The following is a 57,671-nucleotide window of genomic DNA, read 5'->3' as shown; positions in this document are numbered from 1 at the left end:
CATAATGCCTAGGATGAAGAAGCTGCAAAATGCCAATAAGTCTGCCATTTGGCTGTGGATTGAGATGAAACCGATTTTTTCTGCCAGACCGTGTACTCGGCTTTTTTCGCCACTGACCTGAAGCACGTCACCTTTGGCAAGCACGATGTCTAAATCCATTGGCATTTCAATCTGTGCACGAACTACTCGGTTTAAGAAACAACCAAACTCCGACAAGTTAAGGTCAGACAAGCGTTTACCGGCAATCGCGTCACTTTTTACGACGATTTCTTCTTCCACAATGCGCAAATCGAGCAAGTTACGGTCAAAAACCTCTTTGCCGTTACGGAAACTTGAATCCAATCTAGCGTGGCTATCCGGGAAGCCAACAAGTGCAATCTCATCGCCTTCTTGGAGGATAGCGTCACCATCAGGGTGGGCGAGAATGCCATTGCGGCGAATTCGCTCAATGTAACAACCTGTTTGTCGGTAAATACCCAGTTCACGCAGGTTTTTACCATCTGTCCAGTCGATCAATTCAGGTCCAACACGATACGCCCGAATGATCGGAAGATAGACTTTTCTCTGCCCTGAGTTACCAAGCCCACGCTCTTGAGCAATTTGTTGCGCTGAATCAGACAGGTTTTGTTTCTGGAGTCTTGGTAGCAATTTGGCGAACATGATCATGCTTATTAAGCCGATCAGATAAGCCATTGCGTAGCCGACAGATAAGTTTTCTAAGACCAGAGCAAAGTCCATATTGCGTGGTATCGTCGCCAACCCTGAGTTAAGCGCGTCTTGTGCACCCACAAGTACAGGGGTTGCCGTTAATGCACCCGCCATCATACCTGCTGAAAGGCCAAAATCGAGTCCAAAATAATGGCTTAATCCATAAGTTAAACATACCGCTGAAACCAGTACGGTCATACTCAGAATGAAGTAGTGCTTCCCGTCTCTAAAAAAGATACCAAAGAAGTTAGGACCTGCTTCAATACCTACGCAGTAGATAAACAGCATAAAGCCAATAGTTAACGCTTCTGCATTAAAAGAGAAGCCTAAGTGGCCCATGATAAGCGAAGTGATGAGAACCCCGATGGAGTTACCTAGTTGTAAGTTACCAAATCGGATTTTTCCGAAGGCAAGGCCGATGGCTAATACGACGAAGATTAGGAGGATTGGGTTTTGTTCGAGAAGATATACGACGTCTATGTTCACTGTGTGGCTCGGTAAAGTGTGTGCCAAGAAAGATTAGAGTGGCGAATTGTAACTAAATATAGCAAAAAGATAAGTGAATTTTTTTATGTTTTTCCATTAGTTGACTTAGGGGAATAACTATATGAAAAATAATAAAAAAGCCGCACTGAGATGCGGCTTTTAAAAAACTGTACTTTTTTATTACGCTACGTCGAATAGACCTAGGTGCTCTTTCGCGTAAGCTTCAAACTCATCACAACCACCAATGTGCTCTTGGTCGATGAAAATTTGAGGAACAGTTGCAACTGGTTTGCCTACTGTTTTCTCAAGGTCTGCTTTAGAGATGCCTTCAGCATGAATGTCAACGTAACGGTAGTTAAAGTCATCACGTTTTGCTTTTAGCGTTTCTGCATGCTCTTTTGCACGAACACAGTAAGGACATGCTGGGCGACCGAAGATAACAACGAACATAATTTTAATTTCTCCTAAATCTATTCTTTTTTGAAAGCAGACAAAAACGCGTTGGTTAAGTGGCTCTCTTTCACTTGGCTAACTATGCCCGATCCAATTACGGAAATAAAGTAGCAATTGCCTGTTGGTTTTATAGGTGAAACCTATCGAACAAAAAATCCTCTCATAATGACTATGTGAACCAACGCATAAAAGCATATGTTTTATAAGGTTAATGATGGCAAGGTGGAATTGGTCAACTTTTTTTACTGCAAATCGTAGCAATCTATTGGGAGTGATTGTTTGTGGGAGGAAATGTATGTTTCAGTTCATGACTGCAACAAGGATTATTTTTGGTGAAGGCGCACTGCAGTCTTCGTTATCCATCATCAACCAATTCGGCTACAGCGTATTGCTAGTCACTGGTCGGGACACACAACGAGCAATACCAATTCTCAATTATCTTAAAGCGCAGGGTATGCGTTATCAGCACGTTGCGATTACTGGTGAGCCAAATATCACCATGGTGGAAGAGACCGCGATTCTGGGCCGAAAATTTAAGCCGGATATGGTTATCGCGATTGGCGGTGGCAGCGTCCTAGATATGGGGAAAGCGTTAGCCGCTATTATTCCAAATCATGGTGATGTTTATGACTATGTTGAAGTTGTGGGAAGAAATGTACCGTTAAAAGCAAAACCTCTCCATTTTATCGCCATTCCAACTACCGCAAGTACGGGGTCTGAAGTGACCCGAAACGCGGTATTAAAATCTGGACAGGATAAAGTCAAAGTCAGCCTGAGAAGTCCGGATATGCTCGCAGACGTCGCGATTGTTGATCCAACCTTAACTTACGATACCGATCCCTATACATCAGGGCGTGGTGCAATGGATGCGTTTACCCATTTGATGGAAGCCTATGTGTGTGGAGAACCCAATCCTTTAACAGATATGGTATGCGAAGAAGGCTTACGTCGGTTAAGTCGCTCAGTCATTGCTGGGTGTAAGCACAACGACCATAAAGCGCGATCAGATTTATCATTTGCAGCTTTGCTAGGCGGAATGGCTATCACGAATGCAAAACTTGGTGCGGCACATGGTCTGGCTGCCGCTCTGGGGGGCAAGCTTGATGCTCCTCATAGTGTGATAACCGCGCGTTTAGCGCCTCATGTTATGCAGGAGAACATCGACGCTGCAAAAAAAGCGGGTAGGACAGATGTGATTAATCGCTATAGAAAGCTGGCTCAGCTTGTTACAGGTCGTACTAATGCGAATGAACATGATGGCGTGCTTTGGGTGAAAATGGTGCTGGATAAGTTAGAGTTACCTTCACTTGGACAGTTTGGTGTGTGTCAGACTTCGTTTGAGCAGGTCGCGAGTGATGCGCTTAAGTCTGTTGCTATAAAGGGGAACCCGTTACCTTTAAATCAAGAACGCCTTATCTACATTCTTAAACAAGTCTGTGATTGTCGGGGTAATATCGACGTTGAAAGCGTGCCAAGAGTTGGCTCAGTCGAAGTATTGGAAACATCGAGAACAGATCTGACAAGCGTGGATGAGTAGAGCGCTTATCTGGATGTATGAAATAAAAAAGGGAGCTCACTAGCTCCCTTTATCACGATAATTAGTATTGGGTTAATTTATCGTAGCGACTGTCTTTCAGTGCGTCTTTCACTCGTTTGAGGTTTTCGCGGAAACCCGTACCTCGGCGAAGAGTAAAGCCAGTTGCCAACACATCGATCACGGTCATCTGTACAACGCGGCTTGCCATTGGCATGTATACGTCTGTATCTTCAGGGATATCGAGTGTGATCGCCAAAGAGCTTGCTTTTTCTAACGGAGAGTCTTTTGCTGTAATCGCAATAACGGTCGCGCCATTTTCACGAGCAAGGTTGGCAATTTCTACCTGGCTTTTCGTACGACCAGTATGAGAAATCAGCACAATCACGTCGTTATCACTGCAATTGATACAGCTCATGCGCTGCATGACGATGTCTTCAAAGCAAGTGATAGGAATATTGAAGCGAATAAACTTGTTTTGCGCGTCTCGGGCAACGGCAGATGATGCGCCTAAGCCAAAGAAAGAAATACGCTTCGCCTGAGTCAGCAAATCGACAGCACGATTAATTTGCATTGCGTCTAGGCTGTTTTTCGCTACGTCTAAGCACGCCATCGTAGATTCGAAGATCTTGTGCGTATACGCATCAGGACCGTCATCTTCTTCTACGTTTCGGTTTACGTAAGGAGTACCGTTAGCCAAGCTCTGTGCCAGGTGAAGTTTAAAATCTGGAAAGCCTTTTGTATCCAGGCGACGACAGAAGCGGTTTACAGTGGGTTCACTTACGTCGGCCATTTTAGCTAACGTGGCAATGCTCGAGTGAATAGCAGTTTGTGGAGACGCCATAATTACTTCTGCAACTTTGCGCTCAGATTTACTGAAATTCTCCAGATTTTTTTGAATTTTTTCTAATGTATTCATAGTGTTCACGAGGGTATAGAGAACAACTCGCTGGCTCTGTTAACGAATAGAAACCCAAAAGTTTCCCGGCAGTGAAGAGCGTTAACGAAAGCTACCAGCGCCATAGATTCAGTATAAACCTGATCTTTAATTCGGCTAAACCAAATACGGTTACTATTTAGTGAGAATTTGACAAACCTCAAACAAAAATTTCTGAAAACTACAGAAATGAATGTGAAAATGCAGGTTTGTTACTCAGGTTAGCCAATAATGATTAGTGAGTTACATCAAAAAGAAAGAAATTTTCAAGCTGATGTAACCCGTTCTTATCGTCAAGATGCCAAAATCTTAGAAGCCAGTTCTTGGATTTTGGCGTTTAAGTTTGGTGCTTGCTGAGCAATAAGCCTTTGCTCGTCCAAAACAGCATCAAAGATGTCTGTAGAGGTCAGAGGGTTTGCCAAGACTACCCGGAAGACGATAGTGCTCATGCGCTCCCAATGCTCAGGATTAAGCGTGGTACGAGAAACAAATGACTTACCAGTTTCACGTTGACGCTTTTGAATAAACTGAGTTAACTCGTTGATTAACTCATTTAATTCTTCTTTCTGTGTACCGTCTGCTTTTTCTAGAGCTTCACGGATGTTAGGCGGTAGATAACGGTAGGTGAGCAAACATAGCTCTGGCTCAGAAACCAGTTCAAAATCTTCCTGTTTCTTAATCAAATCCGCGAAGTAGCGTGCTTTCTCGATACTTTGATCGATCAACAGTTCATAGCCAGGTCGGCTAATAATATGCATTGCTGCATACACCAACATCGCCATTCCAGAACGAGAGCCTTCCAGGGTATGACTGCCTAAATCTTTAGAACCTTTACGCAAGATGTACTGAGCGTGGTGCTCAATAGATTTCATCGCATCTGGATCTTTAAACAGAACCATGCCCGCACCCATAGGGATATAAAGCTGCTTATGCGCGTCAATCGTCACTGAGTCTGCAAGCTCAACGCCATTCAGCAGGTGTCGGTGATGATTAGACATTAATGTCGCGCCACCCCATGCGGCATCCACATGAAAATGACAATCGTGTTCCTGACAAACTTCAGCAATCGAAGCGAGTGGATCAACATTACCAGTTTCAGTTGTACCCGCCACCCCAATCACCGCAATCGGCTTGATATTTTGCTTCTTGAGATCGCTGATTTTCGCTTTGAGATCATCGACAATAATGCGGTTATTTGCATCCGTCTTTACTGCGACTAAGCCTTCCTGACCCAAACCCAGTACATCGGCCGCTTTTTTAAGTGAGTAGTGACCACGCTCAGAAACCATAATAGCTAAGCCTTCATAGCCGTAATGTTTCATGGCTTTGAATAGGCCTTCTTTCTCTACACCTTTAAATTCGCCGTCTGCTTTCAATGCTTTATTGCGGGCAACCCAAAGGGCTGTAATGTTCGCAATCGTGCCGCCAGAGCAGAACGCACCGAGAGAATGGTTGGCACTATGCATCCATTGGTCGTAAAAGGTATTCGGCTGAGCGTAGATTAATCGGTGCAGCATGCCCAATACTTGGCGCTCTAATGGCGTAAACGCTTTCGACGTTTCTATCTTCACCAAGTTTTGGTTTAAGGCAATCATAATTTTAGACAGCGGCATTAAAAAGTAAGGCAATGCCGATGTCATATGGCCGATAAAGCTTGGAGCTGACGTATGAACCGAGTGCGACACCAACGTGTCTAACAAGTGCTCAGTATGGTCTGACACAAACTCAGGTTGCTCAGGAATCTGAGCAGAAGAAAAGTCTTTCTCTATTTCACGTAAAGGCTTTTCTTCTGCCACGATGTGTTCACGAAGAAATTGATTCAAGTTTCGAGAGAGACCTTCTTCAATTTTTGTTAACGTCGAGTCCGGACCTTCAGGGACAGTGAAGATCTTTAATAAGCTCTCAAAACTAACGTCAGCGGTTTTTTGTTCCTTAACCATAGCAAAGAATCATTTGTAGTAATTTGGGTAATGCGAGCGGCACAATCTAAACCAAAACGGGTTCAAAGTCCCGTTTTAATTCTGTAAGGCCATGTTGACGGAATGAAAACCAAGTCATAGGCCAACAACGTAGAGTAGGCGGTTTCTGCGCGCTTGTATGTGAGAAGAGGGCCTTCGTAAGCAATATAGAAACGAGTCACGAAGGCTATCTCAATGCATGTTAACCGAAACCTCAGGTTATTTGGTTATCGGCGCTATTCACATTGTTGTTTTTCTAGCTTCTCGATTGACTGATTATATCTATTAAGAGCCGAGTCAATTTTCTGAGGGTGGCTTAGTAGATCCGCAAAAGCAGAGCGAAGATCGTAGTTTTTCTCGTGATTGGTAGATTGGCGATCACTAAATGTTTTTTGTGCAGCCTCACCCAGTTTGTCACTGCGACTTGCCAGTTGCTTGACATCGTGTTGCTCAAGCTTTAGCCATGCTTCGATTGGCTGCTCGGTTGCGACACGGCTAGGATCATTTTTAAGAAAATAATGGACAGCTTCTCGGTTGAGTTCGAAGTGATGCTTACGGCCATCTAAGAACCATTGGCTTACTTCATCGAGATCAGGGTATTGAGCAACGGTCAAGTCAACAAGATCTTGATACCATTGCAGTGAAGCATCGACATAGCCATCGTATTTATTAGACAGACATTGTTGATCTGCGGCAAATGTAAAAGTTGAGCTTGTAGCGAGGAGCGCTGCAACGACAAAGCGTTTCATTCTTCTTCCTTCTATTCTAATAGTTATTCCTTAATTAACGTTAAATCTCATTCTACGACGAATGACCCTTAATTCATGTTGGAGCTAAGAGAGTCTTGGGCTGTTGATTCAAATAGCGAATTAAGGTGTCTTTACTTTATTGACGACTTCAACGTTAATTAGGTTTTTAAATTTTTGCCGTATTGTAATGGATGTTAAAGGTAAAACCTGAGATCTAGCTAGCAAGTGATACAAAGAAAAGCATCATCACAGGCACGAGCAAGCTCAAAATAAAGCCACTAACAATGGCAACAGGTACGCAACGTACGCCTCCCGTTGTTTGGATGACTGGCAAAGTAAAGTCCATTGCTGTTGCGCCAGCATAACCAATTGCGGTACATGGGTAACGGCGGATAAATAGTGGAATGGCAACTAATGCCACTAATTCACGCATCAGCTCAATTAGGAAAGAGGCGCCGCCAAATACCGGACCAAACGCATCGCCCATCAAAATACCTGCCAATGAGTACCAGCCAAATCCAGACGCCATTGCCAATGCTTTATATAAGGGAAGATCCAAGACCAATGAAGCGATTACGCCACCAAGCATACAAGTAACGATGATAACGGCTGCAATGGCCATGCCTTGCTTGTTTAACAAAATCTGTCTGAGGGTAAGGCCGCTATTGCGCAGTTGAATACCAATAAAGAACAGCAAGAGGAACAGTATCCACTCGCTTGCGGTGTCTACCCAAGATAAATCAATGGGAAGGATCAAACCTGCCACTAAACCACCACCAACGACGAGGATCAGTTTGGCAGACTCCAGAGCCATTGAAGAAAGAGGTAACTTGCTGTGGCTTTGATCGGTCTTTAGAGGAATTATCTTGTCGACAAGAGGCAGTGCAAGAAGGTTACAGACACTTAAGCAAATAAAGAAAGTACTCGCATAAAGCAGAATGCTTTGTAAATTGCTACCCAGATTATCTAGTGCAGCAAGGCTCAGCCCCATCAACGATAGAATAACGTAGATAAGGTAAGAGGTGGATTGATTAATTTTCTCGAGTAAAGCGGCGCGAGAAATAGGAATTAAATACCCGACGACGAGAGGGGCAAAAATGAAGAGCATCCCTGAGAACATAAAACTCAATTATTCCTTTGTGAGATAAGCCTAAATTGGCCACAGATCAACACTCACTCAACCTTGAGTGGATCCATTACTGTGGATGACGTTTTGATTAAAAATAAGGTCTACAAGCCACTGGTGGTTAAAACCGTGTTCATTTCCTGACGGAAGTCCTCATCACTCATATTGCTGAGTTCATAAAGTATCTCAGCGCCCGTTAGGTTGAATTCCACTTCGTGTTCGTTAATGCGCTCATCTTGATTGCGGAACATTAACAGATGGTGTGCAATTCTGGCTATGTCTAAGTAACTGACATCTGGGCGAGAAGTGACGTACTTTTCGTTCGATGACACTTCTCTGTAATCGTTATCAAATCCCCAGCGTTCTAGCACCAGATTGCTGGTGGTAGCGCAACGTGTTTGGAAGATTTGTAACGCGATATCTTGATCCAGATAGTTGCCTCTTTCGAGGTACATATTGTACTCATTAATAAGACAAAATAGGCCTATATCTGCTAACAAGCCGACTAACAATGCTTTTTCTTGTTCAAGGTGTCCATACGTCACAGGATCGTGCTTGCGGAACTCTTGCACAATTAACACCATCACAGCACCAAGCTCACGGGAAACCGCAGCACTTTTCACCATGATCGCGTTACATTCGCTGGTTAGATTTAGTGAGTGTTTCAATTGTTCAATTGCTTGAGCGGTCACAATGTCACGCACGCGCAGAATGCCTAAACGTGAGACAGCGGTTATTAAATCATTGCAGGTGATATTTCTACGGTTAAAAATTACCGAGTTCGCGACCCGCACCACAACGGCTGCTAATCCAGGATCTTCTAACAAACAGTTCGCAATATCGGCGATTGTTGTGTTTTCTTCCTGACACAATTGCTGAATTTTAAGCACGGCATCAGGTATCGGAGGTAAAGAAATCTTACCGATAGTAATAGATTGCTCTACCAGTTGTGCGAATTCGGATTCTAGCGCTTTTAAAAGCTTATCTTTGTTATTTGGTAGCCAAAAAAATGATAGGTGTTCCATTATGACGTTGTACTTATAATCTTTGGTACAGTGTACCCTTTCAACACGCGCATTATCAATGAAATGCGTTCTCTGTATACTCAATTACCTAACATATCATGATGAATTGTTGATTCAGTCTACAAGGTGTCAAAAAAATACCGCTACAAAGAAGGATAACTGTGAAATCAATCACGTATGGGGAATTTATACTTTTTTATATGTGACTTATGTCCTAACTTATTTTTCGTCGTTAAGTATGATTAAGCAAGTTGGTAAGCACAATTCACAAATATATCGCCAACAAATCGACATTTTATAATTCGCTACAAGCTGCTGTTTATCTGGTGACATCGCTAATCGGGGTAATTTATTCAGATTAAAGAGGTCAATGGACATGACAGACCAAGCTTTTTTTAAATACGTACGCAATTTTAGTCAATATCAGAAACGTTCCATGTTTGGCGGCATCGGTTTATTTTGCGATGATGCCATGTTCGCTCTTGTCAGTAATGACTGCTGTTACCTACGTGGCGGTAATGAGCTAGACGAAGAGCTGATGCAACTAAATTGTGAAAAATATAAGCACGTCAAGAGACAAACGACGGCAACCGTTAATTATTATGATGTGACAGAGCTGTTTGAATCCGGCTTTTCCGGTTTAGATGAACTGTTAAAAAAATCAATAGAGTACTCAGTAAAGGAACGCAAATACCAAAAATCATCTGCGAGTAGACGGCTAAGGGATCTGCCGAACATGCAACTTACACTTGAGCGTATGGTGAAAAAAGCCGGCGTTGATGATGTTGAAGCATTTTTGGAGCTTGGGCCTGTGGAAGTTTTCAATAAAGTAAGACAGGCTTACGGTAACGATGTAGATGTCAAACTGCTTTGGAAGTTTGCTGGTGCGATTGATGGAGTGCACTGGAAACTCATTCAAGAGCCACGTAAAAAACAGCTTTTAGAGCTGTGTAATTAACGTAATGGGCTTATTTAATGAATGACTTTACTCAGGCGTTAGCGATTCGTAAAAGTAAGCATCAAAAGTAGAAAAGGGATGTTGATACTTTTGAGCACTTTATTAGAGTGAGTTATTTCTACCAAATAAAAAACCGAGGCTAATGCCTCGGTTTTTGTTTTTCGCTTGTGCTTATTAGAACTTGAAGCGCGTAGTGAACATAACTTGATCACCGTAAAAGTCGTTAATGCGAGCTTCTGCACCTAGAGAGAACAACTCAGTTGAGTGGAAACGTGCATAGGCAGAGCCCATCCAGTCGTCGTTGTCATCAATAGAAACATAGCCAACTTTACCACCTACTTCTAATTGAGGACCTAACCACTGACGAACGCCCAGGTTTAGTTCCATACCCACATCAGTGCTGCTTGAGTGAGATGGTTGAACAATGCGCATCAGCATTTCGCCTGTCAGGTCTGCCCAGTTATTAAGTGGTGAGTGAAAACCAAAACCAGCTGCTGAATCAAAGTCGCTTTCAAACTCAGAATCGATACGAGCTATGACGTGTGCATTTGGGTGAATTGATTTGCTAACGCCAGCACCAAATGTCATCGGGCTTGCGCCAATGCGAGCTTCGACGTAGTCGTAACTAAAGTTGCTCATAGTTGCAGGCGTATTGCCGTTCGCAGCTAGGGCGTGGCTTGATGCTAACAATAGGGCTGTGGCTAATAGTGTCTTACGCATAACTAACGATAAACCTTGTTTATTTTTCCATGAGTCCAAGCAAGCACTTGAACTGTAATCTGATTTGTCCGACATCATAATCAAAAGAGAGGTCTTCGACCAACATAAATGTGTCGATGTTTTGTCAATTAACTTAATTGTTATCCAATTTAAGCAAAAAGTGCGCCATGTATGATGGCGCACTTTGTATGGTTTGGCTTATTCACCGAAGCTTGCTCTACGCTCTGCCATCGCGTTTAAAATAGCTTCTGAGTCAAGGACGGTTGTCCAGGATAACAAGTCATCATCCTGTTCGATAACGAACGAAGTAAGCTGGGAGAGGATCGCCTGTCTTAGTTCATCTCCTCTCCATGGCTTGGCAATGTAATAGTCTAAACTGTCGTGGTTAATTGCCTCTACGGTGTCTTCTAATCCTGCCTGACCGGTCAGTAGCACTTTGCGGGCACTTCTTGTGTCAGCACTTTGGCTTAGTTCAATCAAGAAGCTAATTCCAGTTTGCTCCGGCATAATGTGATCACACAAAATGAGCGCAAGTTTTACTTCTTCGTCCGCCATGTCCTCGATTACTTGTCTTGCCTCTGTCACGGACTCAGCGCCTTCTAAAATAAAATGTTCTTCGAAGGGAGCTAAATCTTGCAACACGCTATCCAAGACTTCTCTTTCGTCATCGACGCATAAAATCAGATACTTTGTCATATTTCATCTCCTTCTTCGATGACCGGTAACCAGACTGTCATACGAGTGTATTTGTTGAGTTCTGATTCCACTTCAATCCATCCGTGGTGAGCAGAAACGATTTGCTGGCAGATAGAAAGCCCGATTCCTAAGCCAAAGTTGCCCACTTTTTTGGTCGTAAAGTTGAGTTCAAAAATTGATGCCTTCTGTGATTCCGGAATACCACAACCATTATCTTCGAATGAAATCACGGCATATCGTTTTTGATCTTTTTCGACCAGCCTGGTCTGGATCTTTAACACACCTTTATCCGGAAAAGCGTCAATGGCGTTTGAAACTAGATTAGTCCAAACCTGCTGTAAAGCGATAGGCTGGCAAAGAATTCGCGGTAAGTTATCGTAGTCTGTTGAAACCTGGTGCATTTTCAACTTGTTTTCAAAGATAACCAAGGTATCTTCGATGCCTTCATGGATATCAGCGTAATGCATGCTTTCATCATCAGCACGTGCATAGCCTTTCAAGCTCTTTACCATGTCAGCGATACGGGCTGCACACACGTTAATGGAACGCAGAGAAGCCCCCGCTTTATGATATTGCTCAAGTGTTCCAAGTGTCTGAGCTGCACTATCCTGTTTTTTCGCGAGCTGCGACAACAACGCATCATTTGACTCTAAGCCGAGATTGACGATTTTTTTGGCTAACGTGCGATCCGGCAGGATAGGGCTAAGTTGTTTTACTCGTGCTCTCAGCTCAGAGGTTGAGGCTGGTTTAGAATTTTGCGCTTGAGACAGCAGTTGCACGCCCTTGCTCTGGATATCCGAACTAGGAAGCTCGGTCAGTAGGCTTTCAAGGGTATGCGTGAGATTTTCTACGCCTCGCAAAATAGCTGCGATTGGATTGTTGAGTTCATGGGCAACACCGGCCACGAGCTGACCAAGCATGGCCATTTTTTCTCGCTCTATCAGTTGCTGATGAGCCGACTCTAACGATTCAAGTGTTTTTTGCAGCTGTAACTTGGTATTTATGCTGCGTTGCAAACGTCGATTAAAGTGTCGAAGCAGTAAGTTGGTGAAGAGTGGCAGCAGATTAGAGTCACTCTGCATGACGTTGTGGAACACTTGGCGATCGAGTTTGATCACTTCCGTCTTCGATAATGTCAGTGCGGTAGAGAAAGAGTTTTCACCCGTCACAAATGACATGCTGCCGACAATATTACCTTTCGTGTAGCGAACGACTTCTCTTTGAACGCCTTGCTCATCCCTTTTGTACAGTGCAACGTCTCCGTTGGTGATAAACCAGAGAAAGTTGTTGGGTTCACCTTCAACCGTCAATAAATGTTCAGGCGAGTAGGTACGGCAGGCATGGGTGTCGTCGCTGTCTTTAAAAAACAGTTGCAAGGCGGTAATTACTTGCTCTGCAAGCTCTGCATCGGACATTGAGTGATAGTCATGCAAAAAGCCCGCTTGGTATTTCTGCATCTGATTCTCAATGTGCGCTCGCAGCAATTTATGTTGGTCCAGTACTTGGCTGTAGCCGAGCAAGTCCTCATGACAGTTGCGCAAAATAAACTGTGTTAACTCTTTTTGAACCGTATTAAACAGCACCTTATCCGGGAGCGGCTTTGTCAGGCAGTGGTCTAATCGACCTTCGTTAACGGCAGTGAGTATCGCTTGGATATCCGAGGAGCAACTAATGAGGATTTTTCGTGCGCTTTCTGTATGTGGTGCCCGGTCGAGACCAATAAGAAATTCCACGCCATTAAAATGAGCATGGTGGCTGGCGATGACGAGTGCGACAGTCTGCTTCTGTTGTTCGAGATACTCAAGTGCACTTTGCGCTTCTTCAATGGATTCAACAGAAAAAATATCAAATTTGCTAGAGAAAGCAGACAGCTCCAATCGAAACTGTTCGGCACTGATTGGATTGTTGTCGAGACACAATACAGCGTAGCGATTCACAGGTAGTTGAGCTCCGGTTAAAACTTCTCCAAGCAAACCCTATCAATAAAACGACGGAATGAGTGCGAGCTAAGTATGATTCCTGATTAATGGTCTAGAATAAGCAACAATAGTCTGATTTATCTCAATGTTTTATCCGCCGAGGGTTTGGGTTAGACTGAACACAAATACCTGAAAAGTGACGTTATGCAAAATCTTAAAAAACTTGGCGCCATTGGCGGTGCAATTTCACTCGCGCTCTGTTGGCCACTCGCCGTTGGTCAAATTGGTCAGTCCATCATTGAAGATGGTATCGCGAATATGAACGATGAAATGATCAAAGGAGAAGTGATTGAGTATCAGCGTGGTTACCTGTCTTCGGTTGTGCTAACCCGATATACGGTAGTTGACCCGGAGTTAAAGACGCAATTGTTGCGTGACAGCATACCTACAACTTTTGATGTCACAAGTGATGTTAGCCATGGGCTAACCAGCCTTACAGCGGATTCAAAATTAGTAGAAAACGATTTTTTGCCGCTTACGTTGCAAAGTCAGACTCAACTCAATGGTAATACTGCATTTACATTGGACTTAGACAGCTGGCATTACCGCAATGAAGCTGAAGATATCTCAGTGTCGACAAGCCCTGCGAAAGTATCGGGTAACGTGACGGTTTTAGGCGATCTTAATTACCAGGTTTCGGTTCCCTATGTTCAGGTTGATTTTGTCAACGGTGACGAACTGCATTTGAACGGTTTGACAGGGCAGGGCAAAGGAAAGCAAGTTAAAGGTTACTGGCTAGGTGAGCAGGTATTTTCGTTAGAGAAACTGGATGTGGTGGATTCTACTATGACCCCGGTGTTCTTAATTGAAAATGCGAACTACAGCGGTAATACAGCGACGGATGAGACGGGCGAAAAGCTTAACAGTCAGTTTAATCTGGCGGCGAAAAACCTGCGGCTGACGGATGGCACCGATGTTGACGACTTTAAGCTCGACTTTTCCATCGCCGATGTCGATAGCCAATCGTTCGATGAGATTATGTCTATCTATCAGAGCTCTGCAGTGCTGAGTGAGCAAGAAGTGGCCAGCCTATTGCCTCACATTGATACGCTGTTTAGTAAAGGCTTCAACCTTTCAGTGAACGAACTGTCACTCGCGTTTGGTGAAGGCAAATTCCATAACGAATGGGAATTGTCTATACCGCAAGGTACCGAGCAAATCACCCAGAATCCGATGAAGTTAGTCAATGTAACTAACGGCGCTCTGAGCACGTATTTCTCCGATGAGTTAGTTGATCATTACCCGTTTATTCAAGAAGGAATAGATGAGTTGTTAATCATGGAGTTAATAGACAAAGTTGAGGGTGGTTACCAACTTAAGGCTCAAATCGGTGATGGTAAGTTAAAATTCGAGAACGGACATGAGTTCCCATTGATCGCGCTATTGATGCCAGCGCTGATGCAAAAATAGACAGTCATCGTTAGTTAATTACGCTCATATGGCGTTTTCAGTTTAAAAAGAGGTCGTAGGACCTCTTTTCTTGTTTTTATCGCCGCAAAAACGTGATATACCCAACATATATCAAGATGAAGGCATCGGAACTTTGTTAGAGAGTTTTCGCGCGATAAACAGTGTCTGCGCTGATGACCCTAAAAGCCTTCCTAAGCCCGCATCTCGAGATTATTTGAGTACATTAATTTCGACATATATTGAGCAGGAGCAATGAGCATCATGGAACAAAATACGGACATCGTATTTAACTTCAGCGCAGGACCAGCAGGTCTGCCAAAAGCAGTTATGCAACAAGCACAAAATGAACTATTAAACTGGCAAGGTCTTGGCACTTCCGTGATGGAAATTAGCCACCGAAGCAAAGAGTTCATTAAAGTTGCTGAAGAAGCTGAACAAGACCTGCGTGACCTTTTAAACATTCCAGAGAACTACAAAGTCCTATTTTGCCAAGGTGGCGCTCGCGCTCAGTTTGCTGCTGTTCCGCTAAACCTTTTGGGTGAAGCCAAAACTGCTACTTATATTGATGGCGGTTACTGGGCAGAAAGCGCAGTCGCAGAAGCGAAGAAATACTGTGAACCAGACGTTTTTGACGCAAAAACAGAAATTGACGGCAAACTGGCAGTAAAACCTGCAAGTGAGTGGGAAATTGCCCCAGACGCGGCTTACGTTCATTTCTGTCCTAACGAAACCATCGACGGTATTGAAATCAACGATTTGCCTGTTACCGACAAGCCAATTGTTGCTGACATGTCTTCTACGATTCTTTCGCGTGAGATCGACGTTTCTAAATATGGCGTTATCTATGCGGGTGCTCAGAAAAACATCGGCCCATCTGGTATTTCTATCGTTATCGTACGTGATGATTTATTGGGTATGGCAAAACAAGAACTGCCGAGCATTCTAGATTTCACTGTACTTGCAGAAAAAGAGTCTATGTTCAACACGCCTCCAACATTTGCTTGGTACCTATCTGGCCTTGTATTCAAATGGCTAAAAGCGGAAGGTGGTGTTAAGAGTATTGAGAAAGTGAATCGTGCAAAAGCGAAATTGCTTTACGATTTCATTGATCAGTCAGACTTCTACCGTAACGGCATTCACTCTGCTAACCGTTCACTGATGAACGTACCGTTCCAGTTAGCGAAGCCAGAGCTTGATAGCACTTTCTTAGAGCTAGCCGATGCGAAAGGCTTGAAATCTCTGAAAGGTCACCGTGCCGTAGGTGGTATGCGTGCGTCAATCTACAACGCAATGACACTTGAGGGTGTTCAGGCGCTTGTAGACTTTATGAAAGAGTTCGAAGAAAAGTACGCGTAGTTTGAACCAACACTGAACTACTCAAAGCGTCGCACTTGCGGCGCTTTTGTTTAACTAACCAACGCATGGGTAGATGAGCCAAACATCACACCACTTTTCATGTTGCGCACTTTACCTCTGCAAAGGTTGAATAAGATGGGATTAACATGGCTTTGCACAACACCAAAGAACTCCAAAAACAATTTCCCCTCCTGACGCAGTTAATCGATTTGAAAGAAGTCTGCTGGTTTAACCCAAATGTGACTCCTTTAGAAGAGGGATTACCTTACGTTGGTTTAGATGCTGAAGATATTGATGCTGCGAGCCAACGCCTAAATCGATTTGCGCCGTACATCATGAAAGCCTTTCCTGAAACCGCTGGTAATAATGGCATTATTGAATCGCCTGTCGTTGACATTCCCAAGATGAAAGGGTGTCTGGAAACCCAGTATAAAACCCCAATTTCGGGTCGCTTAATGTTGAAGAAGGACAGTCATCTACCTATCTCAGGTTCAATAAAAGCTCGTGGCGGTATTTACGAAGTATTGACGCATGCAGAAAAGCTCGCGATGGAAGCGGGGTTGCTGAGTGAAGGGGATGATTACAGCAAACTCTTCAGCGAGGAGTTTCGCCAGTTTTTCCAACAATACTCTATCGCAGTAGGTTCGACAGGCAACTTAGGTATGTCGATTGGCATAATGAGCGCAAAACTTGGGTTCTCTGTGTCAGTCCATATGTCTGCCGATGCTCGCCAATGGAAAAAAGACAAACTCCGTTCTCATGGTGTTAATGTTGTTGAATACGAACAAGATTACGGTGTCGCGGTGGAGCAGGGCCGTAAAGAGGCAGAGCAAGACCCTAACTGTTTCTTTATTGATGACGAAAACTCACAAACTCTATTCTTGGGATACTCAGTTGCAGGGGAGCGACTGAAGCAACAGTTTGAAGAGTTAGGTATTGCTGTCGATGAACACCATCCACTGTTTGTCTACCTGCCATGTGGGGTGGGTGGTGGTCCGGGCGGTGTCGCATTTGGTCTCAAAATGGCTTTTGGTGACAACGTCCATTGTATCTTTGCTGAGCCAACTCACTCTCCCTGCATGTTATTAGGTGTACATACCGGTTTGCATGACCAAATTTCAGTTCAGGATTTAGGCATTGATAATGTGACCGCCGCTGATGGTCTCGCAGTGGGGCGGGCTTCTGGCTTTGTCGGGCGGGCAATGGAAAGGTTGTTAGATGGGTATTACACCATCTCCGATGAGCGTATGTACCATCATTTAGGTGAGTTGAGTGATCTTGAAAATATTCGTCTCGAGCCGTCAGCGCTTGCTGGAATGGTCGGTGCGGTTCATGTGTCGAATAACAAAGAATACCTGGCTCGTATGAACATTAGCAACGAGAAGCTGAGTGGTGCAACGCATCTCGTTTGGGCGACGGGCGGTGGCATGGTTCCAGAAGCAGAAATGGCGGCATATTTAGCTCAGTCAGAACGCTGTGATTGATGCTTGCCAATAAAAAAGGGCTCATCTTTTGATGAGCCCTTTGAGTATTTATCTTTATAGAGACTGCAACAGTTGGAAGTAGCGACCTTGTTGCGCTATCAATGCATTGTGGTTGCCTTGCTCAATGATTTCCCCTTGCTCCATCAAGCAGATGTTATCCATGTTCTCCAGCTCGATGAGGCGGTGCGTAATGAACACGACGGTCTTGTTAGCAAAGTGCTGGTTGAATAACGCCATCACTTTTTGCTCCGTGCGTTTATCAAGGCCCTCAGTCGGCTCATCTAACAGCAGAATTGGCGCGTCACGTAACAGCGCTCGAGCAATGCCAATACGACGCTTTTCGCCACCAGAAAGTTGACGACCGCCATCGCCTAACCACGCACTTAAGCCTGGTTCTTCAAGCAGGCCGCCAAGATCAACCTGAGTTAAAATATCAGCCAGTTGTTCATCAGTTGCATCGGGCGCAGCCATCAGGAGGTTGTCACGCAGTGTGCCGTTTAATACGTCTACACGCTGGCTAACGACGGTAATGGCTGAACGCAAATCAGATTCGCCCCAGTCTTTTAGCGATGCGCCACCAATACGTACTTCACCTTGGTTCACGTCCCAGTAGCGACACAGCAGTTGAATAAGTGTCGACTTGCCAGAACCAGTTTGACCAACCACTGCGGTTTTTGAACCCAGAGGCAGAGATAGCGATAAATCGTTCAGCACTTTTTGCTGGCCATCCGGATACGCAAAGCTAATGTTGTCAAACTCGATATCCAACGGTTTGTCTTCACGACTCGACTGCTGAGGAAAAACAACATCTGGTTTAGCAAGAATAACCTCATTCAGACGGCGTGCCGACGTCAAGGTTTGACCCAGATACTGAAACGCACCTGCAATAGGCATTAGGATTTCGAAACTTGCCATGGTTGCAAAGGCGAAAAGCGCAATCCACGGATCCGGAGCTCGACCACCAACGCCATCCGCAGCAAACCATAACATCATTACCAGCGTCAGACCGTTAGCCAACATCAGTAGACCTGATGCCATACCAGTGAGATTCGCGTTAACAAACTGATTGGAAAGCAGCTGTTTTTGCTTGTCTAAAATCAAGTTGCGGTAACGTTCTTCTGCACCAAAAATACTGAGCTCGCTATAGCCTTGCAGCCAGTCAAGAGTCGCAACGCGCAATTCAGCTTTGCGATGTGTCAGGTGTGCACCATTCTTTTTGCCGAGTTTGTAGAACAGCACCGGCCAAACCAACAGCATAACAGTGAGTACGGAACCTAACAGCATTGCCAAGTGCCAGTCAAAGAATGCCAGCACCGCGGTTAAACTCAGGATACCGAATATACCTATTATCACTGGGCTGATAAGGCGCAAATAGACGTGATCCATCGCATCGACATCAGCAACTAGGCGGTTAAGTACGTCCGCATCACGCATGGTTGAAACTCGACCCGGAATAAGCGGAGAAAGCTTCTCGAAGAAGAATATGCGTAAATCGGTAAGCAGCTTAAATGTGGCATTGTGGCTCACCACGCGCTCACCCCAACGGCCAGCGGTACGTGCCATGGCTGCACCACGGACACCTGCACCAGGAAGCATGTAGTTAAAGGTTTCTCTTGCGATGGTTAATCCTGCGACTGAAGCGGCAGAAATAAACCAACCAGAAAGGGTCAACAGTCCAATTGAAGCTGCAAGAGTCAGGAATGCCAATAGCATCCCTAATGACAAACCAAACCAGTGCTTTTTATACAGTTTTAAGTAAGGGAGTAAATCACGCATCTAAGTTCCCCTTGTCTGATTCACGCTGGGCTAAATTAGCTTCTAGCATGTCTTTGAATAAACCGTCCTCAGACGAGAGAGTTGTGTAGTCGCCACGCTGAACAATCTGACCGTTTTGCATCACTAAGATCTGAGAGACGTTTTTCAATGGTGCAAGTTGGTGAGTGATCATCAGGTTCGTGGTTGATTGGGTATATTTACTGATCCCTTCCATTACCAGTCTTTCGCTACGTGCATCTAAACTCGCAGTTGGCTCATCGAGTAACCAAAAACGGCCGTTTTGCAGCATAGCTCGAGAAAGAGCCAGACGTTGTGCCTGACCAACGGACAAACCACCAGAACGATCAGAAATTGGGTAATCCAGACCGTGCATTTCAACAAATTCTGCAGCGTGTGAGTCCTTTAGCACGACATTGACTGCGTCGTCTTGGACATTGTGTTTACCCAACGTGACGTTGTCACGAATGCTACCATGAAGCAACATCGGGTTTTGACCAATCCAGCTAATAGTTTTACGCCATGTGGCAAGATCGAGTTGTGATAACTCACAACCATTGATTTTTAGACTGCCTTGGTAAGGCATAAAGCCAAGAATGGTATTCACAAGGCTGGTTTTACCTGCACCACTTGGGCCAACAAGTGCTGTGCTTTGATTGGCTTCTAGAGAGAAAGATAGAGGCCCTGCAAGTTGTTTACCTTCCGGACTAAGGACGACGAGATCATTGGCTTCAATCTGGATCGGTGCGTCTTGGTCTAGAATCTGGTTACCATCTTTTACGTGGTCGACCTCTAGTTCCAAAAACTCGACAATACTTTCTGCCGCGCCAACCGCTTGTTGCTTCGCGTGGTAGTAAGTACCTAAGTCGCGCAGCGGCTGATAAAACTCAGGGGCTAGGATCAGAATAAACAGGCCTGCGAACAGCGTTACTCCTGCGCCATAGTAGCCAAAGTTTAGCTCACCGATGTAGCTGAAACCGAAGTAAACGGCGGTAATCGCAATGGAAATCGAGGTAAAGAACTCTAAAACTGCCGAAGACAAGAATGCGATTTTTAACACATCCATTGTTCGGGTACGGAAGACCTCAGAGGCTCCCTTGAGCGTTTCTGTTTCAGACTTGGTGCGATCAAACAGACGGATGGTCGTCATGGCTTGTAGACGGTCATAGAAGTGACCGGACAAACGTTGCATCGCTTTGAAGTTTTTGCGGTTTGCTTCTGCGGCTTTTTTACCAACCAATGCCATAAAGATAGGGACCAGAGGAGCCGTAACCAGGAAAATCAAACCAGCCGCCCAGTTTACAGGGAACACGACGATCAGAATGATGAAAGGAATCAAAACCGATAACGACATTTGAGGAAGGTAGCGAGAAAAGAAATCTTGCATGTCTTCCACTTGCTCTAAGATCAACGTCGCCCAGCTACCTGCTGGCTTACCTTTGATGTAAGCCGGCCCCAACTTATGGACCTTGTCCAAAATAAGTTGACGAATATAAACTCTGATCTGTTCACCGCAACGATAACCGGCGATTTCGCGACCCCAAGTACAGGCTGCACGACCAATAACGGTTCCGCCCAGTCCGACAAAGTGCCAAATGAGTTCACTTTTGTCGACTTGTTCGATGATCAATTGATGAAGAATAGAGGCGAGCAGGGCTGCTTGAGCCAATAAAAACACGCTTGAAAGTACGCCTAGGCCGATCGCAATCATAAGCCAGCGCTTGGCTAACTTACTTTGTTGCTTAAGCCACTTGTTCAAGCTGCTATGCTTTTTCTTATCCATTGTAAAGGCTTAATAATAATTGTTTTAATGAGGCGGTAGTATACAAAAGAAAACCCAGCGGGAATACCGCTGGGTTTTAAGGATATGGCACAAATATGAAAAGTTATTTGTCATTCAGTGCGTCAAGGAAGCGTTCTGCATCCAATGCTGCCATACAGCCTGTACCCGCTGATGTGATTGCTTGACGGTAGTTATGATCCATCACGTCGCCTGCCGCAAATACACCTTCGATACTGGTCTGTGTAGCGTTACCTTCTAAACCAGATTTAACGATGATGTAGCCATCTTTCATTTCAAGTTGGCTTTCAAAAATTTGCGTATTTGGCTGGTGGCCGATCGCAATAAAGGCACCCATTACATCGACATCTTCAGTTGCGCCTGTGTTTACATCTTTAATGCGAACACCAGTTACACCCATATCGTCGCCAAGAACTTCATCAAGGGTACGATCGGTATGAAGAATGATATTACCGTTTTCCACTTTATCCATCAGGCGGTTCACTAGGATTTTTTCCGCGCGGAACGAGTCACGGCGGTGAATCAGGTGAACTTCAGATGCGATGTTTGAAAGGTAAAGCGCTTCTTCAACCGCTGTATTACCACCACCGACAACTGCCACTTTCTGGTTACGGTAGAAGAAACCGTCACAAGTAGCACAAGCAGATACACCACGGCCTTTGAAAGCTTCTTCAGAATCAAGACCTAAGTATTTTGCTGACGCGCCTGTTGAGATGATTAATGCATCACAGGTGTACTCACCAGAATCGCCTTTCAGACGGAAAGGACGTTGAGTTAATTCAACTTCATTGATGTGGTCAAAGACGATTTCGGTTTCAAAGCGCTCTGCATGTTCTTTCATGCGTTCCATTAGCGCGGGACCTGTTAAGCCTTCCGCATCGCCAGGCCAGTTTTCAACTTCTGTTGTTGTGGTCAACTGACCACCTTGCTGCATTCCTGTTACCAGCACTGGGTTTAGATTTGCACGTGCAGCGTACACTGCCGCCGTGTAACCCGCAGGGCCAGAACCGAGAATTAATAGTTTACAATGTTTTACGTCGCTCATTATGGCTCCAAAAAGGGCTGAACATTTCCTTCGATTGTATGGAAATTCTTATAGCTTTAAAAGCATAAAGCAGGATAGAGATCTAATAATTGGTTATAGGTTAGAACTTACTCTGAAGTAGTAGGTTACTTTTTGTTCTAGCATAAAATTCTAATGACAGTAGAGATATCTAGTTTCAAATGTTGCCAAAGTTAAAATCTGAAACATGGAACTATTTAATCTTAATTTTGTGGTTTTTTATTGTATTTTTTGATATTTGCTGAAGTTATCAACGTCAAAAGCTGGTAATTGCAGAATATTTGCGTAACCTATCGTGTAAATTAAATGTTAATTAAATGTGCCTCATTAAAGGAGCAAATGATGTTACATTCACGCGAGAATACTCTACATTTAACCCAGCTCAGCATGGCAGCAATTGAGCAACTTTCACCATCTTTTGAAACGCTACCTCATACGGATCATGCCGATGGCCAATACCGATTGAGACGTTACTCTGTTGTCAGTTTTGAAAATGGCAAAGTCATCGATTTGAACAAAAACAGCTTTGTTCAGTCTTCAGATATCAACCGATTCCAGGGTGATGTTGTTCGCCAATTTGAGCCGATAGAAAAGAATATTCTACTTAGTGAAGGCTTTAGAGAAATGTGCGAGCTGTTTGTTAATGCGAATCACCTAGTGAATGGACAAGAAATCGAAATTCACCAAATCCGCATCACGGCATTTGAAGATGAGACTCAAGTAGCACCAGAAGGTGTACACCAAGATGGCTTTGATCACATCGCAATGGTAGGGGTTGGCCGTCACAACATCATTGGTGGCGATATCATGCTATACAGCAGCCACAACCAAGCGCCATTTTTCCGTAAAGTTCTGGAGAATGGTGAAGTCGCAATGTTGGCAGACAGTAAACTCTGGCATAACGCCTGTCCAATCCGCTCTGTGATTGACGATAAAGCTGGCCATATGGATGTATTTGTACTTACGGCAACGGACAAGCGTAATGAACTTCAATCTTAATCAAATCAGACAACAGTTTCCTGCGTTAGCGCAGTACCATAACGACAGACCAGTTACTTTTTTTGACGGTCCGGGCGGTTCACAAGTACCACAGTCAGTTCTTGACGCGATGGTGGCTTACCTTGGTTACTACAACTCGAACTTGGGTGGGCATTACTTTTCTAGCCAAACGACCGTTGATGTGATGCAAAATGCGCGCGAATCGGCTCAGGCGCTATTAAATGCGCCTTCTTCTGGCAACATTGTATTTGGTGCGAACATGACATCGCTGACTTTCCAACTAAGTCGTGCGATCAGCCGAGAGTGGCAAGAGGGCGATGAGATTATCGTTTCTGCCTTAGATCACTATTCAAACGTTTCTAGCTGGCAGCAAGCCGCTGAAGACAAAGGCGCAGTCGTACATCAGGTTCGTATCAATGAGGATGACTGTACGCTGGATCTTGAACATCTACAAAGCTTGTTGTCTGACAAAACGCGTTTGGTCGCAGTCACTTATGCTTCGAATACCACAGGGTCAATTGTCGATATTCAAAGTGTTGTGGAAATGGTACATCAAGTTGGCGCTCAAGTTTACGTCGACGCAGTACACTATGCGCCGCACCATCTTGTGGATGTACAGGCGTTAGGATGTGATTTCCTGGCATGTTCTGCCTACAAATTCTTCGGCCCTCATGTGGGAATTGCATACGTTGCTGACCAATGGTTACACAGCATCCGCCCGTATAAAGTTGAGCCAGCAACGAATATCGGCCCGGGTCGGTTTGAAACAGGGACACAAAGTTTTGAAGGCTTGGCTGGCGTAACCGCAGCTGTTGAATACCTAGCGCAGTTTGGTGAAGAAGGGTTACCACTTCGCCAAAGACTTGAACAAAGCTTTGCGCTTTATACTCAGCATGAACAACGATTAAGTGAGCGTTTCTTACAGCGATTAGATGCGCTAGAGGGCGTTAAACTGTATGGCATCGATAAGGAATATACGCAGCTTCGTACACCAACATTTGCGTTGACCTTCGATAAATATTCGCCAGAATTTATTGCGAAAACCTTGGGCGAACACAATATTTGTGTCTGGAACGGGCATTTTTACGCACTGGGCTTAGTTCGTCAGCTTGGGCTGGAAGAGACCGGTGGTGTTGTGCGAATTGGTTGCATGCATTACAACACACTTGAAGAAGTGGATATGTTGTTTGATGTGATTGAAAGCATTCTTGATGCTTAGTGAATTCAAATAGAAAACAAAAAGCTCGAGCATTTAGCTCGAGCTTTTTTGTATATCAAAGTCGTCAGTTTTTATGCGCTGACTTCAACTTCATAAGACGTGAACTTACGCACGTTGATGACGCCAGTATCGAAAATCAGGTATTGGCCTTTAATACCTTGCAGAATGCCCGTCACAACCGGGTTTTTATCAAAGTTATGTGAAGTAATCTTAGTTGGGTGCTGCTGCACTGGATAGCTAAGATCTGTGATGTTTTCACTTAATACTTCGATTGCATCCTCACCGAATTGCTGCTTGATTTCGGCGATTTTGTCTTCCACTAAAGGCAGAAGTTCTGCAAATCGGTCCTGCAGTTCGATCGGTTCTCCATCACCTTTAAGCAATGCGCGCCAGTTGGTTTTATCGGCAATATGTTTTGCCAGCTCAACTTCAATCAAGCCAGAAATGTGGCGGGTTTTTACTTTAAAGATCGGTAAACCTTGAGTCGCGCCCTGATCAATCCATCGTGTTGGGATTTGAGTGTGACGAGTGATACCGACTTTAAGGCTCGATGTATTAGACAGATACACGAAGTGATCCACCATACAGTTTTCTTCGCCCCATTGTGGCTCTCGACACGTACCTTGATCGTAGTGACATGTCTCTGGCTTCATGATGCACATATCGCAGCTTGCTAGCTTCTTCATGCAAACAAAGCAGTGACCTTGTGAGTAGCTCTTTTTGGTTTTTTTGCCGCAAGAACAGCAGAAAATATTGCCAGTGTGGGTCAGTGTTAGCGTTTGCCCAAGGAATGGAGAAAGGTCAATCTCTTCATCACCTACGGGAAGTCGATAGCTTACTGCGCCATCCAGAGAAGCTCGCATTTTGTTAAGCGTACCAGTTGCAATTAAGGACATAACATTACTCATTATTGTGTTTTTGCACAGTATATACTGAATGCAAAGTCAGGGGCAGGGGGGAATAGAATGTTGGCGGGAAATAGGAGCTTTAAATTTTGGTAACTAAGATAAAAAAAGGTGGCCAATTGGCCACCAGTCGGGAAACTGCTGTACATCATTCAGGGGGAACGAAACGACGAGGTACAGCAGTAAAAAGTCTTTGCTTACCAGAAAAGCCAAGCGAAAAGTGTTAGTACGCCAATACATGCAATGTTCAGAACAAGGCCGATGCGCATCATCTCTTTTTGCTTGATATGACCGGTACCAAATACAATCGCGTTTGGTGGAGTCGCTACTGGCAACATAAACGCACATGAAGCTGCGACCGCAATCAATGCTGAAAGAATGACAGGCGACATACCGAGTGCTTCTGCAATGGTGGCAAAAACAGGTACCAGCAACGCTGCACTTGCGGTGTTACTCGCAAATTCAGTTAAGAATACAACGAAGGCAACGACGGCAAGAATCGTCAGCAGAACGCCTGCCTGTTCCAAAAAGCCTGACAAGCTGTGTGCTAAGAAAACGCTGGTGCCAGTATCTTTAAGAACGTTACTTAGACAGATACCACCACCGAACAGAATCAATACGCCCCAGTCGGTTGTTTTCTCGATGTCTTTCCATTCAACCGCGCGAGATGCGCCGAGTAGAAGGATTGCGCCAATTGCCACCAGAGTGTCGAACTTAGCAAAGCCGCCTAGCATCGCATTGATTGGTTTGCTAAAGATCCAAAGCGTCACTGTCAGAAGGAAAATCGCCAGAGTGACCTTCTTGCCATTTGTCCACTCGACAGGTTTGTGGTCAAGTTCAAACTTGTGGCTCAAATCAGGTTTGGTCATAACGTACAGAACCAAAACCGCAACTGGCATCAACAATAGAGAGATTGGCAGAGCAAGCTTCATCCATTCGGTAAAGTTAAGACCGACCTCAGCTGCAGCAATTGCATTTGGTGGGCTACCAACGAGAGTGGCAATACCACCGATGGATGCGCTGTATGCGATACCAAGCAAAACGAATAGGAATGTGCGATGGTTTTTATCACCATCCAGTTTGGTCATCACGCCGAGAACCAGAGGAAGCATCATTGCTGTGGTCGCAGTATTAGAGATCCACATCGACAAACCCGCACTCACACCAAACAGCATGAAGACGGCTACCGACATTTTTCCTTGGGCTAATATCAACACCTTATCGGCAATCGCTTGGTCTAACTTCTGCTTATGCAGCGCCGCCGCTAGGGCAAAACCTCCTAAGAACAAGAAGATGATTGAGTTAGAAAAGTTGTTGAGCGCGACTTGTGTATTAAACACGCCTAAAAACACGGCGAGTAGCGGTATCAACAATGCTGTAATACTTACGTGAATCGCTTCCGTTAACCACAAAATTGCAACAAAAACTAAGATGCTAATGCCGGTTACGACTTGCGGTTCAAAGGGTAGGGTATTAAACAAGATAATGAATAGCAGGATATTTGCGTTCAATATCATGCTGTTGCGAGTGAAGAACCAGTTCTTCAATGTCACAGCGAGTGCGGTCATGGGGTATGCTCCTTATTCATTGCCTTTTTGTCGGTTTTTTATGGCAAAGTAACTGACTTGTATTTATTTATTGATTAAATGTTACTTTGAATGAGCAATTGAGTTTTGCTTGAATCGTAGAGCAAATATGAAAATGTGATGTTGGGAATTAGAAATGGGTAGATTGCTACCCATTCTTTTTATAGAAGTGTTATTAAAAGCGTTAGTGGCTATTCCACAGGGACTTGTCTTGGTTCGATGGGCTCTTTTACAGCAAAAATCGGTTCTTGAGGGCCAAGGAATCTCGGCTGTGTATCAATCACGTAAAGATCGAGGAATGCTTTAACGCGGGCAAGCAGTTCGCGCATACGCATCGATGCTTTCTGTTTGTTTGTGACTGGGCCTGCGACGGCAAGACACTGGGCGTCTATGTGGTACGCATTGGCAATGAACAGTGCTCGTTCGCAGTGGAAACGCTGGGTCACAATCAGAAAGCGCTCGGAAGCAAATATCTTTTTCGCACGGACAATCGAATCGAGCGTACGGAAACCTGCGTAGTCGAGATGAATGACTTCTTCTGGTACGCCTGCCTTGAGTAGATCGCGTTTCATCGTCCATGGCTCATTGTAAGAGCGGTGGGCGTTGTCACCACTGAGCAGAAATTGTTTCACCTTACCTTGCTCGTAAAGCTCAATCGCGGCGTTGATGCGATGGGTATAGTAAGTGTTGAGGACTTTACCGATGTATTTGCTCGTACCGAGTACGACGGCTACCTCATGCTGAGGTATTGGTTCGTAGTCAGTAAAAATGTTCTCTTTGGCTTGCAATACTACCCATCTGTCGATGGCTATAACGGAGATCAGCAGGCCAAGTACAGCGATCGACAAAATCAAAGCAAGTCGCTTCCATGTAAATTTAAGCATCCACTTTGACCTTATACGAGAAAACAACAAAACGTTTTTTATCCTTAAATGAAAGTGTATGTCTCATCATATCTGATACAAACAAAAAGAGAGAAGTCCATTTGTGCCAAAATACGGTTAGGATGATAAAAAAACGTTTAAAAAACAAAAGCCCCTATGTGTTAGGGGCTAATTATTAGGCGAGTTTTTCTTTTGCGGTTAAATTTAGAACGCAGTTCGCTTGTAACGACGGTAAACTGGTTGCCAGAACGACTGTTCAATCGCAACGTGAAGAGCTTCGTCGGTGATTTCTAGTGCCACACCTTGTTCAATGGCTTTTTTAGCGACAGCAAAAGCGATTTTCTTCGATACCAGGTGAATCTCTTCCAGTGGTGGAAGAAGTGCACCGTGACCATTAATCGCTAATGGCGAACATGTCGCAAGTGCGCGGCTAGATTCCATCAGCATTTCATCAGTGACGCGTTTTGCGTTAACAGCAAGAACACCTAAGCCGATACCAGGGAAGATGTAACTGTTGTTACACTGAGCAATCGGGTAGGTTTTTCCTTCGTGTACAACTGGAGCGAACGGGCTACCAGTTGCAACCAACGCTTCGCCATTGGTCCAACGAATGATGTCGTTTGGTGTTGCTTCTACACGACTGGTTGGGTTTGATAGCGGGAACACGATAGGGCGCTTACAGTGTTTGTGCATCTCTTCGATGACTTCTTGGCTGAATAGGCCAGGTGCACCAGATACACCAACAAGCACAGTCGGCTTCGCGTTACGCATTACGTCTAGTAGTGAGTAACCAGTGCCTTCATTTTCCCACTCTTTGGTATTTTCATGTTTTTGTACCAATCGCTGTTGGAAATCAAGAAGGTTTGGCATGCCTTCCTGAAGTAGGCCCCAACGGTCAACCATATAAACCTGAGAGCGAGCCTGTTGGTCAGAAATGCCTTCTGAAACCATTTGAGCGATGATCGCTTCTGCAATACCACAACCAGCCGAGCCTGCACCCAAGAAAGTAATACGCTGTTGAGATAGCTTAGTGCCAGCAGCCTTACACGCAGCAAGCAATGAGCCAACTGTTACCGCAGCGGTTCCTTGGATGTCGTCGTTGAAGCAGCAAACACGGTCTTTGTAACGTTCAAGAAGAGGCATCGCATTCTTTTGTGCGAAATCTTCGAACTGGATTAAAGCATCAGGCCAGCGGCGTTGTACCGCTTGCATGAACTCTTCAACAAACGCGTCGTATTCTGCACCTGTGATACGAGGGTGGCGCCAACCCATGTACATTGGATCAGCCAAACGCTGAGGGTTGTTCGTGCCGACATCCAGTACGATTGGTAGTGTATAAGCTGGACTAATACCACCACAAGCGGTGTAAAGAGCAAGTTTACCGATAGGAATGCCCATACCACCGATACCCTGGTCGCCCAAACCTAGAATACGTTCACCGTCGGTAACTACAATGACTTTTACGTTGTGGTTTGCTGCGTTATTTAGCAGGTCATCAATGCGGTCACGATTAGGATAAGAAATGAAAAGGCCACGGCCGCGACGGTAAATATTGGAGAAGTTCTCACAAGCTGCGCCAACGGTTGGCGTGTAGATGATTGGCATCATCTCAGAAACGTGGTTTTGTACTAAGCGGTAGAATAGCGTTTCGTTGGTATCTTGAATGTTACGTAGATAAATGTGTTTATCCATGTCACTTTCGAAACCTTTGTACTGTTGGTAAGCACGTTCTACTTGTTCTTGTATGGTTTCAGTGGCTTCAGGTAGCAAGCCCTCTAAGTTGAATGAGCTGCGTTCTTCGGCAGAAAAAGCACTGCCTTTATTCAAAAGAGGAGTTGCCATAAGAGCGGGTCCCGCATACGAGATATATAGCGGGCGTTTATCGTTGTTCATTTGGAGCCTTATGTAGGGTTGAAGGATGCGCGCCAAATTTTAACGGTTTCCGACTTTAGTTGTAAACATTCGTTGATGCACATCAAGGTAATGTTGCAATAAAATTCACGTCTGGTGGAAATTTATACTCAAAAGAAATCATCCAGAGGGTTTCAAAGTCGCGTGATTCTCTCTCAAACAAGTATCTCGACGTAATTTGGGTATAATGCCCCTCATTATCAGAACAAACCCCGTATCCTATGTCTCTATTACCTATCGATACCCTAAAAGATGAATTTGATCAGAACCTGAAACACGCTCACCTTGTTGTAGAAGCTGAAACTGGTTCGGGTAAATCAACTCGCTTACCACTTTGGGCTGCTGGCCATGGCCGTGTTTTAGTGATTGAACCGCGCCGAATAGCCTGTACGTCATTGGCGGAGTTTCTTGCGCAGCAATCAGGTGAGTCGGTCGGTGGGAAAATTGGCTATGCGATTAAGCTGCATTCTTATTTTGATGAAAATACGCAAGTGGTTTTTGTTACGCCAGGTGTTGCGCTACGTTGGTTTGCAGAAGACAAGCTGGCAAGCTTCGATATCGTAATGGTCGATGAATTTCATGAACGCCGTTGGGACATTGATCTCCTTACCGCGATTTTGAAACAGGAAAATCGTCACCGTCTTATTGTCACTTCTGCCACTTTAGAGGGAGAGAAGCTTGCTGATTATTTACAGGCTAAACGTCTTCGCTCTGAAGGGCGTTGCTTCCCAGTTTCAGTGACATATCGAAGCGCTGATAGCCGTTATCTTCCGAACAAAAAAGGCTGTGAGAATGATGTTGTTCGAGCAGTTAAAGAAGCGTTGGAGGACGAAGAGGGAGACATTCTGGTATTTCTTCCTGGTCGTAAAGAGATCACTCAGTGTGCCCAGATGCTGCAAAGTCGGGAAAGTGTATTGGTGGTAAAGCTTCATGCTTCTGTGAGTGATGACGAGCGCAATCGTGCATTAACCATCCAAAGTCAGCGAAAGGTCGTGCTTGCTACTAATGTGGCTGAAACGTCGCTAACCATTCCAAACATTCGAGTCGTGATTGATAGCGGGCTCGAAAGACGAACTGTGCAGCGTAATGGTCGCACGGCATTAACGTTAAGCAACATTTCCAAAGCCAGTGCTGAACAGCGAATGGGACGAGCAGGTCGTGTTGCACAAGGCACTTGCATAAGGCTATATGGAGAACATGCGCCTTTAGAACTCATTACGCCTCCCGAGCTGCACCGAGAAGAATTAGTCGAGCCGATGTTGGCCGCCGCTTGCTGCGGATATCGTCTGGCAGAATTGTCTTTCCTCGATAGTGTCCCTGATAAATCATTGCATCTGGCATTTGAAAGCCTGAAAGCCATGGAAGCGGTTGATGAGCAAGGTGAGATTACCGAGCACGGAAGAAAAGTATATCCATTACCGATTGATGCCTTATTTGCTGATTTAGTGACCCGTATTCAGACCAGACCCGAAAAAGAGGCCATGGTTGATTTAGCAGCTGCGTTGTCGGTTCCTGCGCAGCTATATCAGTTGCAAAGTGGCGACGTTGCGGAGGCATTGGCACTAGAGGAGCCGACGGGGTGTGATGCTTCTCTGATGATTCGTTTAGTTCGCGGCGACAAGTTACCAGGCATCACAGTCGATTCAAGTGTGCTGGAAGAAGCGCAAGGCCTTGCTAAGCAAATGCGGGAGCTATTCGAATTACCGCAACTGGAAGTCGCATCAAGATATCGGCGCGAATCACTTTGCTATGCCATAGCGGAAATTCACCCTGAACTGGTGTTTGTTCGCAGAGAGCGCCGCCGAGATGCCTTAGGGAACGGCGTTATGGAGATGGTAGTAGGGCGCAATAGCCGTTTCCCCGAAAAAGAACAAGCCGCGTTAGTGCTGGATAGCCATAGTGTGCCGGGCAGAGGTGTTAAGCAGACGCTTAATCTTGCTTCGGTGATGATGCCAGCGCCATTATCGCTCATTAAAGACCTCAGCTTGGGAGAGTGGCAACAAGGCGAAACCAATTATGAAGAAGAATCACCACGGGCAACCATGAGCCTGGTGTACGCTGGTCGGACTGTTGTGACCGAGTTTCAGGCGTTGCAAGGGGACGTTGCCATTCAATCTATCGTAGAGATGATCGAAGATGAAACGTTAATGCCGGGGTTTGCGCCATTAAGAAAACAGCAAATTCTGCATTGGCAGTTATACAACGCACTGGGGTTAAATCAACAAGCGACCGGCCTCGAAGGATTGGAATCTCTGACTTTTACCGATTGGTTAGCCGAGCAACTGCAAACACTGGGGGTCGAATCAGTTGAAGATATGGCGTTATTCGATGCCGATGATCTGCCTTTTTCAGGGGTACCTGAATGGGAATACGAGGATTTCGCACAGAAATTCCCTCTGAAATTATTGCTTGCCGAACTCAAGCTTGATGTGGAGTACTTCGCCAGCCGCAAACTTGTCCATGTTGTTTATAGTGAAGGGAGTCGAAAGGGCGATCCAAAGCGCTGGGAACTGCCACGTTGGTCGGGTTGGAAAGTGCAATATAAGAAAGCCAGCCGCGTCATTGATGTGAAGTAATAACGATTTTATATCTTAGTTATACGAGTTTATTTTCTTTGTGAATGCCTGTTGATTAAGTATTTATATATTGAATATTTATGGAGTTGTTTCTTTTTTAAATTGAAATATTAATCAATTGGTTGCGTATATAGAAAAGCTGTACATTAGTTGTTACAAGGCTGGTTTTAATATTTCTTTTTGACGGCAAATTAGGGCATAAAAGACTATTCTCTTATATCCCATTGCTATATCAAAATAGTTGAACGATAGTTGGTATATCTCAATTTGAGTGTCGGAGCATAAAATGGATCAACAAAATAAAACATGCATTGAATTCGACTACACCAGTTTTCTAGGGGCCACTGCAAGTAAGAAGTGGACCTTCCTAGATGCGTTTGCCACCATCGCTCCCATCTTTGGTCTGATGTGGAAAAAGAACCTTGCAGAGCTCAGTGAGCCACAAGACCGTCTATGGGACGCCGCATTAAAGTCCATGTCTTCACGTCATAGTGACGAGTCGAATCTGGTCGAGTTAACTCGACTTGCAAAAGGTGAAGGGATAGAAGAACTGCGTGTTGTCATGCCATATTCGTTAGACTTAAAGCAGATTGAGTATATTGAGTCGCGAAGCCATTTGAAAGTTGATGCAACAGAGCAAGAGATTCTAAACATCAAACTGTGAGCCTGTCTTTCTCCACCCATGATTAGAGCGATCACCCTCTGGATCGCTCTAGACCCCCATCCATACTGACTACTTTTTTGCGTTTGCCTACAGCCGTCAGTCAGCTTTTGCTCTGATACCTCAAATCCTCAAAAGTCACGGTGCGGCTTTATATGCACTATATTTAGCATGTTCTTTACGTGCAGCAATCTAATTGTCACAACTATCTTCTAACTTAATGCTCTTGGTTAACTGATTAGACCAGATTGTCAGCGGCATGGGTTAGTAACTTATCTTCGGTGAATCAATAAGATAAGTCATGCTCATCGACTACGGACAGTTAGGTGAAAACTAATAACAAAACAAACAATAAGAAAGGAAGTGAGTATGTCTATTTCTCGTCGAGATTTCATGAAAGCAGTTTCTTCGACCGCAGTTACAGCCGGGCTCATTGGCTGTGGTAGTGATAGCTCTGAATTAGTAGTGGGTTCCTTTGATCATGGCGTCGCCAGTGGCGATCCGACTCAAACTCAAGTCATCATCTGGACGCGTGTTACCACGGATGCTGACTATGCTGATGTGACATGGCAAGTTGCCTCAGATGAGGGCTTTTCAGATGTGGTAAAAAGTGGTGTGTTCACTACGGATACCAGTCGTGATTTTACCGTAAAAGTCGATGTTAAAAACCTCAACCCGAATACTCACTATTACTACCGTTTTATGGTTGGTGAGGTGGTAAGCGGAGTCGGAGAGACCAAAACCCTACCGGATGAAAGTATCGAACAGGCATCAATGGCGGTTGTGTCTTGCGCAAATTATCCGGCTGGATATTTCAATGTCTATCGCGAGATTTTAAATCAGCATGAAGAGGCTTCATTTGATGTGGTGCTGCATTTAGGGGACTACATCTATGAATATGGTGCTGGTGGGTATGCCAGTGAAGACGCTGAGACATTAGATCGAGTGGCAAGTAAAGGCACGGAGTGCGTAACGTTAGATGACTACCGAAAACGATACGCCCAATATCGCCAAGATGCTGATCTTCAGGCGTTACATGCGAAATTACCGATGATCGCAGTATGGGATGACCACGAACTCGCGAATGATGCGTGGAAAGAAGGTGCCGAAAACCATCAAGATGACGAAGGCAGTTTTAATGACAGACGCGCAGCGGCAGCGGCGGCGTGGACTGAGTGGTTGCCCGTACGAGAGAATAGCTATTCAAGTATGCTGATCTATCGCCAGTTCTCCTTTGGCAACTTAGTGAACTTGATGATGCTCGATACTCGATTAGTTGGTCGTGATGAGCCATTGGATTACTTTTCGTTAAGTGAACCAAGCATGGAAGCCATTGCAGGCTTGGTCGCTGAGTCACGAAGTGTCGACAGAGAGCTACTTGGCTCTGACCAACTGGCTTGGTTGATGAATGAATTTACGACGAGTAATGCCAAATGGAATGTATTGGGGCAACAGGTTCTGATGTCGAAAATGGAGTTACCAAGCTCAGTTATGACTGCGATGTTCCAATTGTTTACCGCGACCGAAGATCAGCAAGCCGCGGCTTTATTGGCCGTGAATACAGCCATTACCAACTATCTGTCTGACCCAAGTTCAGATCCCGTCTCTTTGCCTTATAACCTCGATGCTTGGGATGGTTACTACGTAGAGCGAGAGAAAGTTTACCAATTAGCGAATGCTAGTGCTGGCAATTTTGTCTGTTTAGCGGGCGATACGCACAATGCATGGGCGAGTGCTTTGCATGACATTTCAGGTACTCCTGTCGGTGTTGAATTTGCAACCAGCTCAGTCAGTTCACCGGGTTTGGAAGCGTATTTAGCCATGGACTCAACAGTAACTGCCCAAATGGAGTTCACTTTGCCGCATTTAGTCTCAGAGCTAAAGTGGACAGATATTAAACAACGGGGCTTTATGCGAGTGACGTTTACGCCTGATAATGCGCAGTCGACTTGGTATTTTGTGTCGACCATTAAATCGAAAGACTATCAGGTCACGACAAAGTCGGCTTCGACGACAGACGGTATTACGTTAAATATTTTTTAACTTGGTTGAGTCACACAAAGAAAAAAGTCCGCATTAATGCGGACTTTCTGTATCAATACACTTCAGTTGGCTATCGAACGTTTTAGTCGATTAACCCGTACTCTTTGCTAAGAACGTCAATGATCTCGGCTTTTGGATTTTCGCTTAGCGTAATTGGCTTACCAGTAATTTTTTCTGCAATACCAATGTAAGTCTTGGAAATGTCCATCAATGAATCAACTGGCAGTTCGTTATCACGAGCCAGTGCTTCACGCTCAGGCATACGCTCTTTGTTCAGCAAGATATCTGGGTCAGGGAAGTGGTTCAGCAGGAACTGACGGAAACCTTCTTTTGAGTTCTCAACGATATTACCTGCTTGGTACTCTTTTGCATCCCAAATACGTGAAGAATCTGGCGTGCCAACTTCATCCATGTAAATCAGTTTTTCGTTGCCTGCTGCATCGTGAACGTAACCAAACTCAAACTTCGTATCGACAAAGATTTGATCAATGGCTTCTAGCGCATTGCTAATGACATTAAAGCCTTCTTTCAATAGCTTTTCGTAAAGTGCAATATCGTCTGCACTAGAGAAGTTAAATGCTTCAAAGTTATCTACGATGTTCTGACGAGTGATGTTTACGTCGTCTGCTTCTGGTACACCCGGGATACCTTTTAAAATGCCTTTGGTTGAAGGTGTCATCAATAACTCTGGTAGAGCTTTGTCTTTTTCCAAACCTTCTGGTAGCTGGATACCACAGAACTCGCGTTCACCATTTGCGTATGCGCGCCACATAGAACCTGTGATGTACTTACGGCAAATCGCTTCGATTTTAACTGGTTTTGCTTTCTGTACGATCCAAACGAACGGGTGAGGAATATCTAAGATGTGGCTGTCAGCCAGGCCGTTGTCTTTAAATAGTTTGAACCAGTGGTTCGAGATCGCGTTTAATGCGGCACCTTTACCAGGCACACCTTTCAGACCGCCTTCTCCATGCCAAATGCAATCAAAAGCTGAAATACGGTCGCTAATCACCATGATCGCCAGAGGCGCGTCAGGGGCAACATCGTATCCTTTTTCTTTGATCAGGCGGGCGCTGTCTTCTTCAGTTAACCAGTAAACTGAACGAACTTTACCGCTGTGAACGGGTTTGTGAGTGCGAATTGGCAGGTCGTCATTGACGGCAAGTACTTGATTAGCAAGGCTCATTGCGACATTCCTATCATCTTAATCAAACGTCATAAAGAGAAGATATTCAGCAAAAGTAAGCAGCTGAATAAATCGAATGTGGGCATCATACCAGAACTATTTTAACTCGCCAGAGAAAAAGCAAACGTTTGCCTTATTTATTAATTCCCTAAGTCGCAGGTAAAAAAATGCCCCCAAGGAATGGAGGCGAGATGCAGGATGGATAACGTCGAACTTGTTAGTGATACTGGTTTACTCTGCCTTCGACGAAAAAGACTTCACACTGATAACGTAGGCCAATATCACGCAGCATAGACTGATTCATCGGCGCTATGTCATTTGATGCGACAACCGCACTGGCGTTACCTGAACGTATCGCTTTAACAACAATTTCGACTTCAGAAAGCTGTTGGGATGGCTTCATCTGAATGACGTTTTTACAACAAATATTGGAAGCAGTGAGCTGGTCAAAGTTGGGACGAGGGCACTCGGACGTAAACAAAATCCATTGTTTCTGCTGAGACAGTACAGCCAGCTTAGAAAGAAGCTGGTTAGAAACATTCATGGGTTGAGTAGCTTGTGCCAGTACATTGTAACGAGAGTATGTTTGAGTTTGACTGTGTAGCTGCATCTTACTGTTCCTTTATACATGCTGTATGTCTATACAGTAGTTTGTTTTAAGGGATCGATCAACTGGTTTTTATGCTTTTTGAAGCAATGCAATTTCGTCGTTTTGTTAGGGATTTTATTTAAAATATTGAAATATAAAGATTTAAATTTTAGATGATATGTTTGGTACGGCTTACGAAATGTGAAGTAACTAACAATATTGGTGGGGCATCAAGGAAAGAAAACTACTGTATATACAGTGGTTATGATCAGTCTATACAGTACTTTTTACTGTGTTTGGCGGGTTATCCTTGGCAGTGGAGGTGAGCAGATAACAAAAAAGCGCCTATGAGGCGCCTTTAGAAATCAGTTCCATTGATTTGAGTTTTCAGCTTGCACGTTGAGACATACGCTCACGCATTTGCAATTCACCTTGGTTGAATAGGCGGACATCGATTTTCGCCATATCGTAACAAGATTGACATGAATTGTGATGTTTACCATCTACATAGTCATGTCGCGTGATAAGAGCTGGTTTCTTACACCAATCACAGGTGCCTTCTTCAGTGAACATTGATTTTTCTCCCCACCTAGAAAAATTAGAGTCTTTAGGTGTTATTTTTCGCAGCGCATTATGACACAAGTAAGTGGGGAAGGTTAAATGTCTGTTAATTATTTTGAGAAGGAAATCGATTGCAGCTCCCTGTTTGTGGGGGCTGAAAGGTTGTGGCTTCTAGTGATTATTGAAAATTCACGCTTTTGTAACATTTTGTGTGATTATTCTAAAAGCTTGATTAAGACGTTTCATCTCTGCCTCACTTCCTTGAGCATCGGGATGGTAAAGCTTGGATAATTGACGATAACGGAGTTTTACGGCTTGAGCTTGTGGAATCGAATTTGGCGTGTAACCAAACACAGCACAGGCAATGGTCAGATCATAGGGAGCGGATTCAGATTTGACTTTCTTAAACTCTCTAAATACCTGCTCCAACTGGCGTTTTAATTGCTTATTGGTGAATTCCAACTCTTTCACTTGCACATCCAGTTGTCGGGTTCTATTTTCTTCATCAACCGATTGAAGTTTACGCTTTTGCTGTTGTTTTCTATACCCAAACCAACCAGCACCCAGCATTAACCCACAGAAACCAATGGCAAGAAACGGCTCGGCGCTAAACCCTTTCGCTTGGTTTATGTCGTCGGATTGCATTGGTTGCGCTTCAGCGGAGCTTTGGTCCAACTCAGTCATTGCCGATACTTGTTTGGCTCTTAACTGATTAAAACGTTGCTCTAGGAAATGGTTGTACGCGATTTCTGCATCTTTGTTTTGCTTTGCAGAAAGTTGATACCACGCTTCGATTAAATCATCGGTGGTGATGTTTTGCTGGTGCTTTTCCAAGAAACTGGCAAGGGCGTAGCCACTATCTGCTGGATCACTCAGTGCGATGGTACTCAGCCAGTAGGCGGCTTGAGGGTAGGATACTGAGCCCGTTAATCCCAAAGTATAATCTTCCGCTAACTGTTTTTGCGCGGGCAGGTAGTCTTGGCTTGCGGATTGTTCTAACCAGTAACGAGTCTCTTCTGGAGACGTTGAGTCTGACTTCATCGCCAGTTTAAATTGGTCTTCCGCTGAAGAAGGGGACTGGGAGGAAAATACGAGACTTGAGAGGCAACTGCTCAAGATAAATAGAAAGACGGTTTTGAAAGCCATTAGTTTGTCAGGCCTAGAAACAATTTCTAGGCCTGCTCCGGTAATTATCCGTAATTACCTAATGGTGCTATCAAATCACTTCAGAGGCAAGATTTGGATTTCAACGCGGCGGTTACAAGCGCGGCCTTCAGTTGTCTGATTTGAACAAAGTGGGTTACGTTCACCATAGCCGCGTGCAATTGCACGTCCAGCTGCCACATTTTGCTGTATCAGGAACTGACGTACCGATTCTGCGCGGTTTTCAGATAGTGACTGGTTGTGTGACTCACTGCCTGTGCTGTCGGTGTAGCCGTCAATCACAAGGCTGGTATCTGGGTATTCAACAAGGATACGAGCAACACCACGAAGCGTGTTGTGGATGCCGTAATCCAATTGGTATGAATCTGACGCAAAGCCAATACCGTTTTCCATACGAAGCAGAAGCTGGTTTTCACCAACACGTTGAACTTGTACACCAGAATTCAGCAATTCTTGACGTAGTGCCGCTTCTTGTTTGTCAAAGTAGTAACCCACGCCAGCACCTGTTGCACCACCAGCAGCTGCGCCGATCAAAGCACGTTGACGACGCTCTTTAGCATTGTCACCTGTTGCTAACCCGATAGCTGCACCAGCAACGGCACCAGTTAAGGCTCCCAGAGTCGTGGAGTTGGTTTCGTATTCACCAGTTGTGGCATTTTGACGTTGAGTGGCTTGACAGCCTGTAAGAGCAAGCACTAGAGCAAGTGCTATAGACAGCTTTTTCAAGGGAAAATCTCCGTATAAAAATGAGGCGAAACGCTGCTTTATAAAATTGAGATATAAATTATTAATCAGCTGTTCTTAAGTTTTGTTAGGTGAAAGTAAGATGGAACCAGAAAATTGTAAGAATTGTCTTACTTAGGCCAAATAAGATCAATGGATTTGCTAAGCCATTGACATATTTGGCCTGATAGAGGAGGTTATTCTGAGTGATTGTTGAGCATTTTACGTGCTTGCTCGCCACCCACCCCGCGGTTCACCGAAACTTTTCGACCCTTCTTCAGACCAACTTCATAGTCTGCAGTGAGGTTTTTCATCGCTTCTTTAAGTTGCTTCTTGAACGTTTCGCGATCGATGTTTTTGAATTCTTTGTCGATATAGTCGTTGATTTTGTTGGCCGACTCTTCATCTGGAGAGATAACAGGGAGCTTTTCAATCGCACCTTCAACCCAACCTGAGACAAACGAGTTCACGCGGCGTGTAACTTCCATTGAAGAAGTACCACTACCCGCAAAACTGTTGCGGAATTGGCCAGTACTTTCGTTCATTTCACGATAGATAATATCGAACGCAAAGGCGGCGAAAATCGCACGGTCCGCTTCACCAATAAACTCAACACGTTTAAGCCCTTTGTGATTCAGCAGTACCGCTTCAACGCCAAATTTGGTGTTGATGCCACGAATCACGCGCAAAATGGTAGAACTTATGTTCGCAGGTAATAGATGGGAAGACTGTGTTTTTCCCATTTTGATGAACTCAATGTCATCTTTGTCCAGACCATACTTCATCATCAGGCGGTGAGCCATCTTGATGGCATTTGCGGCCTCATTGACGTTGGCAGAGTTACCCAGTTCTAAACACTTGGCGATTTTTTTCAGGGCTTTTTGTTTATCCATCGACAACCAATTACTAAAGCAGAAAATTTATGAAGTCAGATATATTACCTTTTTTGACATAAAAACGAAATACAATGCGACGGCTAAAGAAGGAAAACGCCCCGTTGCGAGCCGGAGCGTGTTATTCCTGCATTCTATTCAGAAGGTCAGATTTCTCTGATATGGAGGGACAAAGATGTTGTACGCGGTTACAAGCCCAGTTGGTTTAACAAGTCATTGGCTTCATCTGTTGCAAGTGATTCCTGAGTTTCCTTTTCTGCCATCTTTTTGCGAGTGGCTTCCAGAATATCATCCGGGTTTTCGTCTTCTGCGATTTCAAATTCTTCCAGCTGAATAAACTCGGTTTTATCCATAGCCAGTTCAAGGTAAAAGATGTTGTTATTTGCGGTAGAGAAAGTCACACGGCGCGCCTGAGGGCGATCAAGGTTGGTGTCTACCTGCAAAATAACCTGTTTATTCAGTGACAGCATTTTAGGCTGATTTTGCGTGATGATAGTTTGTAACTCTTTACGGATTTTATTCGTGAAGTCACCCACTAATTGATTCATCAGCTCACCAAGCACATCGGCCACTTCATCGGATGTATGAGAGATGGCCAGTTCTTCTTCGGGCATGCCCATATTACGCATGTAATTGGTGTAGATCTCAAGTGCGGCTTTGGCCGTAAAGTTAATGACAACTAAGCCGGTGAATCCACCATCAAACAAGACAAAACAACCAAAATCTGGCTTAAGGCTGGTTTTGTTGATCTTTTGCACCATGGCGGAATAGTTGACTTGGGAAGAGGTGGCAGAGGTAAGGACGCCAGAAACTGACTGGCAAAGTTTTAGAAGGATATCTTCTGTGGTTACTACTTTATTCTTTTTCATTCTGAAAGCTCATTGAGAAAGGCGATTTTTTTCTCAATGTAAGGCATTAATAGTCAAGAAATAAAGCATAAGTTTCAATATTGTATTGAGATTCTGATTTAATCGCTTTTTCAAATGTTGTAAAGTGATCAAACCCGAAGAAAATCACTCCACTCTAACTCTACTGCCTGTCTCGAGACTCTTTCGAAAAGCAGCTTGAGGATTGAGTAAAATAATTAGATAACCCGCAGCTGATAGGATCAGCGTCGTAGGGGCAGGAAGCAAATGTTACCAAGATTACACTCGCAAACTGACGTCGACCCTCTTGTTCTGATTTTTTTAAAAGAGCTTGAACAAGCTGGATTCACCGGCGATATAGAAAGCCAATACTCAAGCCGACTTGCGGTTTCCACTGACAACAGTGTGTACCAGCAGTTACCTCAGGCTGTTGTTCATCCAAGAACAACGCAAGATGTTGCGCTTATTGGTAAACTGAGCAATAAAGAAAAATACGAGCGAATCACGTTCTCACCTCGCGGTGGCGGTACTGGTACTAATGGGCAGTCCCTAACGAAAGGCATTGTGGTTGACTTATCTCGCCACATGAACAAAGTGCTTGAAATCAATGAGGAAGAAGGCTGGGTACGCGTTCAGACTGGTGTGATTAAAGACCAGTTAAATGATGCAGTACGCCCTTATGGTTATTTTTTCTCACCTGACTTATCCACCAGTAATCGCGCCACTATCGGCGGTATGGTCAACACTGACGCCTCTGGTCAGGGATCATTGAAATACGGCAAAACGTCAGATCATGTCCTCTCACTCCAAGCCGTGTTTGCCGATGGTTCGATTTTAGAGTCTGACTTGTCTCATGGTTATCCTAAAGAGGGCGAGTTTGCCGCAACCGCGCTGAAAGTCACCGAATCCGTCTGTCGTGAAAAGCGTCAACAAATTAACGATAAGTTCCCACCTTTAAACCGTTTCTTGACTGGATACGATCTGAAAAATGCACTTAACGAAGAGGATGATAGCTTCGATATCACCCGCGTTTTGTGTGGCGCAGAGGGTTCACTTGCTTTTATCACCGAAGCGAAGTTAAACCTGACTCGTATTCCTAAAGTTCGCACCTTGGTGAACGTTAAATACAACAGTTTTGATTCAGCATTGCGTAACGCGCCACTGATGGTGCAAGCAAACGCGATGTCGGTAGAAACGGTCGACTCAAAAGTTCTTAACCTCGCGAAACAAGATATAGTTTGGCATACGGTCAGCGATCTCATCACGGATGTACCAGACAAAGAGATGCTTGGTATCAACATGGTGGAATACGCAGGCGAAGATGCTGAGGAGATCGCCTCTCAAGTCGCAGCGTTAACTGCCAAACTTGATACCATGCTCGAAACAGAAGAAGCGGGCATTATTGGCTATCAGGTGTGTAATGATGTGGCGAGCATTGGCCGTATTTACAACATGCGTAAAAAAGCGGTAGGTCTGCTGGGGGCGGCTAAAGGTCGTGCTAAACCGGTACCGTTTGCTGAAGATACGTGCGTCCCACCAGAAAACTTAGCCGATTTTATTGCTGAATTCCGCGAACTGCTTGACGGGAAGTCTCTCAACTACGGTATGTTTGGCCACGTCGATGCGGGCGTATTGCACGTTCGCCCTGCTCTGGATCTGTGCGACCCGCAGCAAGAAGCGCTAATGCATGAACTCTCAGATGAAGTCGTTAAGCTGGTCGCGAAATACGGCGGCTTGATGTGGGGTGAACACGGAAAAGGTTTCCGTTCAGAATACGGCCCGGAATTCTTTGGTGAAGAGCTGTTTACTGAGCTAAGACGCGTAAAAGCGGCGTTTGACCCTCACAACAAGATGAACCCGGGCAAAATCTGTACGCCGTTAGACAGTGATGCAGAGTTGGTAAAAGTAACTGACACCAAACGTGGTTACTTTGATCGTCAGATTGATGTTCAGGTTCGCGACAGCTTCAAGCAAGCGATGGAATGTAACGGTAATGGCCTGTGTTTTAACTACGACACCAGCTCACCAATGTGCCCATCGATGAAAGTCACGGCTGACCGTCGTCACTCTCCTAAAGGTCGTGCAGGCTTAGTGCGTGAGTGGTTACGTCAGTTGACGGAACAAGGAATCGATATTCTCGACCTTGAACAACAAGCATTGGAAAACAAATCGTCGATCAAAACTATGATCGATCGCGTTCGTCATTCAATTAACCGTCGTCATGAATATGATTTCTCTCATGAGGTTTATGAGGCGATGAATGGCTGTCTGGCTTGTAAAGCGTGTGCCAGCCAATGTCCGATTAAAGTGGATGTGCCGAGCTTCCGTTCTCGCTTCTTAAATATCTATCACTCTCGCTACCAGCGTCCTGCAAAAGATTATCTGGTGGCGAACATTGAAACCATGTTACCTCTGATGGCGAAAGCCCCTAGCGTTGTGAACGGTGTCCTGAAGCAATCTTGGGTGAAAAGCCTAACCGCATCGACAGTGGGTTACGTGGATGCGCCTTTGCTGTCTGTACCGACTTTGCAAAAACGTGTTGAATCTCTGACGACCGCTTATGACCTCACCGCGTTGTCTCGATTGTCTTCAGAACAGAAGAGCAAACATGTTCTGATCGTTCAAGATCCGTTTACCAGCTATTACGATGCCGAAGTGGTAGAAGATTTTGTGAAGCTGACAAAAAAACTGGGAATGAATCCGGTTTTACTGCCATTTAAACCAAATGGTAAAGCGCAGCATATCAAAGGCTTTTTACGCCAGTTCTCAGAAACAGCAACGGATACCGCGAAGTTTTTATCTTTGGTTGCCGATCTGGGCATTCCAATGGTGGGTGTTGACCCAGCATTAGTGCTTTGCTACCGAGATGAATACAACGAAGTACTGGGCAACAAGCGCGGTGATTTTGAGGTGCTGACCGCTCATGAATGGCTCTATCCAAGACTGGAAGATTTCGCATCAGTAGAGTCTACTCAGCAAGAACCTTGGTATCTGTTTGCTCACTGTACAGAAAAAACCAAAATGCCAAACGCAGAAAAAGAGTGGGGTGCGATTTTCTCTCACTTTGGTGCGGTGTTAAATACTGTCCCAGTTGGATGCTGTGGTATGGCGGGGACTTTTGGGCACGAGGTTGATAAGGTGACAATGTCGAAAGACATTTACAACCTGAGCTGGAAGCCAAACTTAGATAAGTTGGACAACGAGCGATGTCTCATCACGGGTTACTCTTGTCGAAGTCAGGTAAAACGTTTTGAAGGCACTAAGCCGAAGCATCCGGTTCAGGCGTTGCTGACACTTATTTAATCACTTCAATGAAGAATAAGCCCAGTTCTGCTGGGCTTTTTATCGACTCATCAACTTGAGACTTCAAAGGATTTGAACCTTGAGAAAACTTGAACTTAGAGTGCCACCTGTCGCGGTCTTTTTGCTGGTGGTTTTACTTATGTATTGGCTGAAAGGACTGACGCCGACATTTAAGATCACAGTCCCTTTTGTCGAATTTGTTGTTGCTGCTTTAACGCTGTTATCGGGCTTTATTGGCATTGCCGGCGTTTATGAATTTCGTAAAGCGAAGACAACGGTCAATCCAGTTAAGCCTGAGTCTGCGTCATCTGTCGTAAATACTGGTGTCTTCGCCTATACCCGAAACCCGATGTATGTGGCTCTGTTGCTGCTTATTATCGCTCTGGGTTTGTGGTGGCAGCACCTTAGCGTCATCCCTTGTGGTGCTCTGTTTATCTCCTATATGAATCGTTACCAAATTAAGCCTGAAGAGCACGTGTTAGAAAGGCTGTTTGGTGAAGATTACCTGAAATACAAAAACCGGGTACGTCGCTGGATATAAGCGCAGATCGTTTCGCTATGTTCTAAAGGCGATTTAATTTTGGCCTAAATAGCACCTGGTGGTCTTTGAGCGAAGTCTTCTACCACGAAATCGATAAGTGCCCGGACTTTTCGCGGTATTACGTTGCCTTCTAAATAGACCGCGTTAATCGGGTGCTTATTCATGCTGTATTCGTCGAGGAGTTGTACCAGCCTTCCACTTTCAAGATCATGGTGTAAAACGAAATCTGGACAAATCGCTATCCCTCGTCCATCTATCGCCCAATCTTTTGCGATGCGAGCACTGTTCACCATCAGGTTCCTCTCAGGTACGACGGCGGTTTCTTGTTTGCCGCGATAGAATAACCACTTGTTGTGACCTCTTCGGTTGGTATCGATAATACAGAAATGATCCTTGAGTTCTTGCGGTGTATTTGGTGTCCCTCGTTGCTTCAGGTATTCAGGCGAGGCGACGACGCAACTGGTGATTTCCCCAAGCTTCCTTACTTTGAGTGTCGCTGTGTCTGGCAGTCCGATACGAAACGCTAAATCAATGCCTTCTGTGGCTAAGTCTACGTAGGAATCACTCAAACGTAGATCAATCGATAGCTGAGGATGAAGGGCAGAAAAGCGACTCAACAACCCGGTGATGTAAATCTCTCCAAAAGTTAGTGGGGCAGAAACACGCAGCACCCCCGTCAATCCTTTGGATTCTTCAGATATTGCGCCAAGCAGGTCATCAAGTTCGTCTAACAGTGTAGGGGCCCGAGCAAGCAACGCCTGACCTGTGGGAGTGAGGCCAACTTTCCGAGTCGTTCTCTGTAATAACTGTGCACCAATCTTTTCCTCTAACTGAGCGACATATTTAGAAGTGATTCGGTTAGATACGCCGAGCCTTTGTGCTGCTTCTGTAAAAGACCCTGTTTGTGCGGTGGCGACAAATGCTTTTAAACCATCAACCAAGTCCATCTTAATACCCCAATATTAGGAACGTTTTGTTGAATATCATTCTACATAATCGTCATTGTATTGAAAGTTTGCTGCGTACATAATTTCTCCATACCAAGTTAAAACGAACCACAATGTTGTGGTACTGACAAATTAAGGGAAAAGCGATGAGCGTTATGTCCTCACTTCAAAATCTGAAAAACAGATTTAAAGCTTCACCAAGAATGCCGGTGGTATTCCTTGGTCATGGCTCCCCAATGAACGTCATTGAGGATAATGAATTCACACGCAGTTGGGTGGAACTGGGACGTACATTGCCAAAACCTCAAGCGATACTAGTGGTTTCTGCGCACTGGATGACTCAAGGTAGTACGTTGGTCGACGTATCTGCATTACCTCGTACCATTCATGACTTTTACGGTTTCCCAGATGCGTTATACGAGAAGCAATATCCGGCGAAAGGGCATCCAGAGCTCGCTAAAGAAGTCGCTGCGCTATTGTCAGATCATCATGTACATACCGATGACACTTGGGGACTCGATCATGGTGCATGGTCAGTGTTGAACTCACTGTTCCCGGCTGCTGATGTGCCAGTGTTTCAATTATCCATAGATATCACCAAAGACATGAACTGGCACTTAAGCATCGGTAAAAAGCTCTCTGAACTGCGCGATCGAGGTGTGTTGATTCTTGGCTCGGGCAATATCGTTCATAACCTGAGAGCCTTGCAGTTTGATGGCAAGCCACACGATTGGGCGATTGAATTTGATCAGTATGTCGCTGACCAACTGAATAACCGTGACTTTAAATCGTTAGCCGATGTTGCTTCTATGGGCAGCCTATTGCGAATGGCTAACCCGACACTCGAGCATTACGCGCCAGCATTGACGATCGCTGGAGCATCAAATTTGAAAGATGAACTCATTTATACCTCACAAGGTGTCGAGCTAGGTTCAATCTCAATGCGCTCATTCGTTTTCAACGGCGCTTAAAATTAGGGGATTAAAGTATGTTAGTGAATGGCAAATGGACAGAAAACTGGAAAGCGTTACAAAAAGCGGATGATAAGGGACGCTTTGTTCGACAGGTCTCCGAGTTTCGTAACTGGATTACTCCGGATGGTAGCCCGGGTCCTACAGGAACTGGGGGATTTAAAGCAGAGCCAGGACGTTACCGTCTATATGTCGCATTAATTTGTCCTTGGGCATCGCGCACATTGATCGCACGTAAACTGAAAGGGTTGGAAGATATTATTCCTGTCACCGTGGTCAATCCTCAAATGACATCACAAGGGTGGGCATTTGGTGGCTACGATGGTGCTGATACCGATCCGCTGTTTTCATCGCAGTACATGCATGAGATATATACGCGTGCGAACCCGACTTACACTGGGCGTGCAACGGTACCCGTGTTGTGGGACATGAAACAAAATGTACTGGTGAACAACGAAAGTGCGGATATTCTGCGAATGCTGGATACGGCTTTTGAAGAGATTGTTCCATCGGATATCAGGCTGTATCCAGAGGCGTTTTCTGCTGAGATTGAAGAACTTAACCCACGTATCTACAACGATCTCAACAATGGTGTTTATAAGGCTGGCTTTACTCAGTCCCAAGATGCTTATAAAGAAGCGGTAAACAAAGTATTTGATATGTTGGACGAGTTGGAACTGCGTTTGGAAGGACAAGATTATCTGGTTGGTAATCAACTAACAGAAACGGACATCCGTACCTTTGTTACTTTGATTCGTTTTGATGCGGCATATCACGGCTTATTCAAAACCAATCGCAAGCAAATTGCAGATTATCCGAACCTTTCCAGCTACATGGAACGCATACTCAATCTTCCGGGTGTGGTAGATACGGTCAGTATCGATCACATTACAGCGGGTTATTACTCGATAAAAGAGCTAAATCCAGCGGGAATTCGCCCAACCGGACCTGCCTATATTGAGGCAATGATTCAGTCAGCAAGAAACGCGAATAAGACGGGCTAAAAAAATAGCGGTAACGCATTAAGTCGTTACCGCTAGAATTTGGTGTCTTAGGAGTATGAGGCAGTAATTACGCTGCCTCAACGAACTTTGCTAAGAATGCGTCCTTACGCTCATGGAAGCGCGTGACCAAATCATCAACAGCTTCTTGGTCGTAAGGTTTCAAACCACTTGCAACCATACGCTTAATACCGTTACCGACAACTTCACCATCTTCTTTGAACGCGAAGTTCAATGTCACTACGCCACGCTTGCCGTCTACATCGAAAGTTGCGCCTGTAAATTCTACTTCCGGATGGGTTAGATCCAGACGAGAGAACTCAACTTCCATACTTTCGTAAATTACTAATGGGCGTTGGCAGTTGATCATCATTTGCTGCTCTTCCATAAGAGGAACCATGATGTGAGGGAAGTTCATGCCAGAAAACTGAACGTAATTCGTCACTACATGTTCAATAAATGCTGGGTCGCGGTTGGTTTCACCTTCGCGAGACATGTGCAAATATTCTTTGCCAGCTGCATCAACAACTGCACTTTCTTTCTCACACTTATTCTCAATATGAAGCGCAACGCCGTCATTTACCATGCCAGAGAAGTTGAAACGCATTTTTTGGCTGATGCCTTCTTTGCTTAGCAGTACGGCAAACAGTAGATCGCCAGGTACACAGAAGCGTTTGTTGTCTTCATCATGGATTGGGTTGTAATCGCCAGCTACGCGCTTCGCAAAGTGACTTGCCTGCTCGCGAGTGAACTGAAACTGGTGCTCATTGTTAGAAAAATAAGGTGTTAGAAACATAATTTTTACGTAGTAACCAAAACTGTAAGGGATTATATGCGAAACACTGACGGGCAATGGTCCATCCAGTGAGATTTCATCGTATCTTCACCATGATATGATCATCGAAAGATAAATGTTTAAAAACGCACACTTGAATTACTTTTAATACCTTTAAAGCCAGAGACCTCAGTGTTCATGACACGGCGATATCTAGGTATTCACTTATATGATAGAAGTATAGACACAAAAAGGCCCCACACTTTAGGTAGAGCCTTTTAAATACTGCATTAATGAAAGAAGTTTAAATAATAACTGGAGTTACTTCTCTGCCATCGCATTGGCAATGTCCCAACATAAACGAGCCGCTAAGCGTGCCGTTTGGCTATCGATATCATAATTTGGGTTGTACTCGGCAATATCGGCCAGCATCAACTTGTTTTTACAATGAAGAATACGCTCTAAGAATGGCGCAATCGTATCGTAACTCACGCCACGAGCAGCTGGCGCACTCACACCAGGAGCCGTTGCCGCTGGAAATACGTCCAAGTCAATCGTCAGATACAGGTAATCACAATCGTCGATAAAATGCTGCAGTTGCGTCAGATGGTAGCTGAGGTTCAAATAACTAAGCTGATGATCTTCTACGTACCACACATTTAAGTCATCCGCTTTTTGGAATAGAGCCTGAGTATTGCTGCTGCGACTCACCCCTAAACACGCATAGTGGAATGCCCAGTCATTGCGCTGGCAAAAGTGATGAATTTGATTAAATGGGGTACCGGAGCTTGGCTTCACATCGGCTACCTGGCTTTCGAAAGCACGCAGGTCGAAGTGCGCGTCGAAATTGATAATGCCAATTTTCGGCTTTTTATCCGGATGATGTGACTTAAAGTACTCCGCAAGTCCGGAAAATGAGGCCCATGCAATTTCGTGCCCGCCGCCCAACACAATGACTGGCGTGTGGGGAAGTGCTTGAGCAATGGTACTTGCACAACGAGCCTGACTTTCTTCCAACAAATCGTCTTCACATACCACCGTTCCGAGATCGTAAATTGGGGCATCTTTGTGCCAAGCAAGATTTGCCAGTGCTCGACGGATTAAATCAGGCGATTTCTTCGCTCCGACGCGGCCTTTGTTTCTTGCTACGCCAGCATCGGTAGCAAAGCCTAATATTGAAACGCCTTGCGCCACTTTTTCCAGCTCGTGAGCTGGCTGATGTTGGACAACATGGTGGATACGTTGGCCAAGCTTACCATCTTCGGCATCATGACGACCTTGCCAGTGAAATAGCGGGTTATGTAAATCGGATTGAGACATCTTAAAGGCCTCCATGTGCAATGTATTCACCATTTACTATACGACCTACCAGACGTTTTGCACCGACTTGGTAGCTAAGGTCTGCTGGATGGTCGATATCCCAAATCGAGAAATCGGCATCAAAGCCAACTTTTATCGCTCCTCGAGACTCTTCGTAGCCCAATGCTTTTGCTGCATGTTGGGTTGTACCTCGTAGTGCTTCTTGAGGCGTCAGACGGAATAGGGTACACGCCATGTTCATCATCAGGGTCATATCGGAAAATGGTGATGTACCTGGGTTAACATCAGTTGCGATCGCCATCGGTACGTGATGCTTTCTCAGTAACTCAATCGGTGGCAGTTGCGTTTCACGCAAAAAGTAGAATGCACCGGGCAGTAAGGTTGCGACCGTTTCTGATTTTGACAGCGCAATAACACCTTCTTCATCGAGGAACTCAATGTGATCGGCAGAGAGGCCGTTGTACTGTGCAGTAAGCGCGGTGCCACCAAGGTTAGATAACTGCTCTGTGTGGCCTTTTACTTTTAAGCCGTGTTGTTTTGCTGTGGCAAACACTTTTTCTGTCTGCTCTAGGTTAAAGCCGATAGATTCACAAAAAACATCGACGCTGGTGGCGAGCTTTTCTTCTGCAACGAGTGGGATGATGTCCTGACAAATATGTTCAATATAGTCATCCGCGCGACCAGCAAACTCTGGTGGTAGTGCATGCGCAGCAAGCAGCGTAGTAGTTATCTTAACCTTTCGTTCTTGCTCTAGTGCTTTTGCTGCACGCAACATTTTGAGTTCGTCATTGAGCGTTAGCCCGTAGCCTGATTTCACTTCTATTGAAGTCACGCCACTAGCGAGCAGTCCGTCTAGACGAGGAAGTGCGAGTTCGACGAGTTGCTCCTCAGTGGCCGCTCTTGTTGCTTTTACGGTAGAGAGAATACCACCGCCTTGTTGAGCGATCTCCTGATACGGCACACCGTTTAAACGCATCTCGAATTCGTTCGCGCGATTGCCTGCATAAACAAGGTGAGTATGGCAATCAATTAAACCCGGCATCATCAGTTTGCCTTGCAGATCGAAACTTTGAGGGTAGAGCTGTGGATCTAGCTGTGACTCGATCTGAGGGTCGTCCTCACCAAAGGCACGAGTACTGATGGCGACGATTTTCCCAGATTGAATCCCGACACGCGCAGGTGATGTAGGCAGATATCCTGCTTCCCCTTGCGTCATAGTGACCAGACGCGCATTTTCAATCAGCAAGTCCATTTTTATATCCTATTTGGTTTGTAGTTTTAAATGTATATACAAATATGTATAACAAGAAAGTATCGATGACAAGATTGATGTTGTAAAGGTGTGATCGAAGAGTAGGAGGATTGTTATTCCCACTCGTTTAAATCAGTACTTTGGAACTCAGTTTGTATTTATTCCCTGGATGGTAAAGTAAAGCCGTGCTGACCAATTTATCCTGGCTCCAGGTTCTTCGGTTTAGGAGAAGACAAGGCTCGTTAGATGACATATTGAGATCAAGCTTTATGCGGTTGTCAGGAACGATAGCCTCCACAGTGTGTTCGATGGCACTGAGCGGGCAGTTGTCTGACAAAAACTGATTAGGCGTGATATGAGTAAAGTCTTGGTCCAGGTAGCTTGGCGCATATTGGCTGTTGACCCAGCGCAGTTCCAACTGAATTGGCGTGCTGTCTTCGTAGTGGATAATTTCACTGTAGAATACGGTGGTGCCCAGCATCACGCCAAGTTTTGTTGCGATGGTCGCATCGGCTTTAATCGCGACCTGTTTTAGAACCTTGCTGCGATACTCACGGCCGCGGTCCCTCACTTCTGCAGCAATATTGCGGATGTCTAGCAATGGTGACTCCGATTTCTCAACCGGATCACAGACAAATGTGCCAAGCCGCGGGCGACGTTGAAGCCTGCCTTCATTCACGAGATCTCGAATCGCTTTGTTCACGGTCATTCTACTGACTTCAAATTGTTCCGTTAATTCGAACTCAGTGGCGATACGTTGTCCGGTCATCCACTCTCCGGTTTCAATTTTATCGAGGATAAATTGCTTAATTTGCATGTAGAGTGGCGCAGACATAATGAGCTCCTTTAATTGACTATACAAATAGTGCTCAATTTGAGGAAAAATAGCAAACAGTTCTCTCCAACGGGTATCAATATGGCTGGTTTAGTCACAGCATTGCGTGAGTGACTCTGATGCTGAATGTTGGAGCCGCGTGGTTATTTTTCATCGATAAGGGAAATAGCCCGAATTCTTGTTGTCTATACCCAAATAACCTCGAGATGTTTGGTTCAGCGAGAATGACTTGGCTCTCAGACGCGGCAACGATTTGAAGATCTAGTGGTTCTAAATCAAAAATCGTTAACAAAGGCTGTGAGTCAAGACAACTCGCCCTTCGGGAGCGTGTCACTGACACAATTTCTGCGTCAAATAACTTGGAAAGAGCTTGCTATTCCGCTTCATTATTTTCCTTGAACTAGTATCAGTGACAACGCTCTGAATCCTGCATCTTGAAGTCATTTGGGTATATAACTTGAAGCGCACGAAGCAATTGTGTAAATAGTTCACAATCAAAATAAAAATGATAGAGACGTAAGGGAAGAAATGTTTAAAAAGTTAAAAGCATCATTAGGTATTGGTTCGGCAAAAGTGGATACCATTTTGGACGAGATGAGTGTTTACCAGGGTTCAACGCTTACAGGGTATGTCCAAATTATTGGTGGCGATGTAGAACAGCGCATTGACGCAATCACCATTAAACTGAATACGGAAATGAAAGTAGAAGTGGATGACAGCGTCAGATATGAGACGTTTACGCTTGATCAGCTGAAAGCTGTTGAGCCTTTTGTGATTCAAGCCAATGAAGAAAAGCAAGTACCGTTTCAATTGAAGTTACATGATGAAACACCCATTACTCTGGTCAACGCATTAAAAAATCAGTGCCACGTTTGGTTAGAAACAACCTTAGATATTGACTTCGCGATGGACCCGCGTGACCGCGACTATATTGAAGTTAAGCCACTGCCAGTGGTATCACGAGTCATTCAGTCGATCGAACAAGCCGGATTTTCAATGGTGAAAGCGGATGTTGAAAAAGGTTTCTTGCGCGGCGGTTCTTTCTCTTCTCGCTCAGGTATCTATCAGGAATTGGAGTTCCGTAACAACGGTTTCATCTCTTCGAAAGAAATTGAACTTTCCTTCATTTTAGGCGGGCAAGTCATCCACTGTTTAGCAGAAATCGACCGTTCGCTCAGTTTGTCTGGCGATCAGTATCGTTCATTTACTTTGCCAATCAGTGCGACAGATGCTCAAGTCGCCGCAGCGATTGCTCCAACTTTAAGTTTATAATTGGATTAGCTGTCTGATCCCGGCCTAAATAAGTACCGATAGCCAATCGTAAATGCGATATCGGTACTGTTGTCCATGTTTCCCACATTCTCTATAGCGATGAGCTCCAAAGCAGAGTTTTGCATTAGGTAACGATAGCCAACTTTAATCTCTTTGGCGGCATCGGCAAATTCGTCCGGGCCTGCAGCTGAACCTTGGTACCAGTGGTACTCAATGATCATATGGTGATTTTCGGCAAGGGAGTAACGATAGCCAGCTGAAATTGCAGCCGTGTTCTTTCGATAGGGTAAGTTGAGCATTGCACGGTCGTCAGGACGAAAGGTCATTCCTATCATTGAATAAATGGCATGGTCGCTATTCAGATAGCTATAGTTGACCTGAAAACCTTGTTCAAAACTGCTTCCTTTAAAAGTGCCGTGAGTAACCTTGTCGTAATAAAGGCTGCCACCGAGCGACAAGCCATGCTGTTTGCTTTGAAATATCTGGTATTGGACGTAAGTGGAAATATTATTGGCGATGGTTTCTCTGCTAAAGTCGTCCTCAAAAACGCCGTATTGGGGCATTGATATGTAAGATCGGCCTTTGCCTACTTCATCTCGTCCATTTTGATCGATACTAAATAAATCATGGAATTTTCTAGTAAGACCATCCAGATGGTTATCGGCTTCAAATACCCAGCGATAGTTGAGCTCCCACTGCCAGCGGCTGCTGATTTGCCATTTTCCACCAACCTCGACCTGATTATGATAATAATCTAAAGCGTACTCATCCGTATGAGCCCAGACACTGGCTATTGTGGCTGATGCATAACCTTCAATGTAATCTGAAGGCAAACTAAATCCTGAGCGTAAGTAATTAGTATGACTAACCGATTGTATCGGTGATTGAGCGTAGGCGCGGAGCGGGCCATAAAAGTCATTGGCGGCCAATGCAGGGGTTGAGAAACATACAACAGTGCAAAATAGGGTAGGATGCCATCTCATTTTGATCATATGAATACCTAAACGGAAATGACTCATTAATGTAAATATAGTGTTAAATTTCCATTCTGGTTTCCGATTTTTATTTTCTTTTCTTTGTGTTAACCGTTTTTGCTTGTGTTTAGCGACCGAAGGGTGAAGATTAAATGACAGAGTAAATCGCTCTTTGCATTCTAATTGTGAGCTAGGTACAATCTGCTCTTCCGATAATGGTCCGGTATTCGTATTACCGAGAGACCTTCATCGAATTCAACTATTTTCCAACAAATAGCTTCTAAATTTGAATAACATGTGTTGCTTGGTATGCAACACCACTGTAAAGGACATAGCATGCCTATTATTACTCTTCCTGACGGCAGTCAGCGTCAATTTGACAACCCAGTATCTACAATGGAAGTTGCGCAATCGATCGGTCCTGGTCTTGCAAAAGCAACTATCGCTGGTCGTGTTAACGGTAACCGTGTTGATGCGTGTGACCTAATTGAAGAAGACGCAAGCCTTGAGATCATCACAGTAAAAGATGAAGTCGACGGTCTGGAAATCGTTCGTCACTCATGTGCGCACCTTCTTGGTCACGCTCTAAAGCAGCTTTACCCACAAGCTAAAATGGCGATCGGTCCAACCATCGATAGCGGCTTCTACTACGACATCGACTTAGACGAGTCTCTAACGCAAGAAGATCTTGAGAAGATTGAAAAGCGTATGAAAGACCTTGCGAAGACCAAGTACGAAGTTGTTAAGAAAAAAGTAAGCTGGCAGGAAGCGCGTGATACGTTTGAATCACGTGGCGAACCATACAAGGTGGAAATCCTAGACGAAAACGTATCTCGTGATGATCGTCCAGGTCTTTACCACCATGAAGAATACATCGACATGTGTCGTGGCCCTCACGTTCCTAACATGGGCTTCTGTCAACATTTCACGCTATTGAATGTTGCGGGTGCTTACTGGCGTGGTAACAGCGACAACAAAATGCTTCAGCGTATTTACGGCACGGCTTTCCACGATAAGAAAGCACTTAAGGCTCACCTAACTCGCCTTGAAGAAGCTGCGAAGCGTGACCACCGTAAAATCGGTAAGCAACTAGACCTGTTCCACATGCAGCAAGAAGCACCGGGTATGGTGTTCTGGCATCACAATGGCTGGTCTATCTTCCGTGATCTAGAAGTGTTCGTTCGTGACAAACTAAACGAGTACGACTATCAGGAAGTAAAAGGCCCACTGATGATGGACCGTGTTCTTTGGGAACGCTCTGGTCACTGGGACAAATACGCAGATGCGATGTTCACAACTTCTTCTGAAAACCGTGAATACGCAATCAAGCCAATGAACTGTCCAGGTCACGTTCAGATCTTTAACCAAGGTCTAAAATCGTACCGTGACCTACCGCTACGTATGGCAGAGTTCGGCTCATGTCACCGTAACGAACCATCTGGCGCACTACACGGCATCATGCGTGTACGTGGCTTTACTCAGGATGACGCTCACATCTTCTGTACAGAGAGTCAAATCCAAGAGGAAGTAACAAGCTGTATTAAGATGGTTTACGATACGTACCAAACATTTGGTTTCGACAACATCGTAGTGAAACTGTCTACTCGTCCAGAAAAACGTGTAGGTTCTGATGAAATCTGGGATCAATCTGAAGAAGCATTGAAACAGTCTCTAGAATCAATGGAAATTCCATACGAGATTCAAGAAGGCGAGGGTGCGTTCTACGGTCCTAAGATTGAATTCACGCTATACGACTGTCTAGATCGTGCATGGCAGTGTGGTACGGTTCAGTTAGACTTCAACCTACCTGGTCGCTTAGGTGCAACTTATGTAGGTGAAAACAACGAACGTCTAGTTCCGGTAATGATTCACCGTGCAATTCTAGGTTCCCTAGAACGTTTCATTGGTATCCTTATCGAAGAATATGCTGGTTTCTTCCCAACTTGGTTGGCACCAGAACAGGCTGTTCTTATGAATATTACTGATAAACAGTCAGATTATGTTCAAGAAGTAGTACAAAAATTACAAAAAAGTGGAATTAGAGCTAAAGCGGACTTGAGAAATGAGAAGATTGGCTTTAAAATCCGCGAACACACTTTGAAGCGTGTACCGTATATGCTTGTCGTTGGTGACCAAGAAATGGAAGCTGGCGAAATTGCAGTGCGTACTCGTAAAGGTAAAGATCTCGGTAAATTTAAGGTGGATGATTTTATCTCTTACATCCAAGACGAGATTTCAAGCCGTAAGCTCAATCTGGAGGAATAAGCTATTAAAGGCGGAAGACGCGGCCAACAGCCGGTAAAACAAAACCCACACCGTTTAAACGGTGAAATTCGTGGCGTTCGTGAAGTTCGACTAACAGGCGCTGACGGTGAATCAGTTGGTGTTGTATCGATCCAAGAAGCGATTGCTGCTGCTGAAGAAGCAGGTATGGATCTTGTTGAGATTAGTCCTAACGCTGAGCCGCCAGTTTGTCGTGTGATGGACTACGGTAAATTCCTCTTTGAAAAGAGCAAGGCTGCGAAAGAGCAGAAGAAGAAGCAAAAGCAGATTCAGATCAAGGAAGTAAAATTCCGACCTGGAACTGATATTGGAGACTACCAGGTAAAACTACGCAACCTGGTGCGTTTCCTAGAAGAAGGCAACAAAGTGAAGGTAACAATTCGCTTCCGTGGCCGTGAGATGGCACACCAAGACATCGGTGTCGACGTTCTAAACCGCTTGAAAGAAGATACTGCAGAACTAGCTGTAGTTGAATCTTTCCCTAGCCGTATTGAAGGTCGTCAGATGATCATGGTGCTAGCCCCTAAAAAGAAGTAATTAACGGCTCATAAAGTAATTAAAACCTAGCCGATTCCCTTTGAATAGAAGGTTAGCGGTTGGGTTTTGTTCGCCCTAATTACATTGTTTATTAAACTACTACAATGCGGAGTTATTCATCATGCCTAAGATGAAAACCAACAAAGGTGCTGCTAAGCGTTTCAAGAAAACTGCTGGTGGTATTAAGTACAAGCACGCTACAAAACGTCACATCCTGACTAAGCGTACTACTAAGAACAAGCGTCAACTACGTCCAAATGCAATCCTTCCTAAATGTGAAGTGGCTGCAGTAATCCGTATGTTGCCATACGCTTAATTCTTTATAGTTATCAATCGTTTAGTTTAGGAGAAGCATAATGCCTCGCGTAAAACGTGGTGTACAAGCTCGTGCACGTCATAAGAAAGTTCTAAAACAAGCTAAAGGTTACTACGGTGCGCGTTCACGTGTTTACCGCGTAGCTTTCCAAGCAGTTACTAAAGCTGGTCAATACGCTTACCGTGACCGTCGCGCTAAGAAACGTCAATTCCGTCAACTTTGGATTGCACGTATCAATGCGGCATCTCGTCAAAATGGTCTATCTTACAGCCGTTTCATCAACGGTCTTAAGAAAGCATCTATCGAGATCGACCGTAAGATCCTTGCGGACATCGCAGTATTCGACAAAGCTGCATTTGCAG

General features: G+C 44.8%; 49 protein-coding genes (2 of these 49 cut by a window edge). 19 read left to right on the top strand and 30 right to left on the bottom strand.

The window, feature by feature from the left end:
- A protein-coding gene (locus V1U08_RS08865) for an aspartate:alanine antiporter (protein ID WP_014231566.1) crosses the window boundary here: on the bottom strand, positions 1–1,194 show its 5' portion. The gene continues 489 nt to the left of window position 1, outside the view; only the first 1,194 of its 1,683 coding nucleotides appear in the window; the start codon lies at positions 1,192–1,194; the stop codon falls past the left edge of the window.
- Between the two features lie 180 nt (positions 1,195–1,374).
- On the bottom strand, positions 1,375–1,644 hold the full coding sequence (locus V1U08_RS08860) for a GrxA family glutaredoxin (protein WP_014231567.1): 270 nt from the start codon (positions 1,642–1,644) through the stop codon (positions 1,375–1,377).
- 298 nt (positions 1,645–1,942) lie between these two features.
- Between V1U08_RS08860 and V1U08_RS08855 the strand changes: the two genes are divergently transcribed.
- A complete protein-coding gene (locus V1U08_RS08855) occupies positions 1,943–3,184 on the top strand; it encodes an iron-containing alcohol dehydrogenase (protein WP_243976742.1) in 1,242 nt (413 codons plus the stop codon).
- 61 nt (positions 3,185–3,245) lie between these two features.
- Here the strand turns inward: V1U08_RS08855 and V1U08_RS08850 are convergent, their stop codons facing one another.
- The 5 genes from V1U08_RS08850 to V1U08_RS08830 all read right to left on the bottom strand — a co-directional run bounded on the left by V1U08_RS08850 (position 3,246) and on the right by V1U08_RS08830 (position 8,976).
- On the bottom strand, positions 3,246–4,100 hold the full coding sequence (locus tag V1U08_RS08850; protein ID WP_014231569.1) for a MurR/RpiR family transcriptional regulator: 855 nt from the start codon (positions 4,098–4,100) through the stop codon (positions 3,246–3,248).
- Between the two features lie 311 nt (positions 4,101–4,411).
- On the bottom strand, positions 4,412–6,058 hold the full coding sequence (gene panP, locus V1U08_RS08845) for a pyridoxal-dependent aspartate 1-decarboxylase PanP (RefSeq protein ID WP_065296693.1): 1,647 nt from the start codon (positions 6,056–6,058) through the stop codon (positions 4,412–4,414).
- Between the two features lie 254 nt (positions 6,059–6,312).
- Positions 6,313–6,825 (bottom strand): hypothetical protein, encoded by a 513-nt coding sequence (locus V1U08_RS08840; protein WP_014231571.1) that lies wholly within the window; start codon positions 6,823–6,825, stop codon positions 6,313–6,315.
- Positions 6,826–7,039: 214 nt separating this feature from the next.
- A complete protein-coding gene (locus V1U08_RS08835) occupies positions 7,040–7,945 on the bottom strand; it encodes a lysine exporter LysO family protein (protein WP_014231572.1) in 906 nt (301 codons plus the stop codon).
- Positions 7,946–8,055: 110 nt separating this feature from the next.
- Positions 8,056–8,976: an HDOD domain-containing protein gene (locus V1U08_RS08830; protein ID WP_014231573.1), complete on the bottom strand. Its 921-nt coding sequence runs from the start codon at positions 8,974–8,976 to the stop codon at positions 8,056–8,058.
- Between the two features lie 370 nt (positions 8,977–9,346).
- Here V1U08_RS08830 and V1U08_RS08825 point away from each other — a divergent pair, with 370 nt between their 5' ends.
- Positions 9,347–9,934, top strand: a complete 588-nt coding sequence (locus V1U08_RS08825) for a TfoX/Sxy family DNA transformation protein (protein WP_014231574.1) — start codon at positions 9,347–9,349, stop codon at positions 9,932–9,934.
- A 174-nt stretch (positions 9,935–10,108) separates the two neighbouring features.
- Here the strand turns inward: V1U08_RS08825 and V1U08_RS08820 are convergent, their stop codons facing one another.
- The 3 genes from V1U08_RS08820 to V1U08_RS08810 form a co-directional block, all read right to left on the bottom strand.
- Complete coding sequence (locus V1U08_RS08820; protein WP_330470430.1) at positions 10,109–10,654, bottom strand: hypothetical protein; 546 nt, start codon at positions 10,652–10,654, stop codon at positions 10,109–10,111.
- 198 nt (positions 10,655–10,852) lie between these two features.
- Positions 10,853–11,350 (bottom strand): response regulator, encoded by a 498-nt coding sequence (locus V1U08_RS08815; protein WP_020333008.1) that lies wholly within the window; start codon positions 11,348–11,350, stop codon positions 10,853–10,855.
- On the bottom strand, positions 11,347–13,287 hold the full coding sequence (locus tag V1U08_RS08810) for an ATP-binding protein (RefSeq protein ID WP_330470429.1): 1,941 nt from the start codon (positions 13,285–13,287) through the stop codon (positions 11,347–11,349). The genes V1U08_RS08815 and V1U08_RS08810 overlap by 4 nt, the downstream gene beginning before the upstream one ends.
- A gap of 186 nt (positions 13,288–13,473) precedes the next feature.
- On the opposite strand from V1U08_RS08810, the gene V1U08_RS08805 reads away from it, so the two are divergent.
- From V1U08_RS08805 to V1U08_RS08795, 3 genes are all read left to right on the top strand, one after another.
- Positions 13,474–14,739 (top strand): DUF945 family protein, encoded by a 1,266-nt coding sequence (locus V1U08_RS08805; RefSeq protein WP_020333010.1) that lies wholly within the window; start codon positions 13,474–13,476, stop codon positions 14,737–14,739.
- A gap of 252 nt (positions 14,740–14,991) precedes the next feature.
- Positions 14,992–16,095, top strand: coding sequence for a 3-phosphoserine/phosphohydroxythreonine transaminase (gene serC / locus V1U08_RS08800; RefSeq protein WP_031779177.1), 1,104 nt, complete (start codon positions 14,992–14,994; stop codon positions 16,093–16,095).
- Positions 16,096–16,241: 146 nt separating this feature from the next.
- Positions 16,242–17,579 carry a D-serine ammonia-lyase gene (locus V1U08_RS08795; RefSeq protein WP_330470428.1) on the top strand — a complete coding sequence of 446 codons (1,338 nt, stop codon included), beginning with the start codon at positions 16,242–16,244 and terminating at the stop codon, positions 17,577–17,579.
- A 54-nt stretch (positions 17,580–17,633) separates the two neighbouring features.
- Here V1U08_RS08795 and cydC read toward each other — a convergent pair whose 3' ends face one another.
- The 3 genes from cydC to trxB all read right to left on the bottom strand — a co-directional run bounded on the left by cydC (position 17,634) and on the right by trxB (position 22,198).
- Entirely contained in the window at positions 17,634–19,355 is a 1,722-nt protein-coding gene (cydC, locus tag V1U08_RS08790) for a heme ABC transporter ATP-binding protein/permease CydC (RefSeq protein WP_118118247.1), read from the bottom strand.
- On the bottom strand, positions 19,348–21,135 hold the full coding sequence (cydD, locus tag V1U08_RS08785) for a heme ABC transporter permease/ATP-binding protein CydD (RefSeq protein ID WP_329352392.1): 1,788 nt from the start codon (positions 21,133–21,135) through the stop codon (positions 19,348–19,350). The genes cydC and cydD overlap by 8 nt, the downstream gene beginning before the upstream one ends.
- Before the next feature lie 103 nt (positions 21,136–21,238).
- Positions 21,239–22,198, bottom strand: a complete 960-nt coding sequence (gene trxB, locus V1U08_RS08780; protein WP_020333015.1) for a thioredoxin-disulfide reductase — start codon at positions 22,196–22,198, stop codon at positions 21,239–21,241.
- 360 nt (positions 22,199–22,558) lie between these two features.
- Between trxB and V1U08_RS08775 the strand changes: the two genes are divergently transcribed.
- Positions 22,559–23,215: a 2OG-Fe dioxygenase family protein gene (locus V1U08_RS08775; RefSeq protein ID WP_020333016.1), complete on the top strand. Its 657-nt coding sequence runs from the start codon at positions 22,559–22,561 to the stop codon at positions 23,213–23,215.
- Positions 23,199–24,434, top strand: coding sequence for a cysteine desulfurase-like protein (locus V1U08_RS08770; RefSeq protein ID WP_014231585.1), 1,236 nt, complete (start codon positions 23,199–23,201; stop codon positions 24,432–24,434). Before V1U08_RS08775 ends, V1U08_RS08770 begins: the two co-directional genes overlap by 17 nt.
- 71 nt (positions 24,435–24,505) lie before the next feature.
- Here the strand turns inward: V1U08_RS08770 and V1U08_RS08765 are convergent, their stop codons facing one another.
- The 4 genes from V1U08_RS08765 to V1U08_RS08750 form a co-directional block, all read right to left on the bottom strand.
- Positions 24,506–25,330, bottom strand: coding sequence for a DUF2797 domain-containing protein (locus V1U08_RS08765; protein WP_014231586.1), 825 nt, complete (start codon positions 25,328–25,330; stop codon positions 24,506–24,508).
- Positions 25,331–25,536: 206 nt separating this feature from the next.
- Positions 25,537–26,907: an SLC13 family permease gene (locus V1U08_RS08760; protein ID WP_014231587.1), complete on the bottom strand. Its 1,371-nt coding sequence runs from the start codon at positions 26,905–26,907 to the stop codon at positions 25,537–25,539.
- A 209-nt stretch (positions 26,908–27,116) separates the two neighbouring features.
- On the bottom strand, positions 27,117–27,809 hold the full coding sequence (locus V1U08_RS08755; protein WP_014231588.1) for a SanA/YdcF family protein: 693 nt from the start codon (positions 27,807–27,809) through the stop codon (positions 27,117–27,119).
- 204 nt (positions 27,810–28,013) lie between these two features.
- A complete protein-coding gene (locus tag V1U08_RS08750; protein WP_014231589.1) occupies positions 28,014–29,702 on the bottom strand; it encodes an NAD-dependent malic enzyme in 1,689 nt (562 codons plus the stop codon).
- A 239-nt stretch (positions 29,703–29,941) separates the two neighbouring features.
- On the opposite strand from V1U08_RS08750, the gene V1U08_RS08745 reads away from it, so the two are divergent.
- The 3 genes from V1U08_RS08745 to V1U08_RS08735 all read left to right on the top strand — a co-directional run bounded on the left by V1U08_RS08745 (position 29,942) and on the right by V1U08_RS08735 (position 35,000).
- Entirely contained in the window at positions 29,942–32,296 is a 2,355-nt protein-coding gene (locus V1U08_RS08745) for a helicase-related protein (protein WP_330470427.1), read from the top strand.
- Between the two features lie 286 nt (positions 32,297–32,582).
- Positions 32,583–32,960, top strand: a complete 378-nt coding sequence (locus V1U08_RS08740; protein WP_014231591.1) for a hypothetical protein — start codon at positions 32,583–32,585, stop codon at positions 32,958–32,960.
- Positions 32,961–33,326: 366 nt separating this feature from the next.
- Positions 33,327–35,000, top strand: a complete 1,674-nt coding sequence (locus V1U08_RS08735; RefSeq protein ID WP_330470426.1) for an alkaline phosphatase D family protein — start codon at positions 33,327–33,329, stop codon at positions 34,998–35,000.
- Between the two features lie 82 nt (positions 35,001–35,082).
- Here the strand turns inward: V1U08_RS08735 and V1U08_RS08730 are convergent, their stop codons facing one another.
- The 7 genes from V1U08_RS08730 to V1U08_RS08700 form a co-directional block, all read right to left on the bottom strand.
- Positions 35,083–36,186: a phosphoribosylaminoimidazolesuccinocarboxamide synthase gene (locus tag V1U08_RS08730; RefSeq protein ID WP_065296701.1), complete on the bottom strand. Its 1,104-nt coding sequence runs from the start codon at positions 36,184–36,186 to the stop codon at positions 35,083–35,085.
- A 217-nt stretch (positions 36,187–36,403) separates the two neighbouring features.
- Positions 36,404–36,796, bottom strand: a complete 393-nt coding sequence (locus V1U08_RS08725; RefSeq protein WP_014231594.1) for a SulA-like leucine-rich domain-containing protein — start codon at positions 36,794–36,796, stop codon at positions 36,404–36,406.
- 366 nt (positions 36,797–37,162) lie between these two features.
- The gene (locus tag V1U08_RS08720) at positions 37,163–37,348 is read right to left on the bottom strand and encodes a hypothetical protein (protein WP_014231595.1); all 186 of its coding nucleotides are present in this window, start codon (positions 37,346–37,348) and stop codon (positions 37,163–37,165) included.
- A gap of 177 nt (positions 37,349–37,525) precedes the next feature.
- Positions 37,526–38,482, bottom strand: a complete 957-nt coding sequence (locus V1U08_RS08715) for a J domain-containing protein (RefSeq protein ID WP_330470425.1) — start codon at positions 38,480–38,482, stop codon at positions 37,526–37,528.
- A 75-nt stretch (positions 38,483–38,557) separates the two neighbouring features.
- Positions 38,558–39,226: an OmpA family lipoprotein gene (locus tag V1U08_RS08710; RefSeq protein ID WP_014231597.1), complete on the bottom strand. Its 669-nt coding sequence runs from the start codon at positions 39,224–39,226 to the stop codon at positions 38,558–38,560.
- A gap of 194 nt (positions 39,227–39,420) precedes the next feature.
- Entirely contained in the window at positions 39,421–40,116 is a 696-nt protein-coding gene (locus V1U08_RS08705) for a DUF2786 domain-containing protein (RefSeq protein ID WP_014231598.1), read from the bottom strand.
- A gap of 188 nt (positions 40,117–40,304) precedes the next feature.
- Positions 40,305–40,985, bottom strand: a complete 681-nt coding sequence (locus tag V1U08_RS08700; RefSeq protein ID WP_020333023.1) for a DUF3334 family protein — start codon at positions 40,983–40,985, stop codon at positions 40,305–40,307.
- Between the two features lie 264 nt (positions 40,986–41,249).
- Here V1U08_RS08700 and ydiJ point away from each other — a divergent pair, with 264 nt between their 5' ends.
- Positions 41,250–44,285, top strand: coding sequence for a D-2-hydroxyglutarate dehydrogenase YdiJ (ydiJ, locus tag V1U08_RS08695; protein ID WP_330470424.1), 3,036 nt, complete (start codon positions 41,250–41,252; stop codon positions 44,283–44,285).
- Positions 44,286–44,364: 79 nt separating this feature from the next.
- Positions 44,365–44,826, top strand: coding sequence for a methyltransferase family protein (locus V1U08_RS08690; RefSeq protein WP_014231601.1), 462 nt, complete (start codon positions 44,365–44,367; stop codon positions 44,824–44,826).
- Between the two features lie 44 nt (positions 44,827–44,870).
- Here the strand turns inward: V1U08_RS08690 and V1U08_RS08685 are convergent, their stop codons facing one another.
- Positions 44,871–45,773, bottom strand: a complete 903-nt coding sequence (locus V1U08_RS08685) for a LysR family transcriptional regulator (protein ID WP_330470423.1) — start codon at positions 45,771–45,773, stop codon at positions 44,871–44,873.
- Between the two features lie 146 nt (positions 45,774–45,919).
- On the opposite strand from V1U08_RS08685, the gene ygiD reads away from it, so the two are divergent.
- Together ygiD and V1U08_RS08675 are read left to right on the top strand one after the other, a co-directional pair.
- Complete coding sequence (ygiD, locus tag V1U08_RS08680; RefSeq protein WP_330470422.1) at positions 45,920–46,744, top strand: 4,5-DOPA dioxygenase extradiol; 825 nt, start codon at positions 45,920–45,922, stop codon at positions 46,742–46,744.
- Between the two features lie 17 nt (positions 46,745–46,761).
- Entirely contained in the window at positions 46,762–47,748 is a 987-nt protein-coding gene (locus tag V1U08_RS08675) for a glutathione S-transferase family protein (RefSeq protein WP_330470421.1), read from the top strand.
- 67 nt (positions 47,749–47,815) lie between these two features.
- On the opposite strand, the gene V1U08_RS08670 is transcribed toward V1U08_RS08675, so the two are convergent.
- From V1U08_RS08670 to hutC, 4 genes are all read right to left on the bottom strand, one after another.
- A complete protein-coding gene (locus tag V1U08_RS08670) occupies positions 47,816–48,541 on the bottom strand; it encodes a DUF3581 domain-containing protein (RefSeq protein ID WP_014231605.1) in 726 nt (241 codons plus the stop codon).
- Positions 48,542–48,841: 300 nt separating this feature from the next.
- Positions 48,842–49,840, bottom strand: a complete 999-nt coding sequence (gene hutG / locus V1U08_RS08665; RefSeq protein WP_330470420.1) for a formimidoylglutamase — start codon at positions 49,838–49,840, stop codon at positions 48,842–48,844.
- Between the two features lies 1 nt (position 49,841).
- Positions 49,842–51,092 carry an imidazolonepropionase gene (gene hutI / locus V1U08_RS08660; protein WP_330470419.1) on the bottom strand — a complete coding sequence of 417 codons (1,251 nt, stop codon included), beginning with the start codon at positions 51,090–51,092 and terminating at the stop codon, positions 49,842–49,844.
- A 127-nt stretch (positions 51,093–51,219) separates the two neighbouring features.
- Positions 51,220–51,927: a histidine utilization repressor gene (hutC, locus tag V1U08_RS08655; RefSeq protein WP_020333030.1), complete on the bottom strand. Its 708-nt coding sequence runs from the start codon at positions 51,925–51,927 to the stop codon at positions 51,220–51,222.
- 528 nt (positions 51,928–52,455) lie between these two features.
- Between hutC and V1U08_RS08650 the strand changes: the two genes are divergently transcribed.
- A complete protein-coding gene (locus V1U08_RS08650; protein WP_330470418.1) occupies positions 52,456–53,199 on the top strand; it encodes a sporulation protein in 744 nt (247 codons plus the stop codon).
- 5 nt (positions 53,200–53,204) lie between these two features.
- On the opposite strand, the gene V1U08_RS08645 is transcribed toward V1U08_RS08650, so the two are convergent.
- On the bottom strand, positions 53,205–54,191 hold the full coding sequence (locus tag V1U08_RS08645) for a DUF3187 family protein (protein ID WP_118118269.1): 987 nt from the start codon (positions 54,189–54,191) through the stop codon (positions 53,205–53,207).
- Positions 54,192–54,509: 318 nt separating this feature from the next.
- On the opposite strand from V1U08_RS08645, the gene thrS reads away from it, so the two are divergent.
- The 4 genes from thrS to rplT form a co-directional block, all read left to right on the top strand.
- Positions 54,510–56,438: a threonine--tRNA ligase gene (gene thrS, locus V1U08_RS08640; protein ID WP_330470417.1), complete on the top strand. Its 1,929-nt coding sequence runs from the start codon at positions 54,510–54,512 to the stop codon at positions 56,436–56,438.
- Between the two features lie 3 nt (positions 56,439–56,441).
- On the top strand, positions 56,442–56,993 hold the full coding sequence (gene infC, locus V1U08_RS08635; RefSeq protein WP_076633413.1) for a translation initiation factor IF-3: 552 nt from the start codon (positions 56,442–56,444) through the stop codon (positions 56,991–56,993).
- Positions 56,994–57,114: 121 nt separating this feature from the next.
- Entirely contained in the window at positions 57,115–57,309 is a 195-nt protein-coding gene (gene rpmI, locus V1U08_RS08630; protein WP_005377932.1) for a 50S ribosomal protein L35, read from the top strand.
- 40 nt (positions 57,310–57,349) lie between these two features.
- A protein-coding gene (gene rplT, locus V1U08_RS08625) for a 50S ribosomal protein L20 (protein WP_004727974.1) crosses the window boundary here: on the top strand, positions 57,350–57,671 show its 5' portion. It continues 32 nt past the right edge of the window; the window shows 322 of its 354 coding nt (coding positions 1–322); the start codon lies at positions 57,350–57,352; the stop codon falls past the right edge of the window.

The sequence above is a fragment of the Vibrio sp. YYF0003 genome (assembly GCF_036350715.1).
Classification (GTDB): domain Bacteria; phylum Pseudomonadota; class Gammaproteobacteria; order Enterobacterales; family Vibrionaceae; genus Vibrio; species Vibrio natriegens.
This window is presented reverse-complemented; position numbering and strand designations above follow the sequence as displayed.

Excerpts from the sequence above, each read along its gene's own strand:
- V1U08_RS08860 (WP_014231567.1), bottom strand. The coding sequence starts at position 1,644 with ATGTTCGTTGTTATCTTCGGTCGCCCAGCATGTCCTTACTGTGTTCGT.
- V1U08_RS08855 (WP_243976742.1), top strand. The coding sequence starts at position 1,943 with ATGTTTCAGTTCATGACTGCAACAAGGATTATTTTTGGTGAAGGCGCA.
- V1U08_RS08850 (WP_014231569.1), bottom strand. The coding sequence starts at position 4,100 with ATGAATACATTAGAAAAAATTCAAAAAAATCTGGAGAATTTCAGTAAA.
- panP (WP_065296693.1), bottom strand. The coding sequence starts at position 6,058 with ATGGTTAAGGAACAAAAAACCGCTGACGTTAGTTTTGAGAGCTTATTA.
- V1U08_RS08840 (WP_014231571.1), bottom strand. The coding sequence starts at position 6,825 with ATGAAACGCTTTGTCGTTGCAGCGCTCCTCGCTACAAGCTCAACTTTT.
- V1U08_RS08835 (WP_014231572.1), bottom strand. The coding sequence starts at position 7,945 with ATGTTCTCAGGGATGCTCTTCATTTTTGCCCCTCTCGTCGTCGGGTAT.
- V1U08_RS08830 (WP_014231573.1), bottom strand. The coding sequence starts at position 8,976 with ATGGAACACCTATCATTTTTTTGGCTACCAAATAACAAAGATAAGCTT.
- V1U08_RS08825 (WP_014231574.1), top strand. The coding sequence starts at position 9,347 with ATGGACATGACAGACCAAGCTTTTTTTAAATACGTACGCAATTTTAGT.
- V1U08_RS08820 (WP_330470430.1), bottom strand. The coding sequence starts at position 10,654 with ATGCGTAAGACACTATTAGCCACAGCCCTATTGTTAGCATCAAGCCAC.
- V1U08_RS08815 (WP_020333008.1), bottom strand. The coding sequence starts at position 11,350 with ATGACAAAGTATCTGATTTTATGCGTCGATGACGAAAGAGAAGTCTTG.
- V1U08_RS08805 (WP_020333010.1), top strand. The coding sequence starts at position 13,474 with ATGCAAAATCTTAAAAAACTTGGCGCCATTGGCGGTGCAATTTCACTC.
- serC (WP_031779177.1), top strand. The coding sequence starts at position 14,992 with ATGAGCATCATGGAACAAAATACGGACATCGTATTTAACTTCAGCGCA.
- V1U08_RS08795 (WP_330470428.1), top strand. The coding sequence starts at position 16,242 with ATGGCTTTGCACAACACCAAAGAACTCCAAAAACAATTTCCCCTCCTG.
- cydC (WP_118118247.1), bottom strand. The coding sequence starts at position 19,355 with ATGCGTGATTTACTCCCTTACTTAAAACTGTATAAAAAGCACTGGTTT.
- cydD (WP_329352392.1), bottom strand. The coding sequence starts at position 21,135 with ATGGATAAGAAAAAGCATAGCAGCTTGAACAAGTGGCTTAAGCAACAA.
- trxB (WP_020333015.1), bottom strand. The coding sequence starts at position 22,198 with ATGAGCGACGTAAAACATTGTAAACTATTAATTCTCGGTTCTGGCCCT.
- V1U08_RS08775 (WP_020333016.1), top strand. The coding sequence starts at position 22,559 with ATGTTACATTCACGCGAGAATACTCTACATTTAACCCAGCTCAGCATG.
- V1U08_RS08770 (WP_014231585.1), top strand. The coding sequence starts at position 23,199 with ATGAACTTCAATCTTAATCAAATCAGACAACAGTTTCCTGCGTTAGCG.
- V1U08_RS08765 (WP_014231586.1), bottom strand. The coding sequence starts at position 25,330 with ATGTCCTTAATTGCAACTGGTACGCTTAACAAAATGCGAGCTTCTCTG.
- V1U08_RS08760 (WP_014231587.1), bottom strand. The coding sequence starts at position 26,907 with ATGACCGCACTCGCTGTGACATTGAAGAACTGGTTCTTCACTCGCAAC.
- V1U08_RS08755 (WP_014231588.1), bottom strand. The coding sequence starts at position 27,809 with ATGCTTAAATTTACATGGAAGCGACTTGCTTTGATTTTGTCGATCGCT.
- V1U08_RS08750 (WP_014231589.1), bottom strand. The coding sequence starts at position 29,702 with ATGAACAACGATAAACGCCCGCTATATATCTCGTATGCGGGACCCGCT.
- V1U08_RS08745 (WP_330470427.1), top strand. The coding sequence starts at position 29,942 with ATGTCTCTATTACCTATCGATACCCTAAAAGATGAATTTGATCAGAAC.
- V1U08_RS08740 (WP_014231591.1), top strand. The coding sequence starts at position 32,583 with ATGGATCAACAAAATAAAACATGCATTGAATTCGACTACACCAGTTTT.
- V1U08_RS08735 (WP_330470426.1), top strand. The coding sequence starts at position 33,327 with ATGTCTATTTCTCGTCGAGATTTCATGAAAGCAGTTTCTTCGACCGCA.
- V1U08_RS08730 (WP_065296701.1), bottom strand. The coding sequence starts at position 36,186 with ATGAGCCTTGCTAATCAAGTACTTGCCGTCAATGACGACCTGCCAATT.
- V1U08_RS08725 (WP_014231594.1), bottom strand. The coding sequence starts at position 36,796 with ATGCAGCTACACAGTCAAACTCAAACATACTCTCGTTACAATGTACTG.
- V1U08_RS08720 (WP_014231595.1), bottom strand. The coding sequence starts at position 37,348 with ATGTTCACTGAAGAAGGCACCTGTGATTGGTGTAAGAAACCAGCTCTT.
- V1U08_RS08715 (WP_330470425.1), bottom strand. The coding sequence starts at position 38,482 with ATGGCTTTCAAAACCGTCTTTCTATTTATCTTGAGCAGTTGCCTCTCA.
- V1U08_RS08705 (WP_014231598.1), bottom strand. The coding sequence starts at position 40,116 with ATGGATAAACAAAAAGCCCTGAAAAAAATCGCCAAGTGTTTAGAACTG.
- V1U08_RS08700 (WP_020333023.1), bottom strand. The coding sequence starts at position 40,985 with ATGAAAAAGAATAAAGTAGTAACCACAGAAGATATCCTTCTAAAACTT.
- ydiJ (WP_330470424.1), top strand. The coding sequence starts at position 41,250 with ATGTTACCAAGATTACACTCGCAAACTGACGTCGACCCTCTTGTTCTG.
- V1U08_RS08685 (WP_330470423.1), bottom strand. The coding sequence starts at position 45,773 with ATGGACTTGGTTGATGGTTTAAAAGCATTTGTCGCCACCGCACAAACA.
- ygiD (WP_330470422.1), top strand. The coding sequence starts at position 45,920 with ATGAGCGTTATGTCCTCACTTCAAAATCTGAAAAACAGATTTAAAGCT.
- V1U08_RS08675 (WP_330470421.1), top strand. The coding sequence starts at position 46,762 with ATGTTAGTGAATGGCAAATGGACAGAAAACTGGAAAGCGTTACAAAAA.
- V1U08_RS08670 (WP_014231605.1), bottom strand. The coding sequence starts at position 48,541 with ATGTTTCTAACACCTTATTTTTCTAACAATGAGCACCAGTTTCAGTTC.
- hutG (WP_330470420.1), bottom strand. The coding sequence starts at position 49,840 with ATGTCTCAATCCGATTTACATAACCCGCTATTTCACTGGCAAGGTCGT.
- hutI (WP_330470419.1), bottom strand. The coding sequence starts at position 51,092 with ATGGACTTGCTGATTGAAAATGCGCGTCTGGTCACTATGACGCAAGGG.
- hutC (WP_020333030.1), bottom strand. The coding sequence starts at position 51,927 with ATGTCTGCGCCACTCTACATGCAAATTAAGCAATTTATCCTCGATAAA.
- V1U08_RS08650 (WP_330470418.1), top strand. The coding sequence starts at position 52,456 with ATGTTTAAAAAGTTAAAAGCATCATTAGGTATTGGTTCGGCAAAAGTG.
- V1U08_RS08645 (WP_118118269.1), bottom strand. The coding sequence starts at position 54,191 with ATGATCAAAATGAGATGGCATCCTACCCTATTTTGCACTGTTGTATGT.
- thrS (WP_330470417.1), top strand. The coding sequence starts at position 54,510 with ATGCCTATTATTACTCTTCCTGACGGCAGTCAGCGTCAATTTGACAAC.
- rpmI (WP_005377932.1), top strand. The coding sequence starts at position 57,115 with ATGCCTAAGATGAAAACCAACAAAGGTGCTGCTAAGCGTTTCAAGAAA.